The following is a 57,671-nucleotide window of genomic DNA, read 5'->3' on the forward strand; positions in this document are numbered from 1 at the left end:
CATATTTTGTCACCAGCATTAGGCGATTGCCCCCCGCTCAAAACATCATTTTTTGTCTCAATTCTTACCCGTAAAATTACTTCCCCTTCTGCCGTAAACTTAATCGCATTCCCCAACAAATTTAGCAAGATTTGCCGTAACTTTGCCTCATCGCTCTGCACATATTCCGGCAGGCATTCCTGGCAATTAAAAATTAAATTCAACTTCTTATTAGATGCTTTTATCCTCAAAAATTCATGCAAATTAGTTAACACTTCATTTAAATTGAAACTTGTCAAATTTAACGTAATTTTACCCGCTTCAATTTTCGACATCTCCAAAATATCATTAATTAGCTCCAACAAATACTCACCGGCCCGATTAATAATTTGTAATTTTTCTTGATGTTCTGCCCCCAAACTAACATCCCGGTTCATCAATTGTGTAAATCCCAAAATCGCATTCAGAGGCGTTCGCAATTCATGGCTCATATTCGCCAAAAACTCACTTTTAGCCCGATTTGCCACCTCAGCCGCTTCTTTCGCCACCGTCAATTCCTGGGCCTGAATTTGCGTTTGTTTTAACAATTCCGCCTGCTGCAAAGCCACCCCCAACTGAGCGCTAACATAACCCAGCCACTTCACCTCATTTTTTGTCCACTGGCGAGTCTTCGTATTTTGAAAAGCACTCAACAAACCCCACAACTTATCCCCCTGAAAAATACTAAACACCGCCAAAGACTTAACACCAAACTTCTCTAAAACCTGCCTGTGACAGTCACTAAAACTAGCTTGCTCAATATCATCAACAATCAGAGATTCCCCAAACCGAAATCGACCACCTTTTAGAGCCTTTAAATAACTATCTTCCCAACTACTCCCCAGCAGAGTCGGCCATCCTTCCGCACGAGATTCAAAAATAAAATCCCCTGAAAAATCAGGGCGAAACTTATAAATCGTCACCCGCTCTACCCCCAACACCAAACGAACCTCATTCACCGCCGTAGAAAAAATAGTTTCCACATCCAAAGAAGCGCGAATCTTCTCAATCACTTCGGTAATAGCGTGTTCCCACTGTAAGGTTTCCCGCAAAGCCTCTTCTGCTTCCTTGCGAGCCGTAATATCCGTCCAATACCCAATACACTCAATAGCATTACCGGCCTGATCGTAAATCAATTTAACTTGATCATAAACCCATCTATAGTTGCCATCTTGATGCAAAAACCGATACTCATTAGAAACATATCCTTCCTCAAACAAAACTCCTAACTTTTCAAACACATTCCCCACATCATCCGCATGAATATTACGCTTCCAAAACCAGGAATTTTCTACAAATTCTCGCGCTTCATAGCCCATCAAACCCTTAACATTATCACTAATAAACGTCGCCCCAAAATCCCCCCCAGTTTCACAGGTATAAATCACCGCAGGGCTTGCCGTCAGCAAATATTGCAACCGTTCTTTTGCCACCAAAAGCTCCAACTCCACCTTTTTGCGCTCAGTTATATCGACATGAGTACCCACCGCGCGCACAATTTTCCCCTGATCATTCCAAATTCCAAAACCCCGGCTGAGAATCCAAATATACTCCCCATTTTTGTGTCGCATTCGGAAGGTCGCCTCATATTTCGGAATTTTTTTATTAAAATATTGCCAAATCCCACGCAAAATTTGCGGGCGGTCTTCCGGATGAATTAAATCTAACCAAGCCTCAATCCCCGTCCCAATTTCCCCCTCTTCATAGCCCACCATTTCACTATTACGGGGCGAAGAATAAACAGAGTCGGTTTCCAAATTCCAATCCCACAAACCATCATTTGCCCCTTGCATCGCCAGCTTAAAACGTTCCTTACTACTTTTCAATTCTTCTTCAATGCGTTGCCGTTCCAATTCCGCACCGGCCCGCGCCGCAAAAATTTTTAAAATTTCCTCAAACCCCTGCTGCCACCATATCGGTTTGACATCCAAAACCGCCAAAATCCCCAAAGTTTTCCCCTCGGAATTTACCAGCGGAATCCCTAAATAACTTTGAGCATTTAACTTAGACGCTCCTAGACTATCGGGAAATAAACTTTGCATAGTATCAGCACAATGAAGAATCCCCCCCTCGTTGACAACTTTTTCACAAGGACTTCCCTTCAAGTCATACTCAAAATACTCTCCCCACGTTTCCCCTTGCCAAAACGCTAAACTTTTAAGTAGCTGCGGATTGTCTTCGGCTATTTCCACAATTAAAGCATAGCGAACGCCCATAATTTCTGCTAAAAACCGCACACAAGACCGCATAAAATTATCACCAATCGCGCTTGCCGTTCCCTCGACAATTAACTTTAGCGCTTGTTCTCTTTGTTTGCGTTCACTAATATCCATAATAGTGCCAAACAATTTAACCGGCACTTTTGCCTTATTTAAAATTGCTTCTAAGCGCGTTTCAATATGCCGCACTTCCCCACCCCTGACAATTTTTACATCAAATTCCAAAGGTTTCCCATCCTCAAATGCTTTTTGAAACATGGTTTGCCACAAAAGCCGATCCGAAGGGTGAATAAACTCTTCTAATTGAGTCGGAGTTGGTTCGCTCTCGTTACTATCCAGCCCAAAAACATGAAACACTTCTTTTGACCAACAAATTTTGTTTGTTTGGCGATCAAATTCCCAATTACCAATATGAGCAACTCGTTGAGCCGCTGCCAGCGAAGCCTCACTTTTTTGCAAAGATGCAATTAATTTTGCCTTTTCTTGTTCCGCAACTTTCAGATGCGTAATGTCACGGGAAATCACCAAAACAGACTCGACTAAATTATTTGCTCCCCATTCGGGAACCGAGCGAGAAGAATAGAAACAAACCCCAAATCCCGACTTCAATTCATACTCGATCACCTGCTCAGTGCCGGTGTCAAAAACTTTTTGAAGCGTCGTTTCCCACATCTCCACTAAACTCAGCGCTATGCCTACCTCTCTAGTCGTTTTACCAATTATTTCTTGTCCAGAAAAACCCGTAATTTTTTCAAAAGCTGGGTTGACATAAAGATAGCGATATTGCCGGTCAAACCGCATAATCAAATCCGGCACATTTTCTACCAAAGTGCAGAATTCTTGTCTTTGCCGGAGTAGGGCAACTTCTGCAAGTTTCCGCTCCGTAATATCGCCCACAGAGCCAACCATCCGCACCGCAACCCCAAATTCATCCCACAAGGCTTGAGCCCGCAACCGCACCCAAATATAATCTCCCTTTTTCCTTTGAATGCGGTGTTCTGTACTAAAATAAGGCGTTAATTTCTCTAAATGTGCTTGCAAACTCGCCATCACCCCCTCAACATCTTCGGGATGAATGCGATTCTTCCATTCCAGTTGTTGATTCGTCCATTCGCCCTCTGCATAGCCCAACATTTCTAACCACCGGCCAGAAAAAAACATTTTTCCTGTGGTAATATTCCAATCCCAAATTCCCTCATTCGTTCCCCTCAAAGCTAACTGCCAGCGCTCCTCACTTTCCTGCAAGGCTTTTTCCGTTTCTTTGCGTTCTGTAATATCCTTTGCTGTCACAAATAAACACTTATTTTCATCAACTAAAATCGGTTCGGTTGACAGCAAAGCCGTTCTAATTTCCTTGGAGCCACTACATACATCAACTTCATAGTTGCGTAAAACTTTGTTGGTTCGCAAATTCTTGGCAATTTTTCCCCAGTCTTGCACATTTGCTAACAGTTTTAATTTCCTGCCAGTGAAACCAATCACCTCACTGCGCTGATATCCAAAATACTGACAAAAACTATCATTCACTTCTAAAATTTTCCCTTGAGGAAACGTAAGAATAACGATAGGATCAGGAGCAACGCGAAAGGCAGAAGCAAGTTTTTGTTCTGAAGATTGTTGTGCAGCTTGGGCGACTTTTCGCTCTCGTGCTTCCAGAGCTAAAGACACCAAATCTGCCACCGAACGGGCAAAGTTTTGATCGGCGGCGCTCCAGTGGCGCAGGTTGCCGGTGTGTTCTAAACACAAAACGCCCACCGTTTTTCCAGCCAATCTCAAGGGAGTATCAAGCAGAGAAGTGATGCCGGTGGGGAGCAAATAACAATCTGTAAATTCTCGTGTTCTTACATCTTTACAAGCATCATCGGCAGCAATGAGTTTTTCTTTTTGCAAAGCTTGAAAATAGGTAGGAAAATCCGCAGCTTGCAGTTCCATGCCTTGGCTGTGCCGGTGGGGCGTTTTCTCAAATAAATCTAAGCATTGTATTTTTGTTTGAGCGTTGTCATAAAGCCACACACTAGCGCGTTCAACTTCAATATTTTGTGCCGTTGTTTCTGTAATTTCCCAAAGTGCTGATTTTAAATTTCCTTGGTTGAGAGCCGGATTTTTAGCAAGTTTTATTAAAATGGAATTTTGTTTAAGCAGTCGTCGGGCGCTAAAGCGAAGTGCTTTTTCGGCTTGGATGCGTTCTTGAATTTGCTGCTGCAAACGAGCATTTTCTGCTGCCAATTGTTTTTGCAAGCGCACCCGCTGCAATTGATTTTCAACTCGCGCCACTATTTCTTCCGGTTCAAAAGGTTTGGTTATATAATCGGCTCCACCCATCGAAAAAGCTTTAACTTTGTCAAAAATTTCTATTAAACCGCTGATAAAAATCACTGGAATTTCTCGCGTCTGCGGGTTGGCTTTCAGGTGTTGGCAAACTTCAAAACCATCCATTTCTGGCATCATTATATCCAGCAAAATCACGTCTGGAGAGTTTGACTGAGCTATGGTCAATGCTTCTTTGCCGCTGGCTGCTATGTGGAGTTTATATGCTGTTGGCGATAAAATTGCCCTTAAAAGTTCTAAATTGTCGGGTATATCATCTACAACTAAAACAGTTTCTTGGGATTGGGTGTTCGGCTCATCAGTCATTTTAATTTCTCGCTTGTTTATGATAGAGTTACTTGGAGGATGAGACATTTATGTGAAGTTTATTTGTCAACTCTGTTGTTTTGCCGGCCCGTCGTGTTGTTAACGGGCAAGGCTAGGGGGATAGGGCTCATTAATTCCTCGCTCGTCAGGATGGCAGAGTAAGCCATAAAACATTTTTTATTGTTACGGGCTGTCTTTGGGATGGGGCAAATAGCACGGACAAGCCAAAGAGCAAAGCAATTTCATCCAGGGGCTCGAAGATGCCTTAGAGCCTTGGTAGCTTTGAAAACGTCATAAAACATAGGGCTAGTTTAGATTGGGCCTGTCTTTGTAAAAGATATCTGTTTTTATAAAAAGTTTACCAATCTTAGAGAGAAGAGGGTTGTTGAGATGGTTTTCTGTTACGTTCAACAGCGCCGGTCGCTTCTCAACTGATGCCTGTTGTTTAAATTCGTAATTTCTTTGACAAAATTCTTTCTCTAGGGGGATGGGTTTTGACTTACTATATTACTACTTCGGCAATGGCCATCGCAGTCTATATCGTTAGATATTTTTTGGCGTCAAAAAATGGCCGGTTGTTTGCCTTGGGAATTGAGTTTTTGACACTCTTGAGGTCGGGGGTTGATGGTGTTGTGTGGGAGTTGTGAATTAAAAGAACGCCGATGAGTGCAGTACATATTGTGGGTATTGGGTTAGATGGGCCGGCAGGACTAACAAAGCCGGTGCTTTTGCTGGTGGAAATGGCAACGCTTTTAGTAGGGAGCGAGTCTCACTTAAGTTATTTTCCAAATCACCCAGCACAGCGTGTGATTCTGGGAGAGATCAGCGAGGCAATTGGGGTGATACGCCCATTGCTTTCTAATCAGCCGGCACTTGAAGAGATGCAGGTGGAACCACCGCAAGAATTGATTGTGGTGTTTGTTTCGGGAGATCCGTTGTTTTTTGGCTTGGGGCGTTTGTTGCGAGCGGAGTTACCCCCAGAGAAACTTACGTTTCACCCGCATTTAAGTTGGCTGCAACTGGCGTTTAACCGCATTAAGGTGCCTTGGCAAGATGTTCGCACGATCAGCGCGACTGGTGGAGAGGTGCAGGAGTTACAGGAGGCGTTGCGCGGCAAAGCGGACAAAATTGCGGTGCTTACAAATCGCAATTGCGGGCCCCAGGCTATTGCACGGTTGCTTTTGTCTTTGGATTTGCCTTGGGTTTATGAGTTTTGGGTGTGTGAAAATTTAGGCGGTACGAAAGAGCGAGTACAGTCTTGGTTGATGTCTGACCGGCAGGCGGTGAGTGATTTGTTGGCGCGGACGTTTGATGAGTTGAGTGTGGTGGTTTTGCTGCGCCGGCCTGGGGTTTCTCCTGTTTTAGATTTGTCAAAGTTGCCGGTGTTGGGATTAGCTGATAGCACGTTTGGTGTGGAAAGCGATAGCAAAGAAAGCGACTGGCCCAAATTACGCTCAACTACCGGCGGGGCGAAGCCATTGCCGCGAGAGGTGCGACTTTTAGTGCTGCTGGAGTTGGCACCTAGTCCCGCTCAAGTTATTTGGAATGTTGGGGCCGGCACGGGGGATCTCGCTATTGAAGTCGCGCGTTTATGTCCGTCTTCGCAAGTGTATGCCATTGAAAAAACGGCAACTGCGACGGTGTTAATTGAGGAAAATTGCCGCCGCTTAAAAGTCAGCAATGTGGTTTCGATTAATGGCACCGCACCGGAGATTTTATACCGTTTACCGGCCCCCGACCGAATTTTTATCGGCGGCACCGGCGGCCAGTTGCGGTCTATTTTGGGCGTTTGCGGTTCCCAGTTAAAAACCGGCGGGGTGTTGGTGATGGCCACTGAGACGCTGGAGCGTCTTAATGATGCTTTGATTTGGGTAAACGAGCGTTCGCGGCGCTTGCCTAGTTGGAGTTACCGGCTCTTGCAAGTTAATTTATCGCGTTCTTTGCCGGTGACGGGGCAGACCCGCTATTTGCCACTTAATCCGGTCACGATTTTAACGGTTGTCCAGGGCAGTGCTTCTTGAGGTTTTCCGTTGCAGTTTTAAAGTATAAATTTTTTTCTGTTTCCCTTTCGGGTAGGCCGGTATCCCCATCTCCAGCTTTTCTGTTTCCGGCAAAAAGTGAATTATTCCGTTTTTTAAAGATTTTTTTGGTGATATTTTCGGGCGGCTGGTTCAGGAGGAAAGCTGTTTTGCTGGTTTTAGTCTTGCTCCTCCTGTCTTTTAAAAAAATCCGCCTTTGTTTCACTTGTGCAACTTCCGCACCATGTTCAGTTTTAAAATTGCGCTTGCAGCACTCAAGCATAGGGTAGAGTCAGAGGCAACCACCCTACTCTTTAGGTGATGAAAAACCCAGTCACCTTTACAGATGCGGTTGCCTCTGCCAATCCTTATATAATTGCTCGCTCAAGGCTTGCGGACACGCCGCCACTTCGAGTAATCCTCATTGTAATTCTTAACAACTAACCGGCTTAAAATTTTTTAGCTTTTTTTGGCCTTTACAAAAGCATTCTTATCTGGCTCTCAAGCATTAACTGAGCGGCCAATTCCGGGGTAAAAAGTCAGCAATCAAGGAAATTTCCCCCCGGCCAGAGCGCCTTAGAGGTGCCGGTTAGGCAAATAATTACTCTTCGTCTTCCTCTTCTTCGTCTTCGTCTTCGTCATCAAACTCTGCTTTGGAGCCATTGCGGGTACCATCGACCTGGATCAGGTGAATGTGCTTATAGCCGAGCTTAATTTCAAATTCATCACCGGCTTTTAATCCCATTGCCTCGGTGTAGGTAGAACCAATGACAATTTGCCCGTTCTTGTGAACGCTCACTCGATACGTTGGTTCTCGACCCCGGCCATCTTTTGCGCCTTCTGGGCTCAGAGGAATACCACGAGCAGCCAGCACCGCATCATAAAAATCGGTGAGATTAACGCGGGTTTGACCGCCTTTTGTACTGGTATAGTAACCACAGCGCTTTGCGGTTTCTCGGCGGGGTAGGTGCGAGAGTTCTTTTACCTTTTGAAGGAGCGCTTTACCTACAAGGGGAGCGCTTGCTGTTTCTGTCATGGCCTTAATTTTTCCTAATGAACTTTACATTGACTTCATAGAGTCTGGGGTTAATGTTTGACCCTATAAAAAATATATCCTTAAATCTCTGTTTTGTAAAAATAATTTTTTTAAAGAGTGTCTTTTGACTGCTTCTGTTAATCAGGGGGCCGTGATGTACGATTAAAGGCTGCCTTGATTTCTGACAAAACCGGCCTTGCCGCAGACATAAAAAGCCCAATTTCGCACCTTTGAGCCTCTTTGGATGGCCGGTCTTTGGGAATTTTTGTAGATATTGAAAGTAAATTCCCTCGCCAACACTACCGGCAGTTTAAACAGGAAAAGTTAAGGGAAAGACACATTGGCCGGTTTATGGGGGCCGTCAAGTTTTCTCTGTTCTAGTTGCTGAAGAGAAAATTTAACTACTTGTCATCCCTCTCTAGGAAGGTGAAGGTCAACACTTGCCCTATAAGCCAAAGTTGATTTCTCCGACAATTGTGTGGTGGGGGTAGCTTTGAGGAGCTTTTATAGGGGGGAATTTTAGCTGCTGGGGGAAGGGCTGGATTTGAGATTTTAGATGCCCCCATAGCACGATTTTCAAAGTCTTTCCCCTTTTGGGTTTTGGTAAATGGCTCTGTACTTGATTGCCGCAGAAATGTTATTATGACTTTCTTTTTTGCTTTGGGCCAATCAATGTTTGTTTTTAAATTGCCGATAAGGGTTGAAATTTTCCAACTATAGGGGAGAGGGGGGCGAAATTCAGCGCTCCTATTAATAAGGATACTGCCAGACTTTTTTGCCCCACACCGGCCCGCATTTTTGGAAATTTCATGCCTACTTAAGGGTTTTGATCACGGGCACTCAAAAATGGCCCTCGCCTCTCACTTGATTACCGGCTATGGCTTTGAGGGTTTTTTTCTCACAACCTGCATTGAGAATTTTTAGCGCGACGATGAGGGCGTAAGTGCTTTCAATTAAGGCAATTAGGCTCAAGAAAATCTCCTCATCCAAAGGCCCACTTTACCCCCTACCACCCACAAGGTCTGGACGGGTCGCTCGTAGGGGAATTGTTAAAACTCTCTGATATTTTTGGAGCCGACTTAGGGATCGCCGGCTTTATTTTTAAACTGACGCTGAAGTTGCTTAAGAGATTCATAAATTTCTGGCAGGCGGCTGGTAACTGCGGATACCTTAAGAAATTGTTTGTGGGGTAAGGCGGGAGTTCCTGAGACAATCTCTCCGGGGGCAATGTCGTTATGAATTCCTGCTTTGGCTGAGGCAATTGCTCTATCCCCGATTTTGGCTTGATTGGCAATCCCTACTTGACCGGCCAAAATAACATTGTTGCCAATTTTTACGCCGCCGGCTAATCCTACTTGGGCAGCAAATGCACAGTTTGAGCCAATTTTACACCCGTGACCAATTTGTACTAAATTGTCAATTTTTGTGTTGTGTCCGACGCGGGTTTCTCCGACTGCGGGCCGGTCAATTGTAGTATTACAACCGACTTCTACTCTGTCTTCTAATACTGTGCGTCCCGATTGCTGCATTTTGTACCATCCTGTCGCTGTTGGCACAAAACCAAACCCTTCTGCTCCTATCACGGCTCCACTATGAATGACGCAATCTGATCCAATGCTTGTACGTTCGTGAATTGTGCAGTTGGCGTGTAAAATTGTCCGCTCTCCTATTTCTACATCGGGATAAATCACGACGTTGGGATGGATGCACACACCGCTGCCAATTTTTACTCCAGATTCTATGACAACACCGGCCCCAATAGATACTTTTTCGCCAATTTCTGCACTCGGATGAATTTCTGCACTCGGATGAATTTTTGGGGCTGGGTGGTAAGGTTGATAAAACAATCTAATTGCTTTGGCAAATAATAATCTCGGATCACCTGTACTTATCCACGCAATGCCCCGCTCGGTCGCTGCGGCTATCAGTTGTTGATCTTTTGGCAAAATTAATGCTGTTGCTGATGTTGTGGCTAATTGCTTTCCAAATTTTGAGCCTTCTATATAACTAAGGGTGCCGGTGTGCGCTTCGTCAACTGCTGTCACCCCTGTAATTTCTGGGTCTCCTATTGCGGTGCTACTCAAGCTATTATTGTGGGCACTTTCGCCAAGTTTTTCTATGATATAGCTAAATTTCATGGGCAGACGTTAAGCGGTGGGCCTAATAAGGGGGAAATCGTTATCGGGATTTTTATTAAATGTGATGCCGGTGTAGCGCTTTTAAAACGCTTCCGCTGCAATGGTATTTTTTAAAGTACCACTTTTTCCTCTATTAGCATACGGGAGAGGCTATTTTATTTTTTTAAAAAATTAGTTGTGTTGGAATTGCAGGCAAAGGCTGTCGTCTCCGTTTGCCTCTTTGCGTTCTCGTTTACGTTTTCAGGGGCTTTTTCAAGACGCACCGGCCCCTCTGTTTTTTGATTTTGCTTTACACTCACCTGCAAACCTGGGTTGATTTTTGATTGTAGATTCAAGCTTAGAAACTTTCACAACTTCTGTGCATCCCCCCAAACTCATCCCCGGTGTCGCCCAGACAATTTCCAGCTTTTTATAAAATTTCTTACTATTCTGGCAACAGCATTAACAAAAAACTATCACAAAAGCATAAAAATGTTTTAACTATAAAGATGCAACAAATTAGACTCGGCTTTGTTGAGGTTGGGTGCTTTTAAGTCTGATGCTGGGAAATTTTAACTAAAAAGCTGCTACATATCGCCCCTGTCACCGGCATTCAAGCAGCAGGGCCAAAATCTTTAAAAACCGGGCCGAAAAAAAATCTGGCCGAAAAAAAACCTAGGGATACAAGTCTCGCTCGTATCCCCAGCTTTGGTTTTGGTGGCTGAATTTTATTAATGGTCTATTATTATTTAACGGCAGCCGCATCCACATCAATTGTGCTGCTTTGGCTCGGCTCAGTGCCCATTGCCACGTCTTGACCGGCAACCCCAGCCTCTTGTCCTTGTTTTTCTTTAAACCGCTCAATCAAAAGCTGAGAAACTTCGCTCACCAAAAGCGTCACCAACATTACATCATCAATTTGGCCAACCACCGGCAAAAAGTCAGGCGAAATATCAAACGGGGAAAACAAGTAAGCAGCCGTCCCCAAAATCAACCACCAGCGATATTTCGGATGGCGCAGGGTGTTGCGGTACCAAGTATAAAGCGCCGAGATAGAAAAATTCATGTTTTTATCCTCCGGTTACATTATTAATCTTGACAAAACTGCCGGTGTTGTGAGTGTAGTTTTCCCCCCTTCTACTGTAGTGAATTACCAGATGGTCATTGGTCATTGGTCATTGGTCATTGGTTTTGGCTAATGACTAGGGTGGTGGGGGGTTGGGAGATGGGGAGATCGGGAGGACGCAATTGGTGCCGGCAGGGATTTGTGGAGTTAGACTGAGAGTTAAGGGTTTTTTTTCTGCTTTGGCATCGTTGCCGGTGCCGGGGGATAAACTAGAAACTCTGATTAAATATTTGCTTTATTGTTTTCAAACTGTCATGGATGTAAAATCGACCCGCTCTCCAAAGGCAAACGCATCATTTTCAATGGATGATTTTGCCAAAGCCCTCGAACAACACGACTACAAGTTTACCAAGGGGCAGGTAGTACGAGGCAAGCCGTTTGCTTATGAGTCGGAGGGTGTGTTTGTAGATATTGCCGGTAAGTCGCCGGCTTTTCTCCCCGCCGCTGAAGTTTCTTTGAGACGGGATGTGAATTTGGCAGAGGTTGTGCCCCTGAAACAAGAACGAGATTTTTTAATTATCCGCGAAGCTAATGCTGATGGCCAAGTAACGGTTTCTCTCAAGGAATTGGAACTCAAACAAGCTTGGGATAAGTTGTTAGAAACTCAAGAAAGTGGTAAGTCAATTTCTGTTCGGGTAACGGGGGTAAATAAAGGCGGAGTTACGGTAGATGTGGAAGGTTTACGCGGCTTTATTCCTCGTTCTCATCTGATGGCGCGAGAAAATTTGCCGGCTTTAATTGGTGAACGTCTCAGTGCCGGTTTTTTAGAAATCAATCAAGAAAATAACAAATTAGTCTTGTCTGAGCGTTTGGTGGCCCAAGCAAATCGAGCCAGTGACTTTGCTGTAGGTCAATTGGTGGAAGGTACTATTTCCAGTATTAAGCCTTTTGGGGTGTTTGTTGATTTGGATGGGGCGACGGCGCTTTTACATATTAAGCAGGTGAGTCAGTCTTTTATTAATAATCTGACGGATTTGTTTAAGCCAAATCAGCCAATTAAGGCGGTGGTAATTGAGGTGGATGAGTGGAAAGGGCGAATTGCTCTTGCTACAAAGGTGCTGGAAAATTACCCTGGCGAAATTGTGGAAAAATTCCCTGAAGTAATGGCGGAAGCAGAACAACGGGCAAAGAAAATTAACCAAAAAGCTGCGGAAACTGCGGCGGCTGAGGGTTAAGAATTTTTCCCTAAAAAAAACCCGGTTTCGTCAAAGTTACCGGGTTTTTAATATTTTTAACTCAAAAATTCTTCGACTAATTTTAAGTAATTTTCTGGATCTTCTAACATTGGAAAATGTGCTGTTTCTGCCATTTCTACATACTTGACATTGGAGCTTTGTTGTGCTGCTGTTCTGCCTAATTTGGCGGGGATAATTTGGTCATATTCTCCGGCTACTAATAACACCGGCACTTGCAATTTAGCAAATTCTCCTGGCATTACCATTGCTGCGCGTTCGCTGACGGAGGTAAAAATTGTATTCAGCGCCGCCTCATAATCTGCCATAATAAAGTCTTCTAAAAATGCTTGGCGCATGGGGGCGGGAATGGGCCGGCGTAGAAACCTCGCCATAAACATTTGGTCAGCTAAAGGAATTTTTGATAACCATTTTGGGCGAAATTTGACTACATAACCGCCAAATTTATGAAAGGCTTTAAAGGCTTTTTCGTCATATTCAAAGACGCCACTACAAGTTAGAATTACTTTTTCTACTCGTTGGGGATATCTATTAATAAAAAATGTCGCTACTGAGGCACCCATTGAGTGAGCATTGATGTACACTTTTTGTAAATTTAAGGCATCTAAAAGCGCCAGCAAATCATCTGCATAGCTTTCCATTTCATAGTCTAATTCTGCTTTGGTTGTGGCTTCTGTTTGTTCGGCTTGCATCAAGCGGGATCTGCCAAAACCACGCATATCATAAAGCAGACAGTCAAATTTATCGGCTAAAGCTTCGGCGGTGCTTTGCCAATAGCGAGCCGAGCCGGCCCAGCCGTGTAAAAATACCATCACCGGCTTATTGCCAGAAGCAGCCGGTATCCATTCATAATAATGATTTGCACCGCGAATTTGAATATATGACATGGGTAGAAGTTGAGAGTTTGGGCGTTTGGGTGTGTAGAAAACAGAAATTTGGGGCGTTTATTTTGATGTTTGCACAGCCTCATCTAAAATCATTTTAACATCGGCTGGATTTGGCGACAAAGCAAACTGCCAAAAACCAAAACGTCGATCTAAATTTACCGCTTCTATCCATTGAAGCAAAAACCGGCGCTTGGCTTCATCTCTGCGGGTAAATTGTCCTTTGGTTTCTAAAATTAAGCAACTGCCGGTTTTGAGACGGATGATAAAGTCGGGCCGGTATTTTCGCACTATGCCTTCAAAAAGATAAAGAACTTCAAAACCCAAATGATCATTTTTTACCCAGGCTTCTACATGGGGATTTCTGTCTAATTCAAAAGCCTCGCTGGCTTCCCAGGTACTATCAAAAACACAGCAATTGATATGGGATTTTTGGGTATATTCACAAAATTTGCCGGTGTACCATGTTCGCATATCTGCGGTGGAACGAATGGGGTGTGCTGAGTCAAAAACCGGCACTAATATTTGGGTATTTTCTGTATAAATAGCGTGCCAGATATGCTGAACAATTTTTGTTAAGTTTAAAGCAATTAAAATCCGCCGCACTTTTTCATCAAAATTTAGCGGAGAAATCACAATTTTATCTGACTCAATAAAGCTTTCAATAAGCTTGATTAACTTAGCCATAAGTGATGATTTACTGCCTTTCCAGTCTGGTTTCATTTGCTCAAAAACATCTCTGGCAACTTCAAAGATAATCCGCTGCATTCGTAATTTCTGAGCCAGGGTTTCTAAATCTATGGCTTTAATTTTAGTAACATCTGGTTTGCCGTCAACAATAGGCGCTAATTCTGCTAATTGTCTTGTTTCAAATGCGTCTAATTTTAAGGCATCAACTTGGCTGAGATTTAACTTTAATTCTGGCTGATAAACATAGTCTAAACGAATGATATTAGGGAATTTAATTTCAAATTGCTGCTTTTCCGGCACCGGCTTAATTTCGGTTTTCGGAGACGGTGGTGGTGGGGGTGTTCCGTCGTTTGATTCATGGGGAATAAAGGTGAAGGGAACACCAAAAATATTAACATATTCTGGCTCAAGTAAATTGGTTTCTGGGTTAACTTCGTAGGCGGTTCTTCTTAACCCTCTCCCCACAACTTGCTCACACAAAAGTTGACTACTAAAAGCCCGAATCCCCATAATATGAGTAACGGTTTTAGCATCCCATCCTTCTGATAACATCCCCACCGAAATTACATTTTGAATTTGCTCACCTGGTTTGCCGATTTGGCCGACAGTATCAACAGTTAAACGCAGTAATTCAGCTTGTTGTTTTTTGGATAATTTCCGGGCCGGTTCTTCTTCCTCTGTATCATTTTCGTTAACTTCTGTTGTGTCTATTGCGGTTTTTTCTGATTGAGATTCGGCAATTTCTAAAACTTTTGAATCGATATGTAGAGTTTTTTCGGGAATGCAAAGTTCATCGATTAAAATTTTGTGATGATCAAAAGAATACTTAATCCTAGCTGCGGTTTCTGTGCGGTTAGCTGTGGAAATCATCACCGGCGGCACTTTGTGACCAGATTCTTGCCAAGCTTTTGCAGTTTCTAACCAATCTTTTCCTAATAAATAATAAGCATTTTTTAGCAAATCTGGCAAAGGTTCATTAGGTTTTGCTTTGCGGTTTACATCGTCTTTGATTTCTGGATCTGCATAAAGATGATAAAGCCGAGATTTATAATCTTTGCCAAATTGTGCATCATCTCTAATCACGACGCGGGGGGTTTTTACTAATCCTGATTCGATGGCATCATTGAGGCCAAAATCACTTACAATCCAGCTAAATAATGCTTCTTCTGAACTTTTTTTGCCAGAGGGAGAAAAGGGAGTTGCAGAAAAATCAAAGCAGGTAAGAATTTTTCTAACTTGATGAATTCTATCTAATCCTCCGATCCATTTTGTCGCCTCTTCGATGTCTTCTTTGCTGACTCCTTTTAGTGGGGAATTGCTGTTTGTTCGCCAGGCGTGATGTGCTTCATCGTTGATGACTACAATATTTTTGTGATTGGCAATTTCTCCCAAAACTTCACGCACATAGGCTTCATTGCTTTTTGCACCGCGTTTATCGACGCTTTTGTTTTTGGCTAGTTGTTCTGTGGTTTCCCAATTGAGGCTATGCCAGTTGGTTATTAAAACTTTGCCTTGACGGAGTTTTTCTAATAAGCTAATGGGGATAATATTAAAGTTTTCATAGTAGTTGTTTTCGCCAAAAGGTAATAAGACTTGCAGGCGATTTTTGACTGTTAATCCGGGGGCTACAATAAATATAGCTTTGGCAAATCTTGTATCTTGGGGATAAGTGATTTTGTTAAGTATTTGCCATGCAATTAACATGGCCATGACGATTGTTTTGCCTGAGCCGGTGGCCATTTTTGAGCATAATCTTTTGAAGTTTCCGCCGTCGTTGGGAATGTCTATTCCTACTTTTTCGGCGGCGGGTGCTTCTGTTAGCCAAATTAGGGTTTCTATGGCTTCTAGTTGGCAGAAGAAAAAGGGATTTTCTCGTTCGTTTTTGTTGTGCCAATGTTCGAGTAGGCGTTTGGTTATGCCGGTGACTCCGGGGTGGTTTTGTTGGCGCCATTTTTTGACGCGGGGACGTATTTGGTTAACTAGGGGTATTTCTACAAATATGCCGGGATCGTCGGAGTTTTTTGAGTTTTCTGAGGCGATAATATAACCGGCTGGTCTTCTTCCGTTTTCGCAGCTAAAGAGTTTTGTGTGCCGGTTGTAGTGCCAGTATTTGTTGGGTTCTTCGTAGGGGGTGTTGATTATTAGTTGGTTGATTGTGTTTTGAGAGGTCATTGTTTTTTAACCGCAGATGAACGCAGATGTTAGGCGTAGCCGCGCGTAGCGCTACGCGGATGAATGCAGATGAATGCAGATGAATGCAGATGGGATGGTTGGAATTTGTTTATTGTTCCCAGGTTATTTGAAAGTTTAGGATGGCTTTCATTGCTTTTTCTAAGCTGGGGGAGTTTTGTTTGGCTAGTTCTATTTGCCAATGGTTTTTTACAAATTGGATGAGTTGACCGTTGTAGTCTTTTCCTATTTTAGCAGTGCTGTTGTCCGCCGGCACTATTGCTTCTTTTAAGTCTCGCTTTTTTGATTTGCGGACTAGGTTGATTAGTGTTTGTTTGGGATCGGCTATTTCATCGGCGTTTCTTGGTATTAAATCTTTGGAAATTCCTACATATTTTGCAAAGGTTTCTCGATGTGCTAATAACCAGGCTTCAACTTCTCTGACGGCAATTCTGAATATTAAGTTGGGATGTTTTGGTTGTTCTAGCCATGTTGAAATTATTTCTTGGGGACATTCAGCATTATCTAAGTCTGTTAAAACTAAATAGGCGCTTCCTTTGGCTGCATGATTTAAGCCTGATATAATTTTTTTCAGATAGCCATAACCTCCTTTATTTAAACAAATTCCTATGGAAAAAGGCCGTTGAGATTGCTTTAGCATTTCTCGCACTACAGCCTCGCTTAAAGCATCTTCCACAGCTAAATTTATGGGAATATCGCTCATGGGAATAAACTTAATTGGTGAACTTGTCCGGGGGCTATCTTGGGTAAGGCTGCTTCTGCAATACTTAATCCTCCTTCTAGCAAGAGTTTAATATCTTGAATATCGGAAGCTAATTGTACTTTTGTTCCTTCTGCTGTGGGTGTCATTAGTAAAACTTCTTCGCCTCCAATTCCTTCATCGGAAAGTAAATCTCCACTGTGGGTACTCAAAATCACTTGGCGTTTTTTCTGCTTTTGCATTCGGTGAATAAGCGCCGGCAACTTAGCAACAATCGCCGCATTTAATGACAGTTCTGGTTCTTCTAATAACAATAAAGAATCACTTTCTAACAACGACCAAAATAACCCGATTAATCGTAATGTTCCGTCAGAAAATTGATCCTCTCTTTGCTTTCCTGCTTTGGGTCTCCAGTGTTCATAAACTGCCTCTAAATGTGGCATCCCCATAACATCTTTTGTATCACTTAAATTTTTCATCTGGGGGACTGCAAATTGTAAAGCCTCCTCTATTTTTTTGAGGCGATTTCGGCGTGTTTTTTCTGGCGTTTTTACCACCCTTTCTAAAAATGTTCTGCCAAAGGGATCTTCGGAAATACCGGCCATTCCATAAGCTTCTGGATGACGTACCAATTGCGGAATTAAATGCAAGTATAAGATGGTTTCCAAAGCTTTAGAAATTTCTCTAAATTCAGCATTGGCGTTAATTTGTTCCAAATAAGTCTGCGTCAGTCTTAATTCATCATTATTGTCTTCAGTATTAGGCCGGTTTACAATTTGCTCATCCCCTTTCCACACTCGTTCATAGGCAATAATTGCATCATTTTTACCCCCTTTTTTTTGTTTAATTCCAATGGCATATTTCCACACCGGCTTTTTAAAAGCTGACTCTGATAGATGAATCTCTATCTCCACATCTGAAAGCCGGCGCGCATAAAGACTGCGAATTTTTGACACCCCACCTCGATCTATTACTGCTTTTTGTAAACCGCCTCCTGGTTTTGCTAAATCTCGCAAAAATCGGAACGCATCCAAAAAATTAGACTTTCCGCAAGCATTGGGCCCGACTAAAAAAACCCGTTCCTGCAAGTCCACATCAACAAATGTAAAATTACGCCAATTTTTTAATACAATGTGAGATATAATCATGTTACTAACCGCGTCATTTTTATCGACTCAATCCCCCGATCATCTACAATTTTAACCGCAATTCGTCGATATTCCCCCGCCTCAAATGGCAACGAAATTGTCCCCCGATACGCCTCAATTAAATCCTCATCAATCTCCGCTTTTAAACTTTTCGCCAACTTAAACCATCCCTCCTTTTCTCCCGCCATTGGAAAGAAAACCTGTGAGGGCAAAATACTCCGGCCATCATAATCACTATCCAACATCCACATCGCTATTTTCTCCGCATTTCCAGACTCTATCAGGCCGGTTCTTGTATTGTAATAATCAAACCCCTGCACCTCTACCTCCCACTTTCCAGCATTCTCACCTTTGGCAATTTTCCTCACAATTACATCCGGCTGTCCCATTAACCAGAAACTTTCATTTGTTGCCCGTTTTTTCTTCAAGTCTTCTGTCAACAAATCGGCATTCATTTGTACTTTCAGCAAAGTTACTCCTTGCCACTTTGTTTCATCAATATCTTTTGCTGCTTCCGGGTCAAATTGAAATGCTGCAAAAATTACCAGTTTCGGTTTTGGCACTAAATTCTGTGCTTCTTCTAGGGCTAATTCTACTTGTCTTTGGTCGAGGGGTGCGTGCACCGGCCCAAAAGAAATTACTGCCCTTAAAGGCTGTTCTTGTTCATCATTCGGTTTTGTTTCTGCATCCGCATGAAGCCAATTTCCTACAAAAGTTTCTACCCGCGAAAACAAAATTGCTTGCCCACTTTTCCCGCGAATTCCTGTTTTTAGCAGTTCATCCCGCCATTCACTTTGTCTTAGGCTTTCTCCACTCCGAGAAATCGAATTGTCTGCCGTTATTTCCGGTTTTTCTGTTTCTAATTCTGGCTCAATTTCACTCACCGGCATTACCACCGGCGCCGGCACAGCTTCCATTGTAAAAGGGCCGGTGACTCGGATTTTTGATGTGTCTACCAATGGCCGGTCATAAAGTATTTCTTGATCTGCGTATTTTTGAATCGCTTTTTCTATTTGCTGTTTTGTCATCCCTTCTTTGATTTCGGGATTATTAGCAATTGATTTTAAGGTAATATGAGGAACGGTTTTATATTTCAGGCCGGTGTCTATTCCTTCTTGAGGGTTTGCTAGTTGATAATAATCAAAGGTTGCTGTCATTAATCTTTGTTTTGCTAGGGTAATTGCTACCCTTGATGTATCGCAAGTTATCCACCGGCGCCCCCACTGTTCCGCTACATACGCCGTCGTCCCAGATCCACAGGTTATATCTAATACTAAATCACCCGGATCTGTCGTCATTAATACACATCGGGACACAACTTTAGTAGAAGTTTGAACAGCATATAATTTGTCTTCGCCAAATGACGAAAAAACAACATCCGTCCAAATATTTCCTATAAGACTGCATGACCAATCTTTTTTTAATCTTTTATATCGCAGCGTATTGCCCGAAACAACTAATCTTCCAGCTTTTTCTAAGTTTTTCAAACCATCTACACTGGTTGACCAATATCTATTTATTGGGATAAAAGTTTTTCCTTGAAATTCATAAGGTGTTTTGTGATATTCATGCGAAGAAGTTAAATCACTTGTTACAAATGATTCGTCATTCAAATCCTCTCCGTTAAAAATGAATATTTGGTTATATTTAGCTTTGGATATTGATTTGGAATACCAGACTAAATAATCCGTTATACCAGAAAGAAATTTATCAGGCTGCGGAGACCTTTTTTGAATAGCAATAATTCGTTGAAAATTCGCAGACCCAAAAACCTCATCCATCAAATTTCTAACAAGATGCACATTATCATCAGAAATTTGAACAAAAACACTGCCGGTTTCAGAAAGTAACTCCCTAGCCAACAAAAGCCGGTCACGCAAATAAGACAAATACGAATGAATACCCAACTCCCAAGTATCCCGAAACGCCTTAATCATCTCCGGTTCTTGGGTTAAATCCTCATCCTTGCCATCTTTCACATCACGCTTATTAACAAAAGGTTGAAAATTTGACCCGTATTTAATACCATAGGGAGGGTCAATATAAATCATCTGAACTTGTCCCCCCATTCCCTCCTTTTCCAAAAGCGAATTCATCACCAACAAAGAATCACCGGCAACCAAACGATTAGTCCAATTATGCTTATGTTTATAAAACTCAATTGCTTGTCTAATAGGCGGATTTTCTTCGGGAATATCAAACAAAGATAACTGCACCGGCCCAGTTGTATTTCGCTTACGAACCGCATCAACAATCGTCCGAGGATCTATCCGTTCGTGAACGTGCAAAGAAACAGTAGGAACCTCAAAACTTGTATGTTCTGCCTTACCGGCCCAGTTCAACTGCGGGTCAAGATGGGGGTCATATTCATAACGTTTATTTTCCCCATCAGGATCAGTTTGTGGAGTCACCAAACCCACCGGCGGATTATTAACTCTTTCCTTATTTGTATGTTGATATTGTTCAATAGGTTTTTGTTCAGACTTCTTTTGTTTTGGCATAAATTTTTCTTGAAATAGCGGTAGCTTAAACCTATTGTGTAATCTTTTAGTCTGCCCTTGCTTGGCGCTGTAACAATTCTTCAAGAGGCGAAATTAGGGCCGGTAGATAATTTCAAAGCCCCCCGTTAAAACCTCTTTAACCACCGGTTGAAGAGTGTCTACACAAAAGAAAACCCCCTATCGGGGGTTGCGCTACCCGCCGCTACGCGAACAGGTTATTGGTGGGAATTGTGTTTACCATTAAATAGAATTCTTGAACCCCCGGAGGGGGTTTTAATTAATCGTGTAGCCACTCTTTAACCGGTGGCATTAATCAGTGTCATTAACCGGCATTAACCGATGACGTTCTAACCTAAGCCGACTCAGGCTTAGGCAAAGAAGAAGGATGCACAATCAACTCAGCCGTAGACCGTTTTTCCACCATTTCCCGCGTAATCGTGCAGTTTTTCACATCCTTACGCGAAGGCAACTCATACATCACATCCAGCATAAGCTCTTCCACAATCCCCCGCAGAGCACGCGCCCCTGTTTTCCGCCGGTAAGCTTCCTGAGCAATCGCTCGCACCGCATCCTGTTTAAAATCAAGCTGCACATTATCCATTTTCAGCAGTTTTTGATACTGCTTAACCAAAGCATTACGCGGCTGAGTCAAAATCGCCATCAAAGCTTCCTCATCCAGCGGTTCCACCACCGCCACCATTGGCACCCGGCCAATAAACTCAGGAATCATCCCAAATTTTACCAAATCATCCGGCTCCAGATGCTTAATCACATCGGCATTGCGTTTTTCGCGTGGTTGGCTTTCTCCAGGTTGAACAAAACCCATCGACTTTTTACCCATCCGCTGTTCCACCACTTTTTCCAAACCAACAAACGCCCCACCACAAACAAAGAGAATATTGCTGGTATCAATTTGAATGCAATCTTGATAGGGGTGTTTGCGTCCGCCTTGGGGAGGTACGTTAGCGATGGTACCTTCCAGCATTTTCAGCAAAGCTTGCTGGACGCCTTCGCCAGAAACATCGCGGGTGATCGAAGGGTTTTCGCTTTTGCGGGCAATTTTGTCAATTTCATCGATGTAAATAATGCCGCGTTGGGCTTCTTCCACATCGAGATCCGCGACTTGCAACAAACGCAACAAGATATTTTCGACATCTTCGCCTACATAACCGGCCTCTGTGAGGGTAGTCGCGTCTGCAACCGCAAACGGCACATCCAAAATTTCGGCTAAAGTTTGAGCGAGGAGAGTTTTGCCGCAGCCGGTCGGCCCAATCAGCAAAATATTAGATTTTTGTAACTCAACAGTATCATCCGGGCCGGCTTTACCATTGGTTTTTGATTGAGCATAAGCCAGGCGTTTGTAATGGTTATAAACCGCTACAGAAAGCACCTTTTTGGCCTCATCTTGGCCAATAACATGATCATCAAGATGTTTTTTAATTTCGCGGGGCTTGGGAATTTGTGTCATAGAAATATTAGCCGAGGAGCGAGCGCGGCGCTTAGTTTGTTCTTGACGCTGGGCCGGCTGTGGCGCACCGGCTGCCGAATCAAACAACTCCTCGTCTAGTATTTCGTTACACAGGTCTACGCACTCATCGCAAATGTAGACTCCCGGGCCGGCAATCAACTTGCGGACTTGCTCCTGAGACTTGCCACAAAAGGAACATTTTAAATGGGAGTCGTACTTAGCCATATCTGCCTCTCAATTACTGTGCTAGGGCTGCCTAACCGGCGGTGGAAAGGCTGAGTTTAGAGATTACCTGGTCAATGAGGCCATAGTCTTTTGCCTCAGCCGCCGACATAAAGAAATCGCGTTCTGTATCAAATTCGATTCTCTCTAGGGGCTGGCCGGTGTGTTGAGCCAGAAGTTCATTCAGCTTACGCTTATGATAAAGAATTTCTTTTGCTTGGATTTCGATATCCACCGCTTGACCTTGGGCACCGCCGAGGGGTTGGTGAATCATAATTCGGGAAGAAGGCAAGGACATCCTTTTACCTTTTGCACCTCCCGACAGCAGAAACGCACCCATACTGGCGGCTAAGCCAAAACAAATGGTGGCAATATCCGGGCGTACTTGCTGCATGGTGTCATAAATTGCCATGCCGGCAGTTACGGAACCCCCAGGCGAGTTGATGTAAAGCTGGATATCTTTTTCCGGGTCTTCTGCTTCGAGATATAGTAACTGGGCTACGATTGAATCTGCCACAGCATCATCAACCGGCGTCCCCAGAAATACAATCCTCTCGCGCAGAAGCCGCGAGTAAATATCAAATGCTCTTTCTCCGACGCCCGACTGTTCTACCACCATTGGGACAACACCGGCGGAAATGGCGGAGATTTCGAGGTCTTTCAAACTACTGATTGAGTGATTCTGGGTTTGAGATACAAGCATAGGGATTTGTTTTAAAGCTTGCGATCTAGCATAGCGTTGTCGAGACTTCTGCGGTGTCGGGTCAGCTTAGGGGGTTTTTGGGGGAGAAACCGCCCTATCCTTTAATTCCCGTTTGAGAAAAAGTTTATTTGGGTTTCTCTAACTATTATGCCCCACGCACCAAAAGTCTGAGGGTTTGTTCGCTGTAAATTCTCTCACCATTTGAGCGATAAGGGGGGGAACGCTAGGATGAGCCTATCACTTTCGCTCCCCAACACCCTTAACCTTGTTCGGTTTCGGCCTCTGTTTCAGCCTCTTCTGAGGTTTCGTCTGCGGTTTCTGCTTTTTTGAGGGTGCCTTCGGGGACTAATTCCACGTTAGCGTTTTCTGTCAGCCAATTAAGGGCTTTTTCTCGCACAATATCCGCCGATACAAACTCTCTGAGCTTGATCATATCCAGTTGTTGGCCTCGCATTTCTTGCATCAATTCTTCAATGCGTTTGTCAACTTCTGTCGCTTCTACACTCAGCGATTCTAATTTGGCGATTTCTTTCAATGCCAGTGATTGTTTAATTCGCTCAATGGCTTCGGGCCGCGAACGTTCCCGCAATTGCGGCATATTTTGCTCATTGTAGAGTTGATTGACATCCAAACCATAGCTCTGCAACTGCATGGCTGCTTGGCGAATCATAAAGTCTACTTCCCGGTTAATTAAACTTTCGGGAATGTCTACTTCAACGTGGTTAAGAATTTCTGCCATTAAGGCTTGTTCTTTGTTGGATTTTGTCTGCTGTTCGGCATCTGCTTGATAGCGTTCTTCTACCGATTTGCGTAATTCTTCCAAGGTTTGAAATTCGCTTACGTCTTGGGCGAATTCGTCGTTTAATTCGGGCAGGTCTTTTTCTTTGAGTTCGTGGAGGGTAATCGTAAAAACGGTTTCTTTTCCTTCTAACTCTTCGCGGCCATATTCATCGGGGAATTTCACGGCTACTTCTTTTGTTTCGCCGACATTCATGCCAAAAACGCCTTCAATAAATCCGGGGATAAATTTGCCATCTACCAGTTCTATTTGATAGTTGGTTGCTTTGCCGCCTTCAACTTCTTTGTCTTCACCGGCTACCCGCAAAACATAGTCTACCACCGCCACATCGCCTCTTTGGGCCGGTCTTCCTTCTACGGGAATTAAGGTTGCTTGTTCTGACCGGCGTTCTTCCAAAAATTTATCTACGCGGCTGGCGTCTGGTTGAACTTCTTCGGCTTTAACGCTAATTTCTTTATAGCCGCTGAGTTTTACTTCTGGCTCTACATCTACCGAGGCTTTATAGGTCAGCGGTTCGCCTGGCTTAAATTGCTCGATTAATTCTTCAAAAGATGTGATTAGCTGATAGTTTCCTAGCGCTTCTATTGATTCTTGCTTAAGGGCTTTTTCTAAGCCATCTTGAATTAATTCTTCGAGTGCTGCTGCTTTGACTCGTACCGTTCCTAGTCGCTGTAACAAAATTTGACGCGGTACTTTGCCTTTACGAAACCCAGGAATATTTGCTGTGCGGCTGAGGTTTTGGAAGACCTTTTCGTAGGTTTGTTTGGTCGTTTCGGAAGGAATTTCGATTTCTAGGCCAATTTGGCTGGCCGGTAGCTTTTCCTGGGTGACTTTCATAGGTACGTTTGTTTTCAGACTGTCCGTGCAATTTTTGGTTATTGGTGTTTTTGGTTGCTCACCGGCTTTTGAGTCGGGCCGATTGAATTTGTCCAGGGCCGGTGTGACTAAGCACAACGGCAGCAACGAGTGTTTTCCCATTTGCCCGAACCGGGGCAGCGCAAACCATCAAACCTCTATCCTATTCTATTTCAATGCAAATTTGAAATGAAGCCAAAAAAGACTCGCGGAACTTCCGGGCCTGCCTGTCTGCTATTCCCCAGGACGGCTTTATGGCGCTGCTTATCTACCACCGGCACAGTTATCTGCTTTTTTCCAGCGGCTCTCCACTCAACCGGCCCAGTCGTGATATGCTACTTAACAACGTTGATCAAAAAACAACGCTTTATTTTAACCCAAAGCCTAAAAATGGCCTTCTTCAATCCGGGCTGCCAGCTAGGGCATTTTAAAGATAAAATTTGGTAAAAAGTTTAAAATTCAAGCTAAATTAACTATTTTAAGAGGATTTATTAAAAATTTCGGTTGACGAAATCTCACCCACAATCTCATCCCCAGAGGAGGAAAATAAATCAAGTGAAGTCTTATCGTGTTGCAATTTTAGGAGCCACCGGCGCCGTCGGAGCCGAATTACTGGAACTCCTCGACCAACGACAATTTCCCCTAGCTGAACTGAAACTTTTAGCCTCGCCACGTTCGGCGGGTCAGAAGGTGAAGTTTAAAGGCCAAGAATTAACCGTAGAAGCAGTAACCGAACAGTCCTTTGAAAATATCGATATTGTTTTAGCCTCGGCGGGGGGTTCAACTTCCAAGGCTTGGGCCTCTACAATCGTTAAAGCCGGTGCTGTAATGATTGATAACTCCAGCGCTTTTCGGATGAATGCCGATGTGCCGTTGGTGGTGCCAGAAGTCAACCCGGATGCAGCCAAAAACCACAAAGGCATTATTGCAAACCCAAACTGTACAACGATTTTAATGTCAGTGGCCGTGTGGCCTCTACACCAAGTCCAGCCGGTGAAACGCATTGTCGCTGCTACCTACCAGTCTGCCAGTGGGGCGGGGGCACGGGCAATGGAAGAAATGAAAGAACAAGCAAAGGCTATTCTTGCCGGTGAAACTCCCAAAACGGAAATTTTTCCCTACCCCTTAGCCTTTAATTTATTTCCGCATAACTCAGCCTTAAATGAGCAAGGGTACTGCGAAGAAGAAATGAAAATGGTTAACGAGACTCGGAAAATTTTTGGAGATCAGCAAATACGGGTGACAGCAACCTGTGTACGAGTGCCGGTGTTGCGGGCCCATTCAGAAGCCCTTAACTTAGAATTTGAGCAACCGTTTAGCCCCGAAAAAGCCAGAGAAATTTTAGCCAACTCACCAGGGGTTAAATTAGTCGAAGATTGGCAAGCAAATTATTTCCCCATGCCCAAGGATGCCACAGGTAAAGATGAGGTATTGGTGGGGCGCATCCGTCAAGATATCTCTCACCCCTGCGGCTTAGACTTGTGGTTATCGGGGGATCAAATTCGCAAAGGCGCTGCTTTAAATGCCATCCAAATAGCAGAATTACTCGCCCAGCAAAATTTGGTAGCACCGGCTTTAACCACTGTGTAAAAAGGGGGCAAAATGGCCGGGGTAAAAAAAACCCTTTTGATCACTCACTAATCACCAATCACTTTTTCACCGATGAGAGATTTTGGACGAGTTTTGACGGCAATGATTACGCCGTTTAAAGCAGACGGAAGCGTTAATTACGAAGTCGCAGAAAAACTAGCGACACATTTAGCAGCAAACGGTTCAGATGGAATTGTTGTGTGCGGCACCACCGGCGAATCTCCTACCCTTAGCTGGGAAGAAGAACATGAACTATTTAGGGTAGTTAAAAAGGCAGTGGCAGATAAAGCAAAAGTTATTGCTGGCACCGGCAGTAATAGTACAAAAGAAGCCATTGAAGCCACCCAAAAAGCTGCTAAGATAGGATTAGATGGTTCACTGCAAGTTGTACCTTATTACAACAAACCTCCGCAGGAAGGACTTTACGGGCACTTCAAGGCAATTGCTGAGGCTGTGCCAGAGTTTCCGCTGATGCTTTATAACATTCCCGGCAGAACCGGCCAAAATCTTCTACCGGAGACAGTAGCCAAATTAGCGGAAATTAGCAATATCGTGGCAATTAAAGAAGCCACCGGCAACCTGGATCAAGCCAGTCAAGTCAGACAGTTGACACCGCCAGAATTTGGGATATATTCAGGAGACGACTCGTTAACGTTACCCTTGCTTTCGGTAGGTGGGTGTGGCGTAGTGAGTGTGGCATCTCACTTAGTCGGTCTCCAGATACAGCAGATGATAGAAGCGTTTTGCACCGGCAAACCCCAAGAAGCCCTCAAAATTCACCTGCAACTGTTTCCCTTGTTTAAAGATTTGTTTTTAACCACAAATCCTATCCCCGTCAAAGCAGCCCTAAAGCTTCAAGGTTGGGACGTAGGTAAGCCGCGTTTGCCCCTCTGCGAGGCACCGGCATCGGTGGAAGAAAAACTTAAAGAGGTGCTCAAAGAACTTTCCCTGCTTTAATGTTGTGGTTTGGTTTTTTGTTGAAAACTAAATAATTAAAGCATAAAGTATCTTGACAAAAATCGAGATTTATGCTAAGGCGGAAGTTTAAAAACACCGCAAAAAACACCGCCGCAAATAGCTAAAAAAAAATATGCCCTTCCCTAGGAAAGGCAAAATCACAAAGACAACAATAGCGAAAATTGATGAACTCGGAAAAGCCAAATCTTAAAAATATTCCAAAAAAGGAATCCGCAGCAAATTTTTCACCTATCACTAAATCAGTGAGGATACCCATGACGAAAAACGATTCTACACCAGCCCTAAGAATTATACCTTTGGGCGGATTGCATGAAATTGGCAAAAACACTTGTGTGTTTGAATATGGCGATGAAATGATTTTGTTGGATGCAGGATTAGGCTTTCCAACAGAAGCAATGCACGGCGTAAATATTGTTTTGCCAGATATGACTTATGTGCGGGAAAACCGGCACAAAATCAAAGGCATGATTGTTACACACGGGCACGAAGATCATATCGGTGGAATTGCGTTTCACCTTAAACAATTTGACGTGCCGGTGATTTATGGCCCCAGATTGGCAATGGCCCTCCTAGAAGGGAAACTGGAAGAGGCCGGTGTTCAAAATCGTACAGAATTAAGAAAAGTCGCCCCCCGCGATGTGGTACGGGTGGGAGAGTCATTTTTTGTTGAGTTTATTCGCAATACCCACTCGATAGCCGATAGCTTTACAGTCGCCATTCATACCCCCGTCGGCGTGGTGATTCATACAGGAGATTTTAAAATTGACCATACTCCCGTTGATGGCGAGTTTTTTGACCTCCACCGGCTCGCAGAATACGGCGAAAAAGGAGTGCTTTGTTTATTGAGCGATTCCACAAACGCAGAAATACCCGGTTTTACACCTTCGGAACGTTCAGTTTACCCGAATCTTGACCGGATTTTTGCAACAGCACCAGGCCGGTTGATGGTAACAACCTTTGCTTCTTCAGTACACCGTTTGCAAATAGTGCTGGAATTGGCGAAAAAGCATGGCCGCTATGTGTCTGTGGTGGGCCGGTCAATGCTAAACGTCATCGCTCATGCGCGGACTTTGGGATATATTAAGTGCCAAGATGATTTGTTTCAGCCTCTCCACGCCCTGCGCGGCATTCCCGATGATAAAGTGCTGATTCTCACAACCGGCTCGCAAGGTGAGCCAATGTCAGCCATGACTCGCATTGCTAACTGCGACCACCGGCAAATCAAAGTTCGTCAGGGTGATACGGTGGTGTTTTCGGCAAACCCAATCCCTGGGAACACGATAGCAGTGGTGAACACCATTGATAAGTTGATGATGCAGGGTGCGAATGTGATATATGGCCGCGATAAAGGCATCCACGTTTCGGGTCATGGTTGCCAAGAAGACCATAAATTAATGATCTCACTTACTCGTCCGAAGTTTTTTGTGCCGGTGCACGGCGAGCACCGAATGCTGATCCAGCACTCGAAGACTGCTCAAAGTATGGGTATCCCAGCAGAAAATATGGTGATTATTGATAACGGGGATGTGGTGGAGTTGACACCAAATAGCATCCGCGTTGCAGAGCGTGTGCCGTCGGGTTTAGAGTTGGTAGATTCGTCTCGTTCTGGTGTGGTCAAAGATACAGTGCTTAAGGAACGCCAGCAACTTGCCGAAGATGGTGTGGTGACGGTGGCGACAGCCGTAAACAATCATGGTCAGTTGGCAAGCGAGCCGGTGTTACACTTGCGCGGTGTAGTGACGGCGGTGGAACATAGTATGCTGCATAAGTGGGTTGTGCAGGCTCTCGAAGATACGTTAAATGAGCGTTGGCCGGAGTTTGCGAAACCTTTGGCAGATGGGACTGTAGATGTGGACTGGGGCGGTTTACAGGTGCAGATGGAACGCGAGGTGCAGCGGTTGTTACGGCGTGAGTTACAAAGTAATCCGTTGTTGGTGTTTTTGATGCAGCCTCCCAAAGAAGAAGCGGTGAAAACAACTGTTGAGACTCCTGCTACTCCGAGTCCTACTGCCGGTCGGGCCACGCGGCGTCGTCCGACTGCAAGAGTTGCTTCCTAGGGTTATTTGCCGATAGGGGTAGTGTTACTGTGCCTACCCCACAAGCATTAGGGGCAACTACAGCCACCGTTTGCCCCTCCATAAAATACGAGAGCCCCGATAAGCATTAGGGGCAACCACAGCCACCTTTTGCCCCTACATAAGATAAGGCAGAGGGTGGCGAGGCTTTTATTAGCCAAGGCGGGTACTAGCAAGGGCTAAGCCGACGTGCTTGGCAGACAGGTGAATGAGGGAGAGTTCGTCTTGCTTGAGGGTGGAGGGTTGTTTCCACTGTAGGGATAGGACGGCAACGGTTGTGTTGCGGTAGGTGATGGGAACGACGAGATGGGCCTGAATGCCTGATTCTTGGTAATGGGTGACACCGGCCAACTCTGCATCTGCCGGCACGTTGACGGAACCTTGAATTTTTTGGCTTTTGATGGCTTCTTTAACGAGGGAGTCGCCCGAAAGCCAGTTTGGGGGGTTGTCTATGTTGCTTTGGATGCCGGCGGTGGCAGAAAGTGTGTCTGCTTCAACAATTTGCAAAACGCAAACGTCGCTGTTAAAGCTTTTGGCAAAGGCGGTAGCGATGGGTTTGAGGGTTGCTGGTAGCGAGTCAGCCGTTTGGGCGGCTTCTGCTATGGCTGCGAGCAAGTTGGTTTGTACTTGGGCTCGGCGCAGTTCTTCGATGCGCTGCATTTGCACGTCGTAGGTTTCTGCTGCTCGCTCCACTACGGCTTTCAGTTCGTTGGGGTCCCAAGGTTTTGTGATGTATTTATAGACTTGGCCGGAGTTGATGGCTTCTACGAGATCCTCTATGTCGGTGAAGCCGGTTAGGATAATTCGCACGGTGTTGGGGAACTGTGGCAGGGTTTTTTTGAGAAATTCAGTTCCTTTCATTTCTGGCATTCTTTGGTCAGAAATGATGACGGCGACTTCTCCTTCTTTTTGTAGCAGTTCTAAGGCTCGGACGCCGCTTTCGGCTTTGAGCACCTGGAACTCTCGTCGGAAGGTGCGGTAGAGCAGATCCAGGTTGTCTGGTTCGTCGTCTACTACCAGCATTTTAGGTTTTTTTGGTCGCGCTTGGCTCATTAGCTGGCGTCTTATCTCTTCTAGCTCTGGGATAGCATTCTCCATAGGTTATAACAAACTATTTGGCTTTGTCTGAATAAGTAACTAAATCTGCAACTTATCCTAACCATTATCGGGGACGGGTGATTGCTTCGTTGCGAAGAGGATGCGTTATAAATGGGTCACTTGCTTTTATCAGCATATTTAAAAAATTTTGTCAAGGGTTTTTTGAGGCTTTACTAAAAGTTTTTGATGTGTGTTTTGGTTGACAATTTATCGGCTTTTTTTCTGGGGATAATGTTTGATGGTCGATGTCTTAAAAAAAATTTATTGTAAAGTTGCGCCTAGGGGAGTGACAATTCTTTTTTCATCGGCTAAAACTGACATATATTTAATAAAATTTTGGAAAGGTTGAGGGGTCTATCTGTGGATTTTACTGAGAGTGGTTTAGTTTTGTTTCCCAGTACACCGGCTTCTCTCAATCATTTGCCTGTAGTTCCTCTTGATTTATTGTCTCCTGCTTCGCCGTGTTTACTGCCGGTGGCTGGGGGTGAGACTTCTCTACAGTTTCCTGAAGTTAACACCGGCTATCTGGTGTCTTCTCCTCCTGGGTTTGATGCTCTGACTGGTTATCCGCTTCAAGAAAATCAGTCGGGGGAGATTGTTTTTGTTGATTCGGCGGTCGAAAATTATCAAAGTTTATTGGCTGGGGTTGTTAGCAATGCTGAGGTGGTGATTCTTGATTCCACCGGCAATGAGTTTAATCAAATTACTGAAATTTTATCCCAACGAGACAATATTTCTGCGGTTCATATTGTTTCTCACGGTAGTGCCGGTTCTTTAAGTTTGGGTGAGAGTTTGGTAAGTATTGCAGATATTTCGCAAGCTAACTCATGGCAGGGTAGTTTAACTGCTGATGCGGATATCCTTTTATACGGTTGTGATGTGGCTGCGGGGGATGCAGGGAAAGAGTTTGTAAAAGAGTTGAGTGATTTAACCGGCGCTGATGTAGCGGCTTCGACAGATAAAACTGGTTTTGGCGGAAATTGGGATTTTGAGTATAAAACCGGCAATATTGAGACGGGGTTAGTGTTTAGTGAGCCGGTGATCAATGCTTATCAAAATACTTTGGCTACGTTTAATATTGCGGATGGGGATGTTGCCGGTTTAATTGCTGCAATTGCAGCGGCAAATACGAATAATCAAGCAGATACGATTAATTTAGCACAGGGTGGAACATATACTTTAGCGGCGGCGAATAATGGGGTTAATGGTTTGCCGGTGATTAGCTTAGATAGCTTTAATCTCACTAATACTTTAACAATTAATGGAAATGGGGCAACAATTCAAAGAAGTACGGCTGCCGGTACTCCAAATTTTCGCTTTTTTCAAAATAATGCAGTTTTATCCTTAGCAGGTTTAACTTTAAGAAATGGGAATCCTGCTAATGCTGGAGGTGCAATTTTAAATAATGGGTTCGCTTTAACGATTACCAATAGTTCTTTAATAAGTAATACGGGAACCACTGGAGGTGCAGTTTCTATCACTAGTGGTGTGGTGGTGGAAATTATTAACTCTACTTTTTCAGGAAATAGCGCAACAACAGCAAGCGGTGGGGCTATTAACGTTGGGAACGGAACTGTTAATCTGACGAATACAACGATTACTCAAAACACGGCAGCAACGGGTGGAGGAATTAATCGCGCTGCTGGCAGTGTGAGTGTTCAAAATAGTATTATTGCCGGAAATACAGCAACGACAAATGCTGATGTTTCTGGAACTTTTGTGAGTGGAAATAATTTAATTGGCGATATCACTGGCAGCATCGGCTTTGCAGCCGAGGATGTTTTAAATGTTCCTTTAAACACCGTTATTAGCCCAATTTTAACCACAACCAACCCCACATTACCGGCGGCTTATCAAAGTTTAATTCCCAGTGTACCGCCTACACCTTACCACGCATTAATTACAACAAATCCAACAACAAACCCGGCAATTGATCTGGGGGCATTTCCTGCTGGTGATCTGACGGAACAATTAACCCAAATTGATCAAAGAGGTTTACCTAGAATTTTCAGAAATTATGATATTGGGGCGGTGGAAAGTGAAATTGACCGCTTAAATGATGCGCCGGTTGTGGTTTTGCCGAGTGGAACGTACAGTTTATTTAATGGGTTTGGTTTACCGGGTGCCGGTGGGCAAGGTTTTAATTATTTGGGTTTATCGAGTGTTCCTACAACGGGGGTAGATGCAACACAAACAGCACTACCCGGTTTTACGAATTTGAATACAACCCTAGAGTATGATGATTATGCCGGCTATTTTAGTAACCCTGTTTATATGCCGGTTTTGGATAGAACGGCGGGATATACAGTAGAATTTACTGCTAGAATTAATAGCGAAGATCATGCTGGGCTAAATGCGGATAAAAACGGGGATGGGATTGCAGATAGAGCCGGTTTTAGTTTGATTGCCCTCAGTAGTGATAAGCTGGGAGTTGAGTTAGGATTTTGGACAGATAGTATTTGGGCACAGAATAGCGGTACGGCGGAACCACCAGGGGGAACGTTATTTACACGGGGGGAAGCTTCGAGTTTAACTGCGGCACAAATTACCAGTTTTACCTCCCAATTAAGCAATTATAAATTAACAATTCAAGGCAATACTTATACTCTTTCTGCCAGCAATGCAACGAATGCTGAGACGGTAATTTTAACCGGCAATGTTAAAGATTATAGCAATTTTACAGGTATTGCTAATCCGCTGATTCCAAGTCAATATTCGTCTTTATTGAATCCTTATAATACGCCTAATTTCCTATTTTTTGGAGATAATACTCCTACTTCGCGGGCGAATTTTGATTTAGGGCAAGTGCAAGTTACTACGATAAAGCCGGTGATAACAAATGAAGATACGGCGGCGGTTATTCCTGATGTTTCTGTGCGAGATATTGATGCAGGGCAAAATAATATTACCGTAACTTTGAGTGTGACAAATGGAACCTTAGCTGTTAATTCAGCGGTGACAAATGGTTTGACAGCGGCGGCAATTTCTGGTAATAATTCCGCAACAGTTACACTCACCGGCAGCCAAGATCAAATTTCTACGACACTTTCTAATGCGACGGGTTTAACTTATCTGCCGGCTTTGAATTTTAATGGCACGGATACGTTGACGGTATTGGCAAATGATGGTGGGTTTAGTGTGGGAGGAAGTGTTTCTCAAACAGCTACACGAAATATTCCTATTACAGTTAATGCGGTGAATGATGCACCGGCACTTTCTCTTCCTACTACCCAAACGGTTAATCAAAATACGAATTTAAGCATTTCTGGAATTAGTATTTCTGATGTAGATGCCGGTGCTTCTAACACTATTTCGGCTTGGATACAAGCTCCTAATGGGGTACTTAGTTTAGCTTCAACAACGGGTTTATCTTTTATAAGTGGTGATGGTACGCAAGACGAAATTATGGTTTTTATGGGTACCCTTGCTGATATTAACAATGCTTTAAATGGACTCGTCTATAGGGGTAATTCTAATTTCTTTGGTTCTGATATAATCGAGTTTGAAATAGACGATACGGGAAATACGGGTGCAGGAGGTAATTTATTAGCTGTAGCTGGAATTCCAGTTATAGTGAATGGTATCAGCGCTGGTGCGCGCTCTGTGTTAATTAATGAAGTGGTGACAAGCCCTCAGCAAGACTGGAGTACCACTAATTTTAACGGCATTGTGAGTGCCGGTGCGGTAACAAACGGAACTGATGAATGGGTAGAACTTTATATTAACCAAGCAGGGTTAAATTTAACCGGCTGGACGATAGAACTTAATGATGCCTCGCCTGTAGTCGGAAGTCTGGCGACGGGGGGTGCTTTTGTTACATCACGTTACATTAATAGCGGTGGGGGAAGTTTTAGCAATACGGCGGTGGGAGATTATTTGGTTTTAGGAAATGTCAATAATGCCGGTGCAATGAATAATGCTATTACGCTGGTTTTGAAAGACCACACGGGCACTATTATTGATCAAGTTACTCTGACAACTGGTGCCACAGGGGTAATAGATGAGGCGGTTGCTCGCGTACCAAATGGCAACGATACTAATAATGATACAACAGATTTGAGGCCGCAAGCTGCAACTTTAGGAACCAGCAATAATATCGGACAATTGGTATTAGGTGTACATCCCGTTGGACAAGTTACAGATCAATTTACCACAACTCAAACCAGTAACGTTTTACATCGGTTTAATTTAACCGCCAGCAACGAAAATATCAATGTCGGTTCTTTAAATTTTACAGTTTCACCAACGGGTATTTTAAATACTGATATCTCAGGTTTGCAGTTAGTGCGTGATGTCAATAATAATGGCATTCAAGATATCGGTGATGTGGTTGTCGGGACGGTGGAAAGTCCGGTTAATCTTGCGGATGGGTTGACTTTTGCTAATCTGACGGTGCCGGTGGGAAGCAATAATTATTTATTGCTGGCAAATGTCAATAATTTAGCAGCCGGAGATCGGTTGAGTTTAGGTTTGGCAAATACGGGAATTATTAATAACGTTGGGGCGACTTCTGGGTTCCAAATTGCCGACACCGGCACCGTTACTTCTACGGTTCATACCGTTGACATCGCAGCGCTTTCTGTGGTAATAAACGAAGTTGCATGGATGGGAACTCAGGCAAATGCAACGGATGAATGGATCGAACTTTTTAACCCTACTTCTAATGCAATAGATTTAACCGGCTGGACAATTCCAAGCGGAACCGGCACAACAATTACTATTACAAATGGAGTGATTGCGGCGGGGGGATATTTCCTTTTAGAAAGGACATCTGATGCGACTGTTAATAGTCTACCGGCTAATTTTGTTTACACCGGCGGACTTAATAATACCACCGGCACGTCTTTAACTTTACGTTCCAGTGAAGGGACAATTATTGATAGCGCTAATGCGGATGGTGGAGTATGGCCGGCGGGTAGCAATACAGCCGCAACTGCACGTTTTACAATGGAAAGAATCGATCCGACTTCCCCAGATATTGATAGTAACTGGCGAACTAATAACGGAATTATCCGCAATGGCACGGATGCTTTAGGTAATAATATTTTGGGAACTCCAAGCGCTCAAAATTCTGTTTACGCGACTCCGGGGGTAGTTATTACGGAGTCGGGGGGAAGTACGGTTTTAACGGAAGGTGGGGCAACGGATAGTTATACGGTGGTTTTGAGAACGCCTGTCACAGCGCCGGTAACAGTAAATTTAACAAATGTTGGCGGACAAACTACGACAACAGCGGGAAGTTTAACTTTTGATAATACAAATTGGAATGTCGCACAAACGGTGACGGTGACGGCGGTAAATGATCCGACAGCAGAAGGTACGCACACCGGCACAATTCAACATTCTATTACCAGTACAGATTCTCGGTATAATATAGCGGTGGTGCCGGTAAATGCGAGTATTACAGATAATGATTCTAATCCACCGGTGATTTCTTTAGCTTCGGCAAGTTTGAGTTATACGGAAAATAGCGGTGTGGTGGTTGTAGATAGCGGCGCGAGTGTTTCTGACTCAGACTCGGCTGATTTTAATGGTGGTGTTTTGACGGTACAATTTTCTGGGGCGACGGGTTTAGGGGAAGATAGTTTATCTATTCAAAATGTGGGAAATGGTGCCGGTCAAATTGGCGTAGCAGGAAGTACGATTAGTTATGGTGGGGTGGCTATTGGTACGTTTAGCGGGGGGAATAATGGCTCAACTCCTTTGGTGGTTAATTTGAATGCAATTGCTAATATAACTGCGGTTTCAGCATTGTTGAAAAATATCGTTTATTTGAATAATTCCGAAAATCCGTCGGCGACACCTCGCACGGTAGAATTTCAAATGACGGATGGTGATAATGGGGTTGGGTTGCCGGTGAGTAAGACGATAAATGTTGTGCCGGTGAATGATGCACCAACTATTTCAGCTATTACAGCGCAAAGCACAAATGAAGATACAGCAACCGCAGCGATTAGTTTTACGATAGGAGATGTGGAAACGCTGCCAGACTCGTTAATTTTATCGGCGACTTCTTCAAATACAAGTCTTATCCCAAATAGTAATATCGTTTTTGGTGGCACCGGCAATAACCGCACAGTCAGTTTAACCCCGGCAGCGAATCAAAATGGCACGGCAACGATTACGATTAATGTCAGTGATGGTACGACTGTCACGAGTACGAATTTTGTTTTAACGGTAAATGCTGTAAATGATGCGCCGGTGGCTGTTGAGGATGCTTACAGCGTAGATGAAGATAAAACACTGATTATACCGGCATCTGGTTTACTGGTAAATGATACCGATGTGGAGAATAGCCCGCTGACACCAATTGTAGTAACCGGCCCTTCTAATGGTAGTGTGGTATTAAATGCGGATGGTTCGTTTGCGTACACGCCGGCGGCCAATTATACCGGAGTAGACAGTTTTACATATCAAGTCAGTGACGGTACAGCAGTTTCTAATCCGGTGCCGGTGAGTTTACAAGTTAATGCTGTCAATGATGCACCAACTATTTCAGCTATTACAGCGCAAAGCACAAATGAAGATACAGCAACCGCAGCGATTAGTTTTACGATAGGAGATATTGAAACGCTGCCAGACTCGTTAATTTTAACGGCGACTTCTTCGGATACAAGTCTTATCCCAAATAGTAATATCGTTTTTGGTGGCACCGGCAATAACCGCACAGTCAGTTTAACCCCGGCAGCGAATCAAAATGGTACGGCAACGATTACGATTAATGTCAGTGATGGTACGACTGTCACGAGTACGAATTTTGTTTTAACGGTAAATGCTGTAAATGATGCGCCGGTGGCTGTTGAGGATGCTTACAGCGTAGATGAAGATGAAACACTGATTATACCGGCATCTGGTTTACTGGTAAATGATACCGATGTGGAGAATAGCCCGCTGACACCAATTGTAGTAACCGGCCCTTCTAATGGTAGTGTGGTATTAAATGCGGATGGTTCGTTTGCGTACACGCCGGCGGCCAATTATACCGGAGTAGACAGTTTTACATATCAAGTCAGTGACGGTACAGCAGTTTCTAATCCGGTGCCGGTGAGTTTACAAGTTAATGCTGTCAATGATGCACCAACTATTTCAGCTATTACAGCGCAAAGCACAAATGAAGATACAGCAACCGCAGCGATTAGTTTTACGATAGGAGATGTGGAAACGCTGCCAGACTCGTTAATTTTAACGGCGACTTCTTCGGATACAAGTCTTATCCCAAATAGTAATATCGTTTTTGGTGGCACCGGCAATAACCGCACAGTCAGTTTAACCCCGGCAGCGAATCAAAATGGTACGGCAACGATTACGATTAATGTCAGTGATGGTACGACTGTCACGAGTACGAATTTTGTTTTAACGGTAAATGCTGTAAATGATGCGCCGGTTTTCTCCTCAACTCCCATCACCACCGGCAACCAAAACTCAGCCTACAGTTACAATATTGTTACGTCAGACGTAGATGCCGGTGAGACTCTGCTTATTTCAGCAAACGGTTTACCGGCTTGGTTGACTTTAACTGATAACGGTGATGGTACCGCCACTCTTACCGGCACTCCCACCAATGCCAATGTCGGCAATAATAATATAGAGTTGGAAGTCACCGACGCGACGGGTGCAACTGCAACTCAAAACTTTACCCTCAACATAACCAACCTCAACAACCCTCCCACCTTTACCAGTCTACCCCCCAACACCGCCACAGAAAATCAACTTTATCTCTATAACATCCAAACCACCGACTTAGACGGCAACGCTGTCACCCTTTCTGCCGTAAACTTACCCGCATGGTTAACCTTAACCGATAACGGCGATGGCACCGGCACCCTCAGTGGCACACCAAACCAAACCCAAACCGGCACATATAATATATTGTTGCAAGTCAACGACGGCATTACCCAAACGCAACAAACCTTCACCCTCAACAGCGACATCGTAAACGATACCCCCACTCTTGTCACCAATAACAGTTTTTCCGTCAACGAAAACGCAACCAAAACCATAACTTCCGCAGACTTAAATACAACAGACAGCGATAACTCCCCCGCTGATATCGTCTACACGGTTACTCAACTTCCCCAAAATGGAGTTATCTACAAAAACAGCATTGCCCTTTCCCTCGGCGCCACCTTCACTCAAGCCGATATCAACTCCGCTGCCATAACCTACACCCACAACGGCAGCGAAACTACAGCAGACTCCGTTAGCTTCACCGTTTCCGACGGCACAAACTCTGCCATCCCTGCAAATTTTGCCATAACTGTCTCAGCCGCAAATGATGTGCCGGTGTTGTCTGTGAATACCGGCTTAACTTTGCCTGAAAACAGTTCTGTCGCTATTACCACATCTGTGCTTAAAAGTCAAGACTCAGAACAAAGTTTCTCAGAATTGATTTACACCCTCACCAGCTTACCCGCCACCGGCACTCTCAGCCGTAACGGTATCCCCCTCAACCTTGGCGACGCTTTCACCCAAGCGGATATCGATCAAAACTTAATCGCCTATAGCCACAACGGTAGTAAGGTTACGGCGGATAGCTTTAATTTTACCCTCGGTGATGGGGCCGGTGGTTCGGTGAGCGGCAATTTCCGTCTCACCATTAACCCTATCTCTGAAACCCCCACACCTACACCCGAACCGGCACCCACACCTACACCCGAACCGGCACCCATTCCCACACCTACACCCGAACCCATCCCCACACCGGCACCCGAACCGGCACCCATTCCCACACCTACACCCGAACCCATCCCCACACCGGCACACGAACCCATCCCCACGCCGACACCGGCACCCATTCCCACACCTACACCCGAACCCATTCCCACACCTACACCCGAACCCGTAGGGGGATTTGGCGAAAACCCAATCCCAGCCGAGACTCCACAACCCATCCCCACCCCCGCATTGCCACCAAGCCAGCAACCGGCCTATAGCTTCAAAAACTTTTTCCAATATATTGCCGGTGACAGAAGCGCCTTTATAAACCTAATTTTTGACGAAAAATATTACCTAGAAAATAACCGCGATATTGCCGAAGCCGTCGCCAAAGGGCAACTAAAATCAGGCTTCCAACACTTCCTAAAATTCGGACAATATGAAGGAAGAAACCCAAGTGTGCTATTCAACGAACAAGAATATCTTGATGGCAACCCCGATGTAGCAGAAGCCATCAAAAAAGGAGCATTCAAGAGTGGGATAGAACATTTTATTAAACACGGCTTTTTTGAAGAAAGAGATTTACGCTACCTAATATTTGACGAAGAATATTATCGCAATACCAACACCGATGTAGAAAAAGCCATCAAAGAAGGAATCTTTAAAACCGGCTTTGAGCACTTTATTAAATTTGGACAATATGAATGGCGAAACCCAAGTTTGCTATTTAATCAAAGCGAATATGTTGCCCAAAACCCAGACGCAGCATCAGACATAGCCGCCGGCATCTATAAAAGTGCCTTTGAGCAATTTATGAAAATTGGGTTAAAACAAGGCAAAAATCCTTCAAGTTTATTTGACAGCCAAATTTACTTAAAAGAAAATCCAGAAGTGGTAAAAGGGATAGAAGCCGGTGTTTATCAATCGGCGTTTGAGCATTACTTAAAGACAGGAATTTCTCAAAAGCAAAAAGGAGAAAATATTGAAGAAGTCACTCCTAAAAATTTGTTGGAATATATCACAACAGCCGGGAGAGGAGCTTTAGCATTATTTTATGATGAAAAAACCTACCTCGAACAAAACCCAGAAGCCAAAAAAGCCTTAGCAGAAGGAACTGTAAAAAACGGCCTCGAACACTTCTTAAAATTTGCTGCAACTCGTCCACAAAACTTAATTAGTTTGTGTTATAATGAGCAGCAATATTTAGGAGATAATCCCGATGTAGCAGATGCCGTTGCCAAAGGTGCGTATATTAGCGGGTTAGAACACTATCTACAATTTGGAATTTTTGAAGGGCGAGATCAGGAATTTTTAACCTTTGATGAAGTTGGCTATTTGCAAAAAAATCCAGAGATAGAACAAGCCGTTAAAAAAGGAATATACAGCAGCGGTTTTGAACACTTCAAACGCCAAGAAAAACGCTCATAGTAAGCCGCCGGTTAAAATCGGTGGCTACCCGAAAAAAGTCCTACGGACTATAGAATTAAATGATTAACCCCGGAGGGGGTTTTATTCGTGTAGACGCCAATTTTAACCGGCAGCTTTTGAAAATTGCTATTAATCGAATTTATTAAGAAGTGCCGGTACTCGAAGCCAACCCTACCAATTTATCAAGATTGAGATAAAAAACAACTGATTCCGAAACATGAATTAAACGATCAACGACAGTAGAAAGTTGACCTTGCCGGTATAACTCTGGAACCTCAGAAAATTGCTCTGGAGAGACTTCTAAAATAGCCGGCATATCAGGAATAGGAATCCCCACCGGCACAGAATTATTCAAAGAACAAACAATCAAAAAATTACAATCAGAGAAATGGCAAGTGTTAGAAAGCAAAGTGGAAACATCAAAAACCACAATCGTGTCATTTTGCTCTTTTACCAAACTGCGACCGCTGATTAAAACGCCTTGGGGTATAAACTCTTTAACAACACGCAACACCCGCAAAAGCGGAATAGCATAACGCTCATTACCGGCATTAAAAACTAAAAATTTCTCCGTAGTAATTCGGGGTAATTCCTCATGCTTTGTGCGAAACCGGCGACTGTATTTAAAGCTATTCATTGCCATTTATCCTTTGTTTGTAAGATTTCATTTTTTCTTCATAAAAACAGCGATTTTTTAAAAGCTAATAAATAATGATAAAAATCAATGCTTTTTCCCTAAAATATTGCCAATCACATCCAACAATTGCCTTTCACTATAGGGCTTAGTAAAATAATAACAAGCGCCCAACTCAAAAGCAAGCTGCCGGTGTTTAGATCCGCTGCGAGAAGTCAACATAGCCACAGGAATAGGAGTCAGAGTCGGATCAGACTTCATCTGACGCAACAATTCAAAACCATCCATTCGAGGCATTTCAATATCAGCAATAACCAACCGACATTGAGGATTTCCGTGTAGTAAATCGAGGGCTTCTTGACCATCTTTTGCTTGAATAACTCGATAACCAGACCGATTCAAAGTCAGAGCCAACAATTGACGAATTGTATAAGAATCATCCACCACCAAAATTTGAGTAGGAGAAGTAACAGGAACCTCAGAAACTTCTAAAGGATGAGAAGGAGGAAAGCTCTTTTGAGCCTTATTATTTAGGCCAGAAAAAACCACACTATTTTGACGTTGAAACTGACCAATCAAATCATCAACATCTAAAATCATTACCACACGACCATCACCCAAAATTGTACAACCGACAACACCATGAGGCTTAGAAAGAGGGGCCGGTAAAGGTTTGATCACAATTTCCTGCTGTCCTACCAAGCGCTCAACCGCCACCGCCAAGATGCCCTCACTTGATGCCAAAACCACCACCGGAATATAATCTTGCTCCACCGGATCAGGCGAAGGGCCATCGGGATGTGCTATACTATAGTGAGTCAACTCCTGCAAACGCATCAAACGGATAAACTCGCCCCGCCACCGCAACATCAACTGATTACCCGCCCGGAGAATTTGGTGAGGTTGGAGGTGCAAAATCTCTTCCACCGAATCCATAGCCACCGCCACCGTATTGCGATCCGTATGAACCAACAGCGCATCAGCTATCGACAACATCAAAGGTAACTTAAGTATAAAACTTGTACCCTTACCGGGCCGGGAATCGACCTTGACCATGCCGCGAACACCGCGTAAATTGTTACGAACCACATCCAAACCCACCCCGCGTCCCGACAACTCCCCGACGTGCGAAGCAGTAGTAAAACCAGCCCAAAATAAAAACTCGTATAACTCCGCCGTTGAAAGGGTAGATACCTGATCCAGCGGCACCAATTGGGCCTCAATCACACGCCGGCGGATCGCCTCAGGGTCAATTCCCCGGCCATCATCTGTGACCGTAATAATCGTTTGTCCGCCTTGGTGACGCGCCTCAACTTCAATCTGGCCGGTGGCCGGTTTACCGGCTGCTATCCGAACTGCCGGCGGTTCAATACCATGATCAAAAGCATTTCTCACTAAATGTACAAGCGGATCGCGCACTGCATCCAGCAAACTTTCATCTATCTTAGTATCACGTCCAGATATTACTAACTTTACTTCCTTATTGTGAGATTGACACAAATTTCGGACAGAGCGGGGCAAATGATCCACCGCACGACCAAAAGGAACCACCCGCAACTGCATAACCCGCGAGCGTAACTGATCCGTAATGCGGCGTAAACGGTCAGTGCTGCTCTCAAAAAGCTTTGCGAGGTCATCAATTTTGGTAGCCGATTGGGAAATGGCCTGAGTAGTTTCGATTACTTCTTGCGCCGTTGAGTGAAACTCTGTATAAGTATCCATTTCCAAACAATCGAACTGAGACAAAACTAGAGACACCGGCTTTTTTATGCCTTCCCCAGCCAGCCGGTCGTATTCTTCGCGCAATTGAGAGCCATATTGATTTAAATCTAAAATCCGGCGGCGAATTCGCTTAACTTCTGTGCGTAATTGCGACTCTTGTAACTCCAAATTCGTGCGATTAATAACCAACTCTCCAACCAAATTAATTAACTCCGTCAGCCTTTCCAAATCCACGCGAATTGTGGGACGATTAGAAATAGGTAAGGGGGGATTAGGTAAAGGAGGCTGAGGGAGAGTTACAGAGTCCACATCGACAAAAGAAACCGGGATAGGTAGCAAATCAATATCAGGAACCTGAATAGCTTTTCCCAAACAAACTTGCTCCGCAGCATCTTGCAAATTCTTAGTAATTTTCAAACCGGAAACTTTTAACTCATCTGACGTTAAGTTAGGTTGGTTTACTAGGTTTTGCAAGCAATTAGCAATTACCCCAAACTGGGGTAAATTTAACATTCCAGCAATACCAGAAAGGCGATAATGAATTTCTTTTATAACTTCAATAGCTTTATCTAAATTTTGCGAATCAACTGTATTTAACTCCCCTTCCAACTTATCTAAAACTGGCGGTAAATCTTTCTCAAAAATTAACTTAATAATCCCAAAGTTTGGCAGAGCAGCCACCGGCACCACTTCCTCTGTTTCATACTCAGCGCGGAGTTGAGCCTTAATTTCAGCAATCCGAACCAAAGAGGCATGATCCTCAAACCGCCCCTCCTTTTCCAAACGCTCCACATAAATTTTCAATACATCCGTAGCTTGTAAAAGAGAAGTAATTATCTCTTGATTCAAACCCCATAAATCAGCCCCATCCCCCACAATAGAAAAACAATCCTCCAACCCATGAGCCGCATCAGCCAACTGTTGGAAACCAAACATCAAAGCCGAACCCTTAAGCGAATGAGCCAAACGAAACAACTCTTTTACCAACTCCAAACGCCCATCGTCAGAAGCATCAAACTCAAGAGCCAAAAGATTCGCCTCAATTGATTGCAGAAATTCCTTAGTTTCTGCGAAAAAACTCCCTAACAAATCATTATAATTATTTTGATTCATACTTCAAAACCCCAAACCTCTTAAACCCACAGCATTTGTACAAGCAATTAAGCAGCAGTGGGTAAAAAAATCTCTTCACCCCTGCTAAAAACGGCTCAAGTCCTAAAATTTTCCACCGATCTTTGCAACTCACTCACACTTGCAGCCAACCCATTCAAAGAAGCCGAAACATCGCGGCCTTTTTGAGCCGTAGTTATAGAAATTTCACTTACTTGTTGGACGCGATGAGCAATATCTTCCGCCGCCAAAACTTGAGCTTGAGCCGCACGATTAATCGTATTAATAAACACATTACTTTGCCGGCTCACCTCAATAATAGCAATCAAATGAGTTTTGGCTTCTGCCGCAAGCTGAGTGCCGGTAACAACTTCTTGAATTCCCGACTCCATCGCTTGCATAACCCGTTCTATTTCGCTGCGAATTTGCTCAACAATCTCCGAAATTTCTTCCGTTGCTTCTGTGGAACGTTCCGCCAATTTTCGCACTTCTTCAGCCACCACAGCAAACCCCAAACCTTGCTCACCGGCTCTTGCAGCTTCAATTGTTGCATTCAGCGCCAGCAAGTTAGTTTGCGAGGCAATTTTAGAAATAGAAGTGACAATTTTACCAATTTGTTGCGAACTTTCACCCAAGCGTTTAATCATCTTGCCGGTTTGGGAAATAGTTTGTCGAAGTTCATTAATTCCCTCCACCGTGCGATCAACAGCCACACCTCCCGCCTGAGCCGTAAGAGCCGCTTGTTGAGCCACTTGTTCCGCTTGTTGAGAAATATGGCAAACCTCTTTAATAGAGCTAACAATGCCCTCAATTTGCTCTAATGCCAGTTCAATTTGTTGGGCTTGATTTTGGGCTTGTGTCGCTAATTCATTTGTGTTTCTCATTGATTCACGAGTGCCGGTTCTCACTTCCAGCGCCACTGTTTGAATACCCGTAACAACTTGGCGCAAAGAATCCAACAAAAAGTTAAAAGATTCCGCAACCGCCACTAAAATATCATTACTCACCGCCGCTCTTACCCGCAAATCACCTTTGGCGGCGCCTTTAATATCATTTAACAGTTTAATTACCTGCTCTGTCAGAGCATCAGCCTCCATTTTACGCTCAGTTGCCAGAGTTTCCAGTTGCTTTTCTGCTTGTTTTCTTTCGGTAATATCAAAGCGAATACTGATATATTTAGCAATATTGCCGGCGGCATCAAAAATGGGAGCAATCGTTGAATCTACCCAGTAATAACCACCATTTTTGTTTCTGTTTTTAATCTCCGCTTTCCAAACCCTTCCGCTAGAAATCGTTGCCCACATTTCTTGAAAAAAGGCTTTAGAGTGATAGCCAGAATTAATCAGACGGTGGTTTTGGCCGATTAATTCTTCGCGGCTATAACCGGAAATTTGGCAAAAACTATCATTGACAAAGGTAATCGTTCCTCTTAAATCAGTTTCGCTGACAATAGCGGCTCGATCAAGGGCTTTCTGGCGGTTATTTAATTCTTTCAACAAACGCTCTTGTTCGCGGGTTAGTTGCGTAAAACGTTCTTCGGTTTGTTTATTATTTGTAATGTCGTGAGCCACTGCATAAATCAATTGTTGATCACCAAAATATTTTGCAGCCCACGCCAGCCAGCGATATTCGCCATCTTTGCACCGATAGCGGTTTTCAAAATAAACACTATTACCATTTTGAGGTAGTCTTTGTATTTCGCTGGCGGTGAATTTTTGGTCATCTGGATGCACCATATCCAGCAAATATTTTCCTTCTAATTCTTGAGGATTATAGCCCAGTTTATTTGCCCAAGCAGGGTTTAGCCGGTTGAATTTACCGTTAACATCTGCAATGCACAGCAAGTCCAACGAAAGCATAAAAAATCTGTCTTTTTCGCTTTCTACTTGGTGCCGGTAAGCCTCCATTTCGGTTTTTAATTGGTTTTTTTGTTCTTCAACTTCGGCTGGGGTTAATATAGTCAAGGCTTTGGGAAGAAAACCTATTAAAAATAAGCCCAATACCCCCATAACACCGGCATTCGCAGCTTTGAATATCCCCGCCCAAAAATAACTACCACTCGCACCGGCTTTGTTGGTTATAATATTCCAAAACGCCCAACTTTCTGTTAAATGAGCAATTGCACTCGTCAAAACGAAAGCCCCTACTAACCACAAAAGTCGGTTAAATCTTAACTGTAATCGCTGCTTGATAAAGTATAAAAAAACTAAAAAAATTATTCCTTCCAAAGCACCAGAAATTAACAGAGATAAGCCATGAATTAAGGCTAAATTGCCATTCACAAATTCCCCAACAAATTTTGATGAAACCTCGGTTGTTTCCAGCATTATTCCTTTCCTTTTTAAGCTAATATAAAAGTATATAACTTTTTTTTAAAAAAATTACCATCGTTCCGATTTAGTGATAGCTTCCACATCTAAAATCATCAATAATCGGCCCTCACAATCATACAAACCTTTCAATAAAGGAGCCAATTCTTCGCTTACTTCAACCGCCGAAACAATATGATCGGGATTCAGAGACAAAACGCCCTCCACCCCAGCCACCGCCAATCCCATACGAATCATGTCGGAGGGCTGCTCAAAATTAGAAGATTCTAAGACTAAAATCCGACTTTGAGGGTGCTGAATATCCGCCGATTCCGCATCAATAAACCGGCCAAAATCTCCCACCGCTAAAATTTCCCCCCGCAAATTAGTCAACCCCAACAAAAAAGGCAAAGTATTCGGCACCGGCGATATCGGTTGTTCGCTCGCGCCAAGCACTTCTCGAACGCAAATTAATTCTACAGCAAACAAACTCCCCCCCTGACCAAAAAGCAAAAATTGCCGAGTCACACTAGGCAGGTTCTCGCCATCATTTGTACCCATTAGCGGTATTGATATAGCCATAATTAAACGCCTAATTTCTTAGTTAAAAACTTAATCTTCTCCCCTTTCCTAAAACTTTTTTTCCCTTCGGCAATTTTGAGCTTTATGATTTTTACTTTCCCCTCCAACACGCCAATCTAAACACCATAATCTTCCCCCTCCTAAAATTTGTCAACCCCTGACCGATATTCCCAATAAAAGCCCAAAAAACCTGTCACTGATACACTTCATCCTCGCAAAAAAACTTACACTTTAGGAGCCTTATCAGAAGCCGCCGACGACTGGGTAAACTTTTTGATAACCTGACGTAAAGTATCAGCATCAAAAGGTTTCGTTAAATATTCCGTCGCCCCCGCCAACCGGCCCTGAACCTTATCAAAAGTTCCATCTCGCGCCGTTAACATAATAATCGGCAACTTTTGAAACTGAGGCAAATTGCGAATCGTACGACATAACTCTAACCCATCAATTCCCGGCATTGTAATATCCAGCAATAAAAGAGAAACCGGTTGATGATAAATCAAAGACAAAGCATCCACAGCATTATCCGCCAATAAAACCCTATACTCGGTTTCTAAAGCGCGTTTGACCAAATTTTGAGTCACAGCACTATCATCCACCGCCATAATTGTTGGCACTGTTTGATAACTTTCAGATGTCATAACTTTTTCTCCTGATTAACATTAATTTTCCCATGTTTACTATTAAAACAGTGCGTAACCACCCAGACTGAAAAGGCCGTCTCCTCATCAAAAATATCCTATCTAAAATCCTCATTTTAACTTCCTCCCCTGTTATCCACCAACCTAATTGTCCCTACTGCTTGATAACGTTCATTTTTCCTCAATTTTGTTCCTGATAAATACTAATTTTACCATGCCTAACCTTAAAAAAGATATCTTTTTCGCAGGTTGGCAAAGCGATTTTGCAATCTAAAATCTCAAATTTCAAATTTAAAATCTCCAAGAATTGCCGGCCCCATCAGAAAAGAGGAATCAGCGCTCTGCTCCATAGCTCTGATTTACATAATGCCCAAAAGTTGCCTTCTAACTGCTGTTGGGCTAAAGAGTTTTTCACACCTTAGACAGCCAGAAAAAGCTCCGACTGCAATAAAATGACAATTCCCTTGTCAAAACGCAGACAAAATTGATTTTATCAACCCCCCGGTAAGCGTTTCTCAAATCCCTCTCAGAAAAAATATTAATTTTTTTAAAAAAATCTTTGCCCAATCTGGTGACTCGCCATCTCATAACCCTAAACCACTTCCTAGCCTCATCCCAAAACACCCAAACATCTCAAAACACCCAAAGCCTGCGCCAAAATTATTGCTCTCCAGCCGGCCAGCAAAGCCTTACAGACACCCCACACATATTTTACCCCCCACAACTCACCGGCACACCCTCCTCAGCATCATCCTCAAGAATGGTGGCCCACTTCACCCCTTGTCCACAAAGTAGCCGCTAACCCTTACCCCGTAAGCTTTCCAAGAAAATTTAAAAAAAATCTAAAAAACTATTGACAAACCCTAGTACGCTGCTGTTAATATACTTAAGGAAACAAGCAATGGGGTGTCGCCAAGTGGTAAGGCAGCTGGTTTTGGTCCAGCCATTCCGAGGTTCGAATCCTTGCACCCCAGTTAAAAAGCCAAACTCAAAACTAAATAAAATTTTTGCACCTCATGGCCAGCACTGATCACCCCCTTAAAAAACTCAGTGCTGGTTTTTGTCATAAGCCATCAATCCTGTACCATCATAAAAAGCAACTCAGCTATTCACCGCTTCTAAATCTCCAAAATCCTATCCCTCACCGCCATGCTGCTTGCCCCCAACATCCTCGCCCTTGACTTTGATGGAGTCCTCTGTGACGGACTGCTAGAGTATTATCAAGCCGCATGGCGCACCTATACTCTGATTTGGCAACCCCCCAACCCCACACCCCCCGCAGACCTAGCCCCAAAATTTTATCGTCTTCGTCCTGTCATCGAAACCGGCTGGGAAATGCCCCTGCTGATCCACGCCTTAATACAAGGAATAGACGAACCCCAAATCCTCAAAAACTGGCCCAGCATCGCCCAAACCCTCCTCTTACAAGAAAACCTCAAAGCCGTCGAGCTAGGCGCAAAACTCGATAATTTACGCGATCAATGGATCGCCACAAACCTAAACGACTGGCTTAGTTATCACCGCTTTTATCCCGGTACCCTCGAAAAAATCAAACAACTCCTAGAAACCTCCCACAAAACAGTTATCATCACCACCAAAGAAGGCCGGTTTGTTCGTCAACTTTTAGAACAACAAAACCTCAATTTTCCAGAGCAACTTATTTTTGGAAAAGAACAAAAACGCCCCAAACAAACAATTTTAAAAGAACTTATCGATCACTCCCCCCCAAATACCCTTATTTGGTTTGTCGAAGACCGGCTCAAAACCCTGCAACTTGTGCAACAACAACCTGACTTAGCGGGAGTAGGTTTATTTCTGGCAGACTGGGGATACAACACCGCCGACGAAAGAAACCAAGCCCAACTTAACCCCCAGATTCACCTTTTATCTCTGCCACAATTTGCCGGTGACTTTAGCGGCTGGGTTTAAAAATTTCCCCCAAAAACTTCCCTGATCCCCAATCACAGACCGGCTCATATATACTACAGAAAATTTGGTGTGAGATTGTACCCAGAACCGACCCTATGAAAATTCCTTTATTAACCCAAAGGCAAACATCCGATCAAGATTTAGTATCGGAAATAACCCCCGATGTCTCTGTCGTCGTACCCATTTACAACGAAGTAGAAAGCTTACCCCATCTCATCTCTGCTATCAGCCAATCCCTCACAGAAAGCGGCCTAAGCTACGAAATCATCTGTGTAGATGACGGTTCAAAAGACGGCTCTCAAGAACTTTTGCGAGAGCTAACCAAAACCAAACAACCCTACCTCCGAGCCATATTACTACGCCGCAACTACGGACAAACCCCCGCAATGGCAGCAGGGTTCAATTATGCTCTCGGTAAAGTTGTGATTACAATGGATGGAGACCTCCAAAACGACCCCGCCGACATTCCCCTCCTCGTTGAAAAATTAAACGAAGGTTACGATTTAGTCAGCGGATGGCGCAAAAACCGGCAAGACGCAGCCCTCAAACGCCTCCTCCCCTCAAAAATTGCCAACTGGCTAATCGCCAGAGTCACCGGCGTAAAATTACACGACTATGGTTGCTCCCTTAAAGCCTACCGCGCTGAACTCGTCGCCGATCTCAATCTCTACGGAGAATTGCACCGATTTTTACCGGCTTTAGCTTTTATAGAAGGTGCGAGAATTACAGAAATGCCGGTGCGCCACCACAAGCGTCAGTATGGCAAAAGCAAATATGGTTTAGACCGCACCTTCCGCGTCCTTATGGACTTGTTAACCATCTTTTTCCTTAAAAAATTCCTCACCCGTCCTATGCACGTTTTTGGCTTATTTGGCTTAGGTTGTATGGGTCTAGGAACAATTATCGGAATGTATCTCACTTTCGTGAAATTCGGTTTAGGGCAAAGTATTGGCAACCGGCCTCTTTTGATTTTAGCTGTGTTACTGTTGCTGGCCGGTGTACAGTTATTCAGTTTTGGTTTACTTGCAGAGTTGCTGATGCGAACTTATCACGAATCCCAAGGCCGGCCCATTTATCGCGTCCGCGAAATTCTCGATTCTGCACGACAGGCATAAGCTTGTTAGCAAAACATCCCCCCTCGCTGTGTCTTGAAAAGGCAGCGAACAAGAGGAAAAATGTCTTTTTTTAAGGCAAGGGGGGATCTATTTTATGGCTGTCGGGCTTTTTGACAGTAGAATGGGTTAAGGCCGGTTTTTAACCGCTAAGTAGAAGCACTTAATTATTTGTAGGATGCTTCGAGCGTAAGCGATACCCATCAAAGCGTTGAGAGTGTTGGGTTTCGTTCCTCTACCCAACCTACATTACATATAGAGTTTAATTAAGTTGACTTACTTATCTGTGCGATTCTTATGTTCAAAAAGTAAACTCACTACAACAAGAAACGGGGTTTATTTGTCCATATATACTTACCTAAAAATAGCTATCAACTCAATCAAAGCAATGAAATAATATCCCAAAGCAGCAAAAGTATTCTTAATTATTTACTTTCTCACTTCCAAACAATTAGCCACAGATCCTATCGTTAACCGGCATTTATTTCGCAGCACCGCATCAATTTATAAAACTCATTCCAAATCAGCAGACATAACCTCATCCCAAACAAAATAGCCCCATTCTAAAACACCAACCAAGCAAAAAGCTTTCCTCCTTATTAAAAAATCTCCTCATTGATTCCACAACAAAAGCGATAATCTGAATATTCATCCCTCCATACTCTCAAAAACAAACAATGAAATACGACATCCCCGCCATCATCTCTGGTTATGCCCAAGGCTACTTTCTGATGGCAATCGATGACGAAGACCAGCTCGACTGGTACTCTAGCAAAGAACGTGCCCTCATTCCCCTCGATGACCGCTTTCGCTATCCAAAATCCCTCAACCGAGTCCTCAACTCCAACCGCTTCACCATCGCCATAAACCGCGACTTCCCCGCCGTCGTTGAAGGATGCAGCAACCGCGAAACCACCTGGATCACCCCGGAACTCAAAGAAATTTATTACGAAATGTATCAAACCGGCTGGGCATATAGTTTTGAAACTTGGCAAGGAAACGACCTCGCCGGCGGAATTTTAGGCATCGTCATCGGCGGCGCATTCATCGGCGAATCGATGTTTTATCGCATTCCCGAAGCCTCAAAAGTTGCAATGGTAAAACTTGTTGAACGTCTCAGAAAACGCAACTTTGTCTTATTTGATGCCCAAATGGATAACCCCCACCTCGAAAGATTTGGCTCTTACATCATCCCCAACTCAGACTATCAAAAATTGCTCCAAAAAGCTCTACAACGCCGGTGTTATTTAGATTAGCCCCCATAATGTATGATGTAATTGTTTATTCCCTAGGCTGCATCATCCACAATGAACAACACCCAGGAACAACTCAATAAACTCTTGCAACTCAGAAACGAGTACCCAGAAAAACAAGAAGAAATCGACCAACAAATTTACGAAAAATTTTGCCAAACTCACGCGATCTTAGTCATTGATATGTCTGGGTTTTCGCGGACAACCTTCCGCTACGGTATCATTCACTTTTTGGCAATGATTCATCAAATGAAAACCGTTGTTATTCCTGCCATAGAAAGCACGGGTGGCAAACTCATCAAACAAGATGCCGATAATATTTTTGCCGTATTTCCTACTGTTAACCAAGCCGTAGAATGTTCTTTTAAATTGCAACAACTCACCGGCACCGTCAACACCATCCTCCCCGAAGAAAAAGACATTCATCTATGTATTGGCATCGGCTACGGAAAAATTTTAATGATTGACAACCATGATATGTATGGAAGTGAATTTAACCTCGCCGCCAAACTTGGAGAAGACTTAGCCCAAAGAAACGAAATTTTATTAACTCAAGAAGCCTATCAAAACTTAAACCCAAAACAAGGCGAATGGCAAGAAGTAGAATTTTCTGTTTCTGGCCTAGAATTCATCGCCTATAAACCAAAATAAGCCTAATCGCGCTAACATAACAAAAGTTAACATTGTTGTGAGCGAAAGGCCACCCGCAAAAAAATGAGCGTCAAAGTTGGAGACATCGCCCCAGACTTCACTCTTGCTTCCCAAACCGGCACCCCCGTCAGCCTCAAAGATTTTCGCGGTAAAAAAGCCGTTGTCCTCTATTTTTACCCAAAAGACGACACCCCTGGTTGCACCGCCGAATCTTGCGGTTTCCGCGACAATTATCAAACTTTCATTGATGCCGGTGCTGAAGTGATCGGAGTCAGCGGAGACTCGCCAGAATCTCATCAAAAATTTGCCAAAAAATACAACCTGCCTTTTAGTCTCCTCAGTGACACCGGCAACCAAGTGCGTAAAACCTATGGAGTCCCCGCCGCCGCCTTTGGTTTACTCCCAGGAAGAGTCACTTATGTCATTGACAAAGACGGCGTTATTCGCCACATTTTTAACTCTATGATGAACTTTCAAGGCCACATCCAAGAATCTTTGCAAACCTTACAAACTATTGCCTAACTAGGCTGGGCTAGGCCGACCTTTTTCTGTTTTTCGGTTGCCAGGTGGGTTAGCTATGCCCACCTTTTTTTGTTTCTTGAAGCGGCTGGTTTTTGGGTTGGCCGGTGGGGATATCCCACCCTACAATCAGGTGGGCATAGCAACCCCATCAACTTTAGCTTTTTAGCTTTTAACTTCCTTCAAAGAAGGGCTATTACCGGCAGCAGTTTTGCCATTTTTTCCGTTTCCTTGCCCATTGCCATTGCGAGGAAGAATTAATCCATAACCGCCATGATGTTTGCGTTCATAGATCACATTAATTTCCCCTGTTTCGGCATTGCGGAACATATAAAAATCGTGATCAATTAATTGAAGTTGTTCCAAAGCTTCTTGCACCGTCATGGGCGGCATTGCAAAATACTTTGTGCGTACTACATCCGCCGGCAATTCCGCAGTACGATTGCCAATCAAATCAGAAACAACCGTTGCTTCTTCAGCCTCGACAGCCGTTGCTATTGACTGAGCAGTAGTTTTTTGATCCTGCCGTTTTTCCTTATATTTCCGTAATTGCCGCGAAATTTTATCCGCCACTAAATCAATACTTGCATAAAGATTTTCGCTGCTTTCTTCTGCACGGATTACAGTACCATTGGCATAAATTGTCACCTCAGCCGATTGTTTAGAACCGATCCGAGGATTGCGGGCCACTGACAAATGTACATCCACTTCCATTGTTAAATGCTGAAAGTGACTCACCGCCTTCTCAATCTTTTGATTGACGTACTCACGAATCGCATCGGTGATTTCAATATTTTTGCCATGGATAACAAGCTTCATATTTGCATTTTCCGCTGAATACCCCACCCTAAGACAATTACCATCGGTGAGGGGAAAGCGGGGCGGTCATTACCGCTTTCCTAAAATTAATGAATTGGCCCGTTTTTCTGGCCTGTTTATCAAAAACAGAGCCGAACTTTTTTGAGTTTTTTTCTTGCCGATTCTCGAAAGCCACCGTGACGTCAAACACAACGTTTATTAGACTTTCTCAATGGTTCACAGAGGACAAATAAAGACCTCTGGCGGGAATTGATCAACCGGCAATACTCCGCTATTTCTATCTAAACCACTTTTGCCACAAGGGTCGCGCTTATAAACTTGATGCGTCCCGACGGCGACAACTGCCCTACCGTTCGCACTTTCTATTTGTGTAGCGTCCCGTAGGTATGGCCTGGTTGTAACTAACTCCTCTCCTCAAAAAATTTGTTTCTAATTACAGAATATCACTTTGTATTCCGAACAACAGCAAGTTTTACTTTCTCTTTAAAATCTGTTGCATTCCTTGAAAAATCGTATTAATTTTCTCCCCAATTTCCGAGTAAATTTAAGTCAATTTACTCTTGATTTTTTGGTAGTTTTACCCTATTTTATATCATTTTTGTTTTTGCGTCTAGCGATCTGAGAGTTAATTTTTGCCTGGACATACCAGCCGAGTCGCTTCTCAAAGCACTTGTCAGCCATCCCCCGGAGCCGGTGAACAGGTCAACCGGCCCCCAAAAGTTTTAAAATGTCAGCGCCAACCTCAACCAAAAAACCGACCTTTGTTCAATCTCAACCCAAACCAAACGCAGCAAAACTGTCTACTGTACAACCGGCCCATAGTCCCCTACATGACCGCCTGGACATGGCAACAAAATCTCGTCAACCAGCGCCGGCAAAACCCCGACCTAGAAGACATCCTGATATTGCTAGAACACCCGCCTGTTTACACGCTAGGACGCGGTGCAACCTTAGAATTCCTCAAATTTGACCCCACCACTTGCCCCGATGAAATCCACCGCATCGAACGCGGCGGAGAAGTAACCTATCACTGTCCGGGGCAACTAATCGGTTATCCGATCCTCAACCTCAAACGCCACCAACCAGACTTACACTGGTATCTCCGCCAACTCGAAGAAGTGATCATTCAAGTCCTTGATCAATACAACCTCAAAGGCGAACGCATCGAAGGCTTAACCGGCGTCTGGGTAGAAAATCGAAAAGTCGCCGCCATCGGCATCAAAGTCAGCCGGTGGATCACCATGCACGGTTTTGCCCTCAACATCAACCCCAACCTCGAAGGCTTCCAAAAAATCATCCCCTGCGGCATCGCCCACAAGCCGGTCGGCAGCCTCGCCGAATTTATCCCAAACATAGACCCAAACTCCGTAAGGCAAAGAATCGCCACAACCTTTGGCGCAGTCTTTCAGCTAAATATGCTTGAAATCGTCTCCTAAGCTTGGCCCTCGCCCCCATCCCTCAACATTAAGAAACATCTCAGAGAAACATCCCATAAACCCACTTTGAAACATCCCATCAAAAAAGCCATCGCTTCACACAGCTAAAAATGCCCCTACAGATTGTAGATAAAAATCCCCAACCCTCCAAAAAAGACAAGCCAATTTTCAACGCCCCAGAACCTAGAAAATTTGGCCTTTTCGCAACAATAATTAATATAAAGCCACATTTTATCCCCACAGCAAAGGTAAAGGGCATTTCCAATCTAGGCATCAAGCATTTAAAATCGAAAAGGGTAGAAAACCAGCAGCAAGATTTGGACGGGGTGCATCAACAAGCTAAAAATTCATTGTTCCTTCCGCATAAGAAGTATGGATGGTGTAGAGGACTGCCGGCAGGAAGGATTTTCTATTTTCCAGCTTGTTGTTAAAAATTACTAAATTCTCCCCAGCGTGAAAACCTATTCACCCCCCTTTTTTGTGCTTATGAGCCTACCAACAACAAAGGATACCGCCTACGTCGAATTAGTGCATTTTAGTTTACGAGCCGAAGCAGCCAAAGTTCACCGACCTTTAGGCTCCCCAAAATTAAAACCAGCCCAAACTTATCTTGAAACCCCACAAGATACAGAAACAGATGCAATGACTGGCTGGTATTCATCGAGTGTCAGTTTCGCCTCACCCCTGCAAAGTCTCCGCTACCGAGATAAAACAGCTTTAAACGCACTCTTTGAAGGAAACGACCTGGAAGCGATTATTCTTGATGTTGTCACTAATCTTTTATGGTTGTGTCCTGAGCCTTGCTGGGAAGAAAATTCCTATGAGCTTTTAAAGGAATTTCTCGTAGAAGACTGGGTGCCGAGTTGTATGCAGAAATCCAAGATATAGTCGTTCGCTTCGCCATAGGCTCCCTTGCATTCCCCAAAACCGGCAATTTTAATTTTTCGCACCTTTATCATACTTTAGAAACGTATAAAGTTTAATTTTGTTACGTTTCTTTTTTCCGAAAAAAAGGGGGGAGAATTAACCGGCCCCATGACCAATCTCCCCCTTATTTCGGCCCACCAAACCTTACAAAAATCTCTTAAAAAGGAATGTCATCAAGCGAAGAATCTGAATCGCTTCTTAGCGTTTCGCTTTGGCGGGGGTTCGGCTCAGGTTGCGCTGTGTATTGCCATTCCTGAGACGGTGTGCTATTAGGTGCCGGTTCAGTGATTTTGGGAGCCGGTACCGCAGCGCGAGGACTCATCTGCACCACATTACTCGGCGCCGGTGCAGCCATTGACACTGTTTCCGGTGCTCTTTGAGCAACATGGCTGGAAAACTCAACCCCCCCCGCCCCTAAATTATGAATGCGAGAAGCTGTCAACTCGGCACGTTTTTCTTTGACACCATCCGCCAGCGTTACCGTAATCATACCCAGTCGGCCTTCAATCAGCACCCGATCTCCTTGGTGGTAGCGCTCTTGAATTTCTTGGGCCAAATTTCCCCAACCCACCACCTTTAAAGTTGATGGTTTGTCTTCAGCCTTCAGCGCCGGAAACTGCACAAACATCTCAGCGATAGCAATTTGGTCTGGCGTGTAGCGTAATTGCGGATTTTGTAAAATTTCCGCCATCAAAATGCAACTGTTCATAAAACCCCGAAGTCATCCTTAAACAATCTATCCATTTAATTTTACTCTTTCTTTTGTCCTAAAACCTTTAAGGAGTTTGTTCGTAGTAACCCCTAAAGGGCTTCCTAACCCTTAAAATTCTTGCTCTACAAACGCCTGAATTCGGTGCCGATAGTCACGCAAATTTTCATCTACCCAGTCAGGATCATTACTGTTAGCAAAAATATGTACCAAAGGCTCACCGGCATCCGGTAACACCAAAACCCAACTATCGCTGCTGCGGTCAAAAATCTTCACCCCATCAATTAGTTCTAAATTTTCTGCCGGGTGAATTTCCACCAAATGACGCATCAGCGCCCCCTTAACCGTCCAAGGACAGCGTAAACTATATTGCCGGTGAGCCACACGGGGAATCTCCGAACGAATATGAGCCAAAGATCGCTCCTGCAAAGTCAGCATTTCAATCAACTTGCCAATGCAAAACATCGCATCAAACCCCGGATGCAGTTGCGGGAAAATAAACCCCATTTCACCACTGCCGCCTATTACCACATTTGGGAAATTTTGGCAAGCCTCCATTAAAGCTGTAGGATTGGCTTTGGTGCGAACAACTTTCCCATCATGCCGGCGGGCAATTTGTTCGATAGCACCGGATGAGTGAACCGGCACCACCACCGTAGAGCGAGGGTTGCTAGTTAACATCATATCCACCATCACCGCCGTCAAAATTTCGCCACGAATCAAATTGCCGGCTTCATCCACCAAAATTAACTGCTCACCATTAGCAGCCACCTGGACACCAAAATTCGCCCGCAATGCTTCCACCACATGACCAAGTTGGAGGAGCAAACTTTCTCTCTCTTCGTTTCCCGGCGGTGTTTGATTTAAACTCGCATTTAACACCACCGCATCACAGCCATATTTTGCCAAAAGCTGGGGTAACACAGCCCCCGCCACAGCATAAACATAATCAATCACAACTTTAGCGCGGCTA

At 44.0% G+C, this 57,671-nt stretch carries 37 protein-coding genes, 1 tRNA gene and 1 pseudogene (2 of these 39 cut by a window edge); 16 read left to right on the top strand and 23 right to left on the bottom strand.

The window, feature by feature from the left end; genetic code table 11:
* On the bottom strand, positions 1-4,871 hold the 5' portion of the coding sequence (locus NG798_RS18215) for a PAS domain-containing protein (RefSeq protein WP_261225121.1). Its footprint begins 919 nt before the window's first position; only the first 4,871 of its 5,790 coding nucleotides appear in the window; it begins with the start codon at positions 4,869-4,871; its stop codon lies beyond the left edge, outside the window.
* Between the two features lie 494 nt (positions 4,872-5,365).
* Here NG798_RS18215 and NG798_RS18220 point away from each other — a divergent pair, with 494 nt between their 5' ends.
* Together NG798_RS18220 and cbiE are read left to right on the top strand one after the other, a co-directional pair.
* Positions 5,366-5,518, top strand: coding sequence for a hypothetical protein (locus NG798_RS18220; protein ID WP_261225122.1), 153 nt, complete (start codon positions 5,366-5,368; stop codon positions 5,516-5,518).
* 15 nt (positions 5,519-5,533) lie between these two features.
* Positions 5,534-6,892: a precorrin-6y C5,15-methyltransferase (decarboxylating) subunit CbiE gene (gene cbiE, locus NG798_RS18225; RefSeq protein ID WP_261225123.1), complete on the top strand. Its 1,359-nt coding sequence runs from the start codon at positions 5,534-5,536 to the stop codon at positions 6,890-6,892.
* Positions 6,893-7,634: 742 nt separating this feature from the next.
* On the opposite strand, the pseudogene NG798_RS18230 reads toward cbiE, so the two are convergent.
* The 5 genes and pseudogenes from NG798_RS18230 to NG798_RS18250 form a co-directional block, all read right to left on the bottom strand.
* Positions 7,635-7,925: pseudogene (locus NG798_RS18230) on the bottom strand (AbrB-like transcriptional regulator); the annotation flags it as partial.
* Positions 7,926-8,607: 682 nt separating this feature from the next.
* Positions 8,608-8,736 carry a hypothetical protein gene (locus NG798_RS18235; protein WP_261225125.1) on the bottom strand — a complete coding sequence of 43 codons (129 nt, stop codon included), beginning with the start codon at positions 8,734-8,736 and terminating at the stop codon, positions 8,608-8,610.
* Positions 8,737-8,765: 29 nt separating this feature from the next.
* Positions 8,766-8,897, bottom strand: coding sequence for a hypothetical protein (locus NG798_RS18240; RefSeq protein ID WP_261225126.1), 132 nt, complete (start codon positions 8,895-8,897; stop codon positions 8,766-8,768).
* A 107-nt stretch (positions 8,898-9,004) separates the two neighbouring features.
* On the bottom strand, positions 9,005-10,063 hold the full coding sequence (gene lpxD, locus NG798_RS18245; protein WP_261225127.1) for a UDP-3-O-(3-hydroxymyristoyl)glucosamine N-acyltransferase: 1,059 nt from the start codon (positions 10,061-10,063) through the stop codon (positions 9,005-9,007).
* Positions 10,064-10,787: 724 nt separating this feature from the next.
* On the bottom strand, positions 10,788-11,108 hold the full coding sequence (locus NG798_RS18250; RefSeq protein WP_261225128.1) for a YkvA family protein: 321 nt from the start codon (positions 11,106-11,108) through the stop codon (positions 10,788-10,790).
* A 314-nt stretch (positions 11,109-11,422) separates the two neighbouring features.
* On the opposite strand from NG798_RS18250, the gene NG798_RS18255 reads away from it, so the two are divergent.
* Positions 11,423-12,343 (top strand): S1 RNA-binding domain-containing protein, encoded by a 921-nt coding sequence (locus NG798_RS18255; RefSeq protein WP_261225193.1) that lies wholly within the window; start codon positions 11,423-11,425, stop codon positions 12,341-12,343.
* Positions 12,344-12,399: 56 nt separating this feature from the next.
* Here the strand turns inward: NG798_RS18255 and NG798_RS18260 are convergent, their stop codons facing one another.
* The 8 genes from NG798_RS18260 to tig form a co-directional block, all read right to left on the bottom strand.
* Positions 12,400-13,248, bottom strand: a complete 849-nt coding sequence (locus tag NG798_RS18260; protein ID WP_261225129.1) for an alpha/beta fold hydrolase — start codon at positions 13,246-13,248, stop codon at positions 12,400-12,402.
* A gap of 57 nt (positions 13,249-13,305) precedes the next feature.
* Entirely contained in the window at positions 13,306-16,107 is a 2,802-nt protein-coding gene (locus tag NG798_RS18265; RefSeq protein ID WP_261225130.1) for a BPTD_3080 family restriction endonuclease, read from the bottom strand.
* 109 nt (positions 16,108-16,216) lie between these two features.
* Positions 16,217-16,828 carry a DUF4276 family protein gene (locus tag NG798_RS18270; RefSeq protein WP_261225131.1) on the bottom strand — a complete coding sequence of 204 codons (612 nt, stop codon included), beginning with the start codon at positions 16,826-16,828 and terminating at the stop codon, positions 16,217-16,219.
* A complete protein-coding gene (locus NG798_RS18275) occupies positions 16,825-17,973 on the bottom strand; it encodes an AAA family ATPase (protein ID WP_261225132.1) in 1,149 nt (382 codons plus the stop codon). Before NG798_RS18275 ends, NG798_RS18270 begins: the two co-directional genes overlap by 4 nt.
* On the bottom strand, positions 17,970-20,474 hold the full coding sequence (locus NG798_RS18280; protein ID WP_261225133.1) for a site-specific DNA-methyltransferase: 2,505 nt from the start codon (positions 20,472-20,474) through the stop codon (positions 17,970-17,972). Before NG798_RS18280 ends, NG798_RS18275 begins: the two co-directional genes overlap by 4 nt.
* A gap of 352 nt (positions 20,475-20,826) precedes the next feature.
* Complete coding sequence (gene clpX / locus NG798_RS18285; protein ID WP_261225134.1) at positions 20,827-22,167, bottom strand: ATP-dependent protease ATP-binding subunit ClpX; 1,341 nt, start codon at positions 22,165-22,167, stop codon at positions 20,827-20,829.
* A 31-nt stretch (positions 22,168-22,198) separates the two neighbouring features.
* Entirely contained in the window at positions 22,199-22,867 is a 669-nt protein-coding gene (gene clpP, locus NG798_RS18290) for an ATP-dependent Clp endopeptidase proteolytic subunit ClpP (protein WP_261225135.1), read from the bottom strand.
* Between the two features lie 259 nt (positions 22,868-23,126).
* Positions 23,127-24,503, bottom strand: coding sequence for a trigger factor (gene tig, locus NG798_RS18295; protein ID WP_261225136.1), 1,377 nt, complete (start codon positions 24,501-24,503; stop codon positions 23,127-23,129).
* 564 nt (positions 24,504-25,067) lie between these two features.
* On the opposite strand from tig, the gene NG798_RS18300 reads away from it, so the two are divergent.
* The 3 genes from NG798_RS18300 to NG798_RS18310 all read left to right on the top strand — a co-directional run bounded on the left by NG798_RS18300 (position 25,068) and on the right by NG798_RS18310 (position 29,146).
* Positions 25,068-26,111, top strand: coding sequence for an aspartate-semialdehyde dehydrogenase (locus NG798_RS18300; RefSeq protein WP_261225194.1), 1,044 nt, complete (start codon positions 25,068-25,070; stop codon positions 26,109-26,111).
* Between the two features lie 72 nt (positions 26,112-26,183).
* Complete coding sequence (gene dapA, locus NG798_RS18305; RefSeq protein ID WP_261225137.1) at positions 26,184-27,068, top strand: 4-hydroxy-tetrahydrodipicolinate synthase; 885 nt, start codon at positions 26,184-26,186, stop codon at positions 27,066-27,068.
* Between the two features lie 275 nt (positions 27,069-27,343).
* Positions 27,344-29,146, top strand: a complete 1,803-nt coding sequence (locus NG798_RS18310) for a ribonuclease J (RefSeq protein ID WP_261225138.1) — start codon at positions 27,344-27,346, stop codon at positions 29,144-29,146.
* Between the two features lie 171 nt (positions 29,147-29,317).
* Here NG798_RS18310 and NG798_RS18315 read toward each other — a convergent pair whose 3' ends face one another.
* Entirely contained in the window at positions 29,318-30,262 is a 945-nt protein-coding gene (locus NG798_RS18315; protein WP_261225139.1) for a response regulator, read from the bottom strand.
* Between the two features lie 360 nt (positions 30,263-30,622).
* Between NG798_RS18315 and NG798_RS18320 the strand changes: the two genes are divergently transcribed.
* Entirely contained in the window at positions 30,623-40,345 is a 9,723-nt protein-coding gene (locus tag NG798_RS18320; RefSeq protein ID WP_261225140.1) for a tandem-95 repeat protein, read from the top strand.
* 142 nt (positions 40,346-40,487) lie between these two features.
* On the opposite strand, the gene NG798_RS18325 is transcribed toward NG798_RS18320, so the two are convergent.
* The 5 genes from NG798_RS18325 to NG798_RS18345 form a co-directional block, all read right to left on the bottom strand.
* Positions 40,488-40,988 carry a chemotaxis protein CheW gene (locus tag NG798_RS18325; RefSeq protein WP_261225141.1) on the bottom strand — a complete coding sequence of 167 codons (501 nt, stop codon included), beginning with the start codon at positions 40,986-40,988 and terminating at the stop codon, positions 40,488-40,490.
* 78 nt (positions 40,989-41,066) lie between these two features.
* Positions 41,067-43,814, bottom strand: a complete 2,748-nt coding sequence (locus NG798_RS18330; protein ID WP_261225142.1) for a hybrid sensor histidine kinase/response regulator — start codon at positions 43,812-43,814, stop codon at positions 41,067-41,069.
* A 95-nt stretch (positions 43,815-43,909) separates the two neighbouring features.
* Positions 43,910-46,138 (bottom strand): PAS domain-containing methyl-accepting chemotaxis protein, encoded by a 2,229-nt coding sequence (locus NG798_RS18335; protein ID WP_261225143.1) that lies wholly within the window; start codon positions 46,136-46,138, stop codon positions 43,910-43,912.
* Between the two features lie 54 nt (positions 46,139-46,192).
* Positions 46,193-46,702: a chemotaxis protein CheW gene (locus NG798_RS18340; RefSeq protein WP_261225144.1), complete on the bottom strand. Its 510-nt coding sequence runs from the start codon at positions 46,700-46,702 to the stop codon at positions 46,193-46,195.
* 224 nt (positions 46,703-46,926) lie between these two features.
* On the bottom strand, positions 46,927-47,343 hold the full coding sequence (locus tag NG798_RS18345; RefSeq protein WP_261225145.1) for a response regulator: 417 nt from the start codon (positions 47,341-47,343) through the stop codon (positions 46,927-46,929).
* A gap of 902 nt (positions 47,344-48,245) precedes the next feature.
* On the opposite strand from NG798_RS18345, the gene NG798_RS18350 reads away from it, so the two are divergent.
* The 6 genes from NG798_RS18350 (at position 48,246) to NG798_RS18375 (ending at position 52,810) form a co-directional block, all read left to right on the top strand.
* Positions 48,246-48,317, top strand: a tRNA-Gln gene (locus tag NG798_RS18350).
* A gap of 175 nt (positions 48,318-48,492) precedes the next feature.
* Positions 48,493-49,272, top strand: coding sequence for an HAD family hydrolase (locus tag NG798_RS18355; RefSeq protein WP_261225146.1), 780 nt, complete (start codon positions 48,493-48,495; stop codon positions 49,270-49,272).
* Between the two features lie 95 nt (positions 49,273-49,367).
* Entirely contained in the window at positions 49,368-50,387 is a 1,020-nt protein-coding gene (locus NG798_RS18360) for a glycosyltransferase family 2 protein (RefSeq protein ID WP_261225147.1), read from the top strand.
* A 674-nt stretch (positions 50,388-51,061) separates the two neighbouring features.
* Positions 51,062-51,640 (top strand): leucyl/phenylalanyl-tRNA--protein transferase, encoded by a 579-nt coding sequence (aat, locus tag NG798_RS18365; protein ID WP_261225148.1) that lies wholly within the window; start codon positions 51,062-51,064, stop codon positions 51,638-51,640.
* Between the two features lie 51 nt (positions 51,641-51,691).
* A complete protein-coding gene (locus NG798_RS18370) occupies positions 51,692-52,288 on the top strand; it encodes an adenylate/guanylate cyclase domain-containing protein (protein ID WP_261225150.1) in 597 nt (198 codons plus the stop codon).
* 63 nt (positions 52,289-52,351) lie between these two features.
* Positions 52,352-52,810 (top strand): peroxiredoxin, encoded by a 459-nt coding sequence (locus NG798_RS18375; protein WP_261225151.1) that lies wholly within the window; start codon positions 52,352-52,354, stop codon positions 52,808-52,810.
* Positions 52,811-52,972: 162 nt separating this feature from the next.
* On the opposite strand, the gene hpf is transcribed toward NG798_RS18375, so the two are convergent.
* On the bottom strand, positions 52,973-53,626 hold the full coding sequence (gene hpf / locus NG798_RS18380; protein WP_261225152.1) for a ribosome hibernation-promoting factor, HPF/YfiA family: 654 nt from the start codon (positions 53,624-53,626) through the stop codon (positions 52,973-52,975).
* An 830-nt stretch (positions 53,627-54,456) separates the two neighbouring features.
* Here hpf and lipB point away from each other — a divergent pair.
* The 3 genes from lipB to NG798_RS18395 all read left to right on the top strand — a co-directional run bounded on the left by lipB (position 54,457) and on the right by NG798_RS18395 (position 55,950).
* Positions 54,457-55,062, top strand: coding sequence for a lipoyl(octanoyl) transferase LipB (gene lipB, locus NG798_RS18385; RefSeq protein WP_261225195.1), 606 nt, complete (start codon positions 54,457-54,459; stop codon positions 55,060-55,062).
* Positions 55,063-55,172: 110 nt separating this feature from the next.
* Positions 55,173-55,493, top strand: a complete 321-nt coding sequence (locus NG798_RS18390) for a hypothetical protein (RefSeq protein ID WP_261225153.1) — start codon at positions 55,173-55,175, stop codon at positions 55,491-55,493.
* 55 nt (positions 55,494-55,548) lie between these two features.
* Complete coding sequence (locus NG798_RS18395) at positions 55,549-55,950, top strand: hypothetical protein (RefSeq protein ID WP_261225154.1); 402 nt, start codon at positions 55,549-55,551, stop codon at positions 55,948-55,950.
* Between the two features lie 196 nt (positions 55,951-56,146).
* Here NG798_RS18395 and NG798_RS18400 read toward each other — a convergent pair whose 3' ends face one another.
* Together NG798_RS18400 and NG798_RS18405 are read right to left on the bottom strand one after the other, a co-directional pair.
* Positions 56,147-56,698, bottom strand: coding sequence for a single-stranded DNA-binding protein (locus NG798_RS18400; RefSeq protein WP_261225155.1), 552 nt, complete (start codon positions 56,696-56,698; stop codon positions 56,147-56,149).
* 111 nt (positions 56,699-56,809) lie between these two features.
* Positions 56,810-57,671 carry the end of a mannose-1-phosphate guanyltransferase gene (locus NG798_RS18405; RefSeq protein WP_261225156.1) on the bottom strand. It continues 1,646 nt past the right edge of the window, so the window shows 862 of its 2,508 coding nt (coding positions 1,647-2,508); the start codon falls outside the window, past its right edge; it ends in the stop codon at positions 56,810-56,812.

It is taken from the genome of Ancylothrix sp. D3o, from assembly GCF_025370775.1.
Classification (GTDB): domain Bacteria; phylum Cyanobacteriota; class Cyanobacteriia; order Cyanobacteriales; family Oscillatoriaceae; genus Ancylothrix.

Coding starts and splice junctions, on each gene's coding strand:
- NG798_RS18395 (WP_261225154.1), top strand. CDS start 55,549: ATGAGCCTACCAACAACAAAGGATACCGCCTACGTCGAATTAGTGCAT.
- aat (WP_261225148.1), top strand. CDS start 51,062: ATGAAATACGACATCCCCGCCATCATCTCTGGTTATGCCCAAGGCTAC.
- NG798_RS18235 (WP_261225125.1), bottom strand. CDS start 8,736: ATGAAATTTCCAAAAATGCGGGCCGGTGTGGGGCAAAAAAGTCTGGCA.
- NG798_RS18360 (WP_261225147.1), top strand. CDS start 49,368: ATGAAAATTCCTTTATTAACCCAAAGGCAAACATCCGATCAAGATTTA.
- NG798_RS18265 (WP_261225130.1), bottom strand. CDS start 16,107: ATGACCTCTCAAAACACAATCAACCAACTAATAATCAACACCCCCTAC.
- NG798_RS18370 (WP_261225150.1), top strand. CDS start 51,692: ATGAACAACACCCAGGAACAACTCAATAAACTCTTGCAACTCAGAAAC.
- NG798_RS18330 (WP_261225142.1), bottom strand. CDS start 43,814: ATGAATCAAAATAATTATAATGATTTGTTAGGGAGTTTTTTCGCAGAA.
- lipB (WP_261225195.1), top strand. CDS start 54,457: ATGACCGCCTGGACATGGCAACAAAATCTCGTCAACCAGCGCCGGCAA.
- lpxD (WP_261225127.1), bottom strand. CDS start 10,063: ATGAAATTTAGCTATATCATAGAAAAACTTGGCGAAAGTGCCCACAAT.
- NG798_RS18400 (WP_261225155.1), bottom strand. CDS start 56,698: ATGAACAGTTGCATTTTGATGGCGGAAATTTTACAAAATCCGCAATTA.
- NG798_RS18260 (WP_261225129.1), bottom strand. CDS start 13,248: ATGTCATATATTCAAATTCGCGGTGCAAATCATTATTATGAATGGATA.
- NG798_RS18340 (WP_261225144.1), bottom strand. CDS start 46,702: ATGGCTATATCAATACCGCTAATGGGTACAAATGATGGCGAGAACCTG.
- NG798_RS18310 (WP_261225138.1), top strand. CDS start 27,344: ATGACGAAAAACGATTCTACACCAGCCCTAAGAATTATACCTTTGGGC.
- dapA (WP_261225137.1), top strand. CDS start 26,184: ATGAGAGATTTTGGACGAGTTTTGACGGCAATGATTACGCCGTTTAAA.
- NG798_RS18325 (WP_261225141.1), bottom strand. CDS start 40,988: ATGGCAATGAATAGCTTTAAATACAGTCGCCGGTTTCGCACAAAGCAT.
- NG798_RS18355 (WP_261225146.1), top strand. CDS start 48,493: ATGCTGCTTGCCCCCAACATCCTCGCCCTTGACTTTGATGGAGTCCTC.
- NG798_RS18345 (WP_261225145.1), bottom strand. CDS start 47,343: ATGACATCTGAAAGTTATCAAACAGTGCCAACAATTATGGCGGTGGAT.
- NG798_RS18255 (WP_261225193.1), top strand. CDS start 11,423: ATGGATGTAAAATCGACCCGCTCTCCAAAGGCAAACGCATCATTTTCA.
- NG798_RS18390 (WP_261225153.1), top strand. CDS start 55,173: ATGCCCCTACAGATTGTAGATAAAAATCCCCAACCCTCCAAAAAAGAC.
- NG798_RS18280 (WP_261225133.1), bottom strand. CDS start 20,474: ATGCCAAAACAAAAGAAGTCTGAACAAAAACCTATTGAACAATATCAA.
- hpf (WP_261225152.1), bottom strand. CDS start 53,626: ATGAAGCTTGTTATCCATGGCAAAAATATTGAAATCACCGATGCGATT.
- NG798_RS18275 (WP_261225132.1), bottom strand. CDS start 17,973: ATGATTATATCTCACATTGTATTAAAAAATTGGCGTAATTTTACATTT.
- clpX (WP_261225134.1), bottom strand. CDS start 22,167: ATGGCTAAGTACGACTCCCATTTAAAATGTTCCTTTTGTGGCAAGTCT.
- NG798_RS18315 (WP_261225139.1), bottom strand. CDS start 30,262: ATGGAGAATGCTATCCCAGAGCTAGAAGAGATAAGACGCCAGCTAATG.
- cbiE (WP_261225123.1), top strand. CDS start 5,534: ATGAGTGCAGTACATATTGTGGGTATTGGGTTAGATGGGCCGGCAGGA.
- NG798_RS18335 (WP_261225143.1), bottom strand. CDS start 46,138: ATGCTGGAAACAACCGAGGTTTCATCAAAATTTGTTGGGGAATTTGTG.
- NG798_RS18375 (WP_261225151.1), top strand. CDS start 52,352: ATGAGCGTCAAAGTTGGAGACATCGCCCCAGACTTCACTCTTGCTTCC.
- NG798_RS18250 (WP_261225128.1), bottom strand. CDS start 11,108: ATGAATTTTTCTATCTCGGCGCTTTATACTTGGTACCGCAACACCCTG.
- NG798_RS18270 (WP_261225131.1), bottom strand. CDS start 16,828: ATGAGCGATATTCCCATAAATTTAGCTGTGGAAGATGCTTTAAGCGAG.
- tig (WP_261225136.1), bottom strand. CDS start 24,503: ATGAAAGTCACCCAGGAAAAGCTACCGGCCAGCCAAATTGGCCTAGAA.
- clpP (WP_261225135.1), bottom strand. CDS start 22,867: ATGCTTGTATCTCAAACCCAGAATCACTCAATCAGTAGTTTGAAAGAC.